Source organism: Acinetobacter sp. AOR14_HL (genome assembly GCF_027855175.1).
In the GTDB taxonomy this organism is placed as follows: domain Bacteria; phylum Pseudomonadota; class Gammaproteobacteria; order Pseudomonadales; family Moraxellaceae; genus Acinetobacter; species Acinetobacter calcoaceticus.
In genome coordinates this window covers 115,343-172,661 of the sequence record NZ_JAKTII010000022.1, presented here as the reverse complement: position 1 = coordinate 172,661, position 57,319 = coordinate 115,343, and the positions used below count along the sequence as shown (strand labels likewise).

General features: G+C 36.2%; 47 protein-coding genes and 1 pseudogene (1 of these 48 only partly in view). 7 read left to right on the top strand and 41 right to left on the bottom strand.

The window, feature by feature from the left end; translation table 11 throughout:
- Window positions 1–50: 50 nt before the first annotated feature.
- Entirely contained in the window at window positions 51–560 is a 510-nt protein-coding gene (locus MKL38_RS18875) for a helix-turn-helix domain-containing protein (RefSeq protein ID WP_270902241.1), read from the top strand.
- 5 nt (window positions 561–565) lie between these two features.
- Window positions 566–1,435, top strand: coding sequence for an IS3 family transposase (locus MKL38_RS18870; RefSeq protein WP_270902571.1), 870 nt, complete (start codon window positions 566–568; stop codon window positions 1,433–1,435).
- Window positions 1,436–1,820: 385 nt separating this feature from the next.
- On the opposite strand, the gene MKL38_RS18865 is transcribed toward MKL38_RS18870, so the two are convergent.
- The 5 genes from MKL38_RS18865 to MKL38_RS18845 all read right to left on the bottom strand — a co-directional run bounded on the left by MKL38_RS18865 (window position 1,821) and on the right by MKL38_RS18845 (window position 5,680).
- The gene (locus tag MKL38_RS18865; RefSeq protein ID WP_270904104.1) at window positions 1,821–2,279 is read right to left on the bottom strand and encodes an Imm26 family immunity protein; all 459 of its coding nucleotides are present in this window, start codon (window positions 2,277–2,279) and stop codon (window positions 1,821–1,823) included.
- A gap of 260 nt (window positions 2,280–2,539) precedes the next feature.
- Window positions 2,540–2,869, bottom strand: a complete 330-nt coding sequence (locus MKL38_RS18860) for a DUF6572 domain-containing protein (RefSeq protein WP_270904103.1) — start codon at window positions 2,867–2,869, stop codon at window positions 2,540–2,542.
- Between the two features lie 296 nt (window positions 2,870–3,165).
- Window positions 3,166–3,726 carry a suppressor of fused domain protein gene (locus MKL38_RS18855; RefSeq protein WP_270904102.1) on the bottom strand — a complete coding sequence of 187 codons (561 nt, stop codon included), beginning with the start codon at window positions 3,724–3,726 and terminating at the stop codon, window positions 3,166–3,168.
- A 206-nt stretch (window positions 3,727–3,932) separates the two neighbouring features.
- On the bottom strand, window positions 3,933–4,292 hold the full coding sequence (locus MKL38_RS18850; protein ID WP_270904101.1) for a PaaI family thioesterase: 360 nt from the start codon (window positions 4,290–4,292) through the stop codon (window positions 3,933–3,935).
- 8 nt (window positions 4,293–4,300) lie between these two features.
- Complete coding sequence (locus MKL38_RS18845) at window positions 4,301–5,680, bottom strand: L-serine ammonia-lyase (protein ID WP_270904100.1); 1,380 nt, start codon at window positions 5,678–5,680, stop codon at window positions 4,301–4,303.
- Window positions 5,681–6,147: 467 nt separating this feature from the next.
- Between MKL38_RS18845 and MKL38_RS18840 the strand changes: the two genes are divergently transcribed.
- Window positions 6,148–6,771 carry a hypothetical protein gene (locus MKL38_RS18840; RefSeq protein WP_270904099.1) on the top strand — a complete coding sequence of 208 codons (624 nt, stop codon included), beginning with the start codon at window positions 6,148–6,150 and terminating at the stop codon, window positions 6,769–6,771.
- 73 nt (window positions 6,772–6,844) lie between these two features.
- On the opposite strand, the gene MKL38_RS18835 is transcribed toward MKL38_RS18840, so the two are convergent.
- The 3 genes from MKL38_RS18835 to MKL38_RS18825 form a co-directional block, all read right to left on the bottom strand.
- On the bottom strand, window positions 6,845–7,279 hold the full coding sequence (locus MKL38_RS18835; protein WP_003651098.1) for an I78 family peptidase inhibitor: 435 nt from the start codon (window positions 7,277–7,279) through the stop codon (window positions 6,845–6,847).
- A gap of 157 nt (window positions 7,280–7,436) precedes the next feature.
- Window positions 7,437–7,904 carry a redox-sensitive transcriptional activator SoxR gene (soxR, locus tag MKL38_RS18830; protein ID WP_080592416.1) on the bottom strand — a complete coding sequence of 156 codons (468 nt, stop codon included), beginning with the start codon at window positions 7,902–7,904 and terminating at the stop codon, window positions 7,437–7,439.
- Window positions 7,905–8,096: 192 nt separating this feature from the next.
- On the bottom strand, window positions 8,097–8,390 hold the full coding sequence (locus MKL38_RS18825) for a hypothetical protein (protein WP_151744398.1): 294 nt from the start codon (window positions 8,388–8,390) through the stop codon (window positions 8,097–8,099).
- 453 nt (window positions 8,391–8,843) lie between these two features.
- Here MKL38_RS18825 and MKL38_RS18820 point away from each other — a divergent pair, with 453 nt between their 5' ends.
- Window positions 8,844–9,503 (top strand): epoxyqueuosine reductase QueH, encoded by a 660-nt coding sequence (locus tag MKL38_RS18820; RefSeq protein ID WP_003651086.1) that lies wholly within the window; start codon window positions 8,844–8,846, stop codon window positions 9,501–9,503.
- Window positions 9,504–9,779: 276 nt separating this feature from the next.
- On the opposite strand, the gene pdxR is transcribed toward MKL38_RS18820, so the two are convergent.
- The gene (pdxR, locus tag MKL38_RS18815; RefSeq protein WP_270904098.1) at window positions 9,780–11,258 is read right to left on the bottom strand and encodes a MocR-like pyridoxine biosynthesis transcription factor PdxR; all 1,479 of its coding nucleotides are present in this window, start codon (window positions 11,256–11,258) and stop codon (window positions 9,780–9,782) included.
- 111 nt (window positions 11,259–11,369) lie between these two features.
- Between pdxR and MKL38_RS18810 the strand changes: the two genes are divergently transcribed.
- Window positions 11,370–11,825: a GNAT family N-acetyltransferase gene (locus MKL38_RS18810; RefSeq protein ID WP_270904097.1), complete on the top strand. Its 456-nt coding sequence runs from the start codon at window positions 11,370–11,372 to the stop codon at window positions 11,823–11,825.
- Window positions 11,826–11,915: 90 nt separating this feature from the next.
- Here the strand turns inward: MKL38_RS18810 and MKL38_RS18805 are convergent, their stop codons facing one another.
- From MKL38_RS18805 to MKL38_RS18645, 32 genes and pseudogenes are all read right to left on the bottom strand, one after another.
- Window positions 11,916–13,064, bottom strand: a complete 1,149-nt coding sequence (locus MKL38_RS18805) for a winged helix-turn-helix domain-containing protein (RefSeq protein ID WP_270904096.1) — start codon at window positions 13,062–13,064, stop codon at window positions 11,916–11,918.
- 77 nt (window positions 13,065–13,141) lie between these two features.
- Entirely contained in the window at window positions 13,142–14,095 is a 954-nt protein-coding gene (locus MKL38_RS18800) for a M15 family metallopeptidase (RefSeq protein WP_270904095.1), read from the bottom strand.
- A gap of 7 nt (window positions 14,096–14,102) precedes the next feature.
- Window positions 14,103–14,726 carry a hypothetical protein gene (locus MKL38_RS18795; protein WP_270904094.1) on the bottom strand — a complete coding sequence of 208 codons (624 nt, stop codon included), beginning with the start codon at window positions 14,724–14,726 and terminating at the stop codon, window positions 14,103–14,105.
- Window positions 14,727–14,738: 12 nt separating this feature from the next.
- Window positions 14,739–15,545: a type IVB secretion system protein IcmH/DotU gene (gene icmH / locus MKL38_RS18790; RefSeq protein WP_270904093.1), complete on the bottom strand. Its 807-nt coding sequence runs from the start codon at window positions 15,543–15,545 to the stop codon at window positions 14,739–14,741.
- 17 nt (window positions 15,546–15,562) lie between these two features.
- Window positions 15,563–16,927, bottom strand: coding sequence for a type VI secretion system baseplate subunit TssK (gene tssK, locus MKL38_RS18785; protein ID WP_270904092.1), 1,365 nt, complete (start codon window positions 16,925–16,927; stop codon window positions 15,563–15,565).
- Between the two features lie 16 nt (window positions 16,928–16,943).
- Entirely contained in the window at window positions 16,944–18,038 is a 1,095-nt protein-coding gene (tssA, locus tag MKL38_RS18780) for a type VI secretion system protein TssA (protein ID WP_270904091.1), read from the bottom strand.
- Window positions 18,039–18,060: 22 nt separating this feature from the next.
- The gene (tssH, locus tag MKL38_RS18775) at window positions 18,061–20,733 is read right to left on the bottom strand and encodes a type VI secretion system ATPase TssH (protein WP_270904090.1); all 2,673 of its coding nucleotides are present in this window, start codon (window positions 20,731–20,733) and stop codon (window positions 18,061–18,063) included.
- 148 nt (window positions 20,734–20,881) lie between these two features.
- Window positions 20,882–21,145, bottom strand: coding sequence for a PAAR domain-containing protein (locus MKL38_RS18770; protein WP_003651066.1), 264 nt, complete (start codon window positions 21,143–21,145; stop codon window positions 20,882–20,884).
- Between the two features lie 16 nt (window positions 21,146–21,161).
- The gene (locus tag MKL38_RS18765) at window positions 21,162–21,929 is read right to left on the bottom strand and encodes an OmpA family protein (RefSeq protein ID WP_005041646.1); all 768 of its coding nucleotides are present in this window, start codon (window positions 21,927–21,929) and stop codon (window positions 21,162–21,164) included.
- 2 nt (window positions 21,930–21,931) lie between these two features.
- The gene (gene tagF / locus MKL38_RS18760; RefSeq protein WP_270904089.1) at window positions 21,932–22,891 is read right to left on the bottom strand and encodes a type VI secretion system-associated protein TagF; all 960 of its coding nucleotides are present in this window, start codon (window positions 22,889–22,891) and stop codon (window positions 21,932–21,934) included.
- Between the two features lie 37 nt (window positions 22,892–22,928).
- Window positions 22,929–26,747, bottom strand: a complete 3,819-nt coding sequence (gene tssM / locus MKL38_RS18755; RefSeq protein ID WP_270904088.1) for a type VI secretion system membrane subunit TssM — start codon at window positions 26,745–26,747, stop codon at window positions 22,929–22,931.
- A 30-nt stretch (window positions 26,748–26,777) separates the two neighbouring features.
- Window positions 26,778–28,187 (bottom strand): hypothetical protein, encoded by a 1,410-nt coding sequence (locus MKL38_RS18750; protein ID WP_270904087.1) that lies wholly within the window; start codon window positions 28,185–28,187, stop codon window positions 26,778–26,780.
- Window positions 28,184–29,182 (bottom strand): type VI secretion system baseplate subunit TssG, encoded by a 999-nt coding sequence (gene tssG / locus MKL38_RS18745; protein ID WP_270904086.1) that lies wholly within the window; start codon window positions 29,180–29,182, stop codon window positions 28,184–28,186. The genes MKL38_RS18750 and tssG overlap by 4 nt, the downstream gene beginning before the upstream one ends.
- Window positions 29,146–30,957 carry a type VI secretion system baseplate subunit TssF gene (tssF, locus tag MKL38_RS18740; RefSeq protein ID WP_270904085.1) on the bottom strand — a complete coding sequence of 604 codons (1,812 nt, stop codon included), beginning with the start codon at window positions 30,955–30,957 and terminating at the stop codon, window positions 29,146–29,148. Before tssF ends, tssG begins: the two co-directional genes overlap by 37 nt.
- Window positions 30,958–30,973: 16 nt before the next feature.
- Window positions 30,974–31,450, bottom strand: coding sequence for a type VI secretion system baseplate subunit TssE (tssE, locus tag MKL38_RS18735; RefSeq protein WP_002048404.1), 477 nt, complete (start codon window positions 31,448–31,450; stop codon window positions 30,974–30,976).
- Window positions 31,451–31,527: 77 nt separating this feature from the next.
- Window positions 31,528–32,031: an Hcp family type VI secretion system effector gene (locus MKL38_RS18730; protein ID WP_003651052.1), complete on the bottom strand. Its 504-nt coding sequence runs from the start codon at window positions 32,029–32,031 to the stop codon at window positions 31,528–31,530.
- A 49-nt stretch (window positions 32,032–32,080) separates the two neighbouring features.
- Window positions 32,081–33,562, bottom strand: a complete 1,482-nt coding sequence (gene tssC, locus MKL38_RS18725; protein ID WP_017389328.1) for a type VI secretion system contractile sheath large subunit — start codon at window positions 33,560–33,562, stop codon at window positions 32,081–32,083.
- Window positions 33,555–34,058: a type VI secretion system contractile sheath small subunit gene (gene tssB, locus MKL38_RS18720; protein WP_003651049.1), complete on the bottom strand. Its 504-nt coding sequence runs from the start codon at window positions 34,056–34,058 to the stop codon at window positions 33,555–33,557. The genes tssC and tssB overlap by 8 nt, the downstream gene beginning before the upstream one ends.
- Window positions 34,059–34,074: 16 nt before the next feature.
- Complete coding sequence (locus MKL38_RS18715) at window positions 34,075–34,764, bottom strand: hypothetical protein (protein ID WP_270904084.1); 690 nt, start codon at window positions 34,762–34,764, stop codon at window positions 34,075–34,077.
- A 692-nt stretch (window positions 34,765–35,456) separates the two neighbouring features.
- Entirely contained in the window at window positions 35,457–36,362 is a 906-nt protein-coding gene (locus MKL38_RS18710) for a tetratricopeptide repeat protein (protein WP_270904083.1), read from the bottom strand.
- Between the two features lie 16 nt (window positions 36,363–36,378).
- Window positions 36,379–37,161 (bottom strand): putative type VI secretion system effector, encoded by a 783-nt coding sequence (locus tag MKL38_RS18705; protein ID WP_005047767.1) that lies wholly within the window; start codon window positions 37,159–37,161, stop codon window positions 36,379–36,381.
- Between the two features lie 2 nt (window positions 37,162–37,163).
- A complete protein-coding gene (locus MKL38_RS18700) occupies window positions 37,164–37,955 on the bottom strand; it encodes a putative type VI secretion system effector (RefSeq protein ID WP_270904082.1) in 792 nt (263 codons plus the stop codon).
- Entirely contained in the window at window positions 37,956–40,733 is a 2,778-nt protein-coding gene (locus MKL38_RS18695; protein WP_270904081.1) for a T6SS effector BTH_I2691 family protein, read from the bottom strand.
- Window positions 40,734–40,737: 4 nt separating this feature from the next.
- The gene (locus tag MKL38_RS18690; RefSeq protein WP_270904080.1) at window positions 40,738–41,676 is read right to left on the bottom strand and encodes a hypothetical protein; all 939 of its coding nucleotides are present in this window, start codon (window positions 41,674–41,676) and stop codon (window positions 40,738–40,740) included.
- On the bottom strand, window positions 41,673–44,300 hold the full coding sequence (locus tag MKL38_RS18685) for a type VI secretion system Vgr family protein (protein ID WP_270904079.1): 2,628 nt from the start codon (window positions 44,298–44,300) through the stop codon (window positions 41,673–41,675). Before MKL38_RS18685 ends, MKL38_RS18690 begins: the two co-directional genes overlap by 4 nt.
- Before the next feature lie 329 nt (window positions 44,301–44,629).
- A pseudogene (locus tag MKL38_RS18680) lies at window positions 44,630–44,968 on the bottom strand (hypothetical protein); the annotation flags it as partial.
- A 291-nt stretch (window positions 44,969–45,259) separates the two neighbouring features.
- Entirely contained in the window at window positions 45,260–45,568 is a 309-nt protein-coding gene (locus tag MKL38_RS18670; RefSeq protein WP_270904078.1) for a hypothetical protein, read from the bottom strand.
- A 155-nt stretch (window positions 45,569–45,723) separates the two neighbouring features.
- Window positions 45,724–46,029, bottom strand: coding sequence for a hypothetical protein (locus tag MKL38_RS18665; RefSeq protein ID WP_004642322.1), 306 nt, complete (start codon window positions 46,027–46,029; stop codon window positions 45,724–45,726).
- A 212-nt stretch (window positions 46,030–46,241) separates the two neighbouring features.
- The gene (locus tag MKL38_RS18660; protein ID WP_270904077.1) at window positions 46,242–46,724 is read right to left on the bottom strand and encodes a hypothetical protein; all 483 of its coding nucleotides are present in this window, start codon (window positions 46,722–46,724) and stop codon (window positions 46,242–46,244) included.
- Window positions 46,721–51,571 carry an RHS repeat-associated core domain-containing protein gene (locus MKL38_RS18655; protein WP_270904076.1) on the bottom strand — a complete coding sequence of 1,617 codons (4,851 nt, stop codon included), beginning with the start codon at window positions 51,569–51,571 and terminating at the stop codon, window positions 46,721–46,723. The genes MKL38_RS18660 and MKL38_RS18655 overlap by 4 nt, the downstream gene beginning before the upstream one ends.
- A gap of 9 nt (window positions 51,572–51,580) precedes the next feature.
- Complete coding sequence (locus MKL38_RS18650; RefSeq protein ID WP_270904075.1) at window positions 51,581–54,781, bottom strand: type VI secretion system Vgr family protein; 3,201 nt, start codon at window positions 54,779–54,781, stop codon at window positions 51,581–51,583.
- Between the two features lie 103 nt (window positions 54,782–54,884).
- The gene (locus MKL38_RS18645; protein WP_035360871.1) at window positions 54,885–55,781 is read right to left on the bottom strand and encodes a LysR family transcriptional regulator; all 897 of its coding nucleotides are present in this window, start codon (window positions 55,779–55,781) and stop codon (window positions 54,885–54,887) included.
- A gap of 98 nt (window positions 55,782–55,879) precedes the next feature.
- On the opposite strand from MKL38_RS18645, the gene MKL38_RS18640 reads away from it, so the two are divergent.
- Together MKL38_RS18640 and MKL38_RS18635 are read left to right on the top strand one after the other, a co-directional pair.
- Entirely contained in the window at window positions 55,880–57,220 is a 1,341-nt protein-coding gene (locus MKL38_RS18640; RefSeq protein ID WP_270904074.1) for an MFS transporter, read from the top strand.
- Window positions 57,213–57,319: the start of a hypothetical protein gene (locus MKL38_RS18635; protein ID WP_270904073.1), read on the top strand. 295 nt of this gene lie beyond the right edge of the window; the window shows 107 of its 402 coding nt (coding positions 1–107); it begins with the start codon at window positions 57,213–57,215; its stop codon lies off the right edge, out of view. The genes MKL38_RS18640 and MKL38_RS18635 overlap by 8 nt, the downstream gene beginning before the upstream one ends.

The window sequence follows — 57,319 nt, the reverse complement described above, 5'->3', positions numbered from 1 at the left end:
CTGAACTGCACCCCATAAGTTAGACTTTTTAAACTTATAAGGTGTGACCTATGCCAGTTCCAAAGCATTCAAAAGAGTTAAAACTCAAAGTAATTCAGGCTTATTTAGATGGTAGTAAAGGCTATAAAATTCTTTCCAAAGAGTTTAATGTAGATCTCCAAACCATTCGGTTATGGATTGAAAACTATAAGGCACATGGTACTGATGGGCTTAATATTAAAATTCAAAAAACTTATTATTCTTCAGAATTTAAAATCAATGCAATACAAATGCTTCTTGATAAGATACCCGTAAGAGAAGTAAGAAGACGGTTAAATCTGAGCGGGACGTCAATTTTAAGAAGATGGCTAGCTCTGTATCATAAAGAAGGGATTGCTGGGTTTAATACTAAACGGACTTATACCAATATGACTAAGCAAGATAAAACTAAAACAGTGAAACCAACAAGAGATGATAAAGACAAGTCTCAGCAAGAGCTCATTGATGAGCTTACAGCTTTACGCGCAGAGGTCGCTTTTTTAAAAAAGCTAAAAGCCTTAAAACTGAAGCAACGTACTTAAATTCAATTTGTACTGCAGACAGTGTTCAAATTATTTCAGAATTAAGGCAAATTTATCCATTAAAGCTCTTACTCAGTATTGCCAAGATAGCCCGTAGTACTTATTTCTACCACATGAAAGCTATACGCTCTAATGATAAATATACTGAGTTAAAACAGCAGATTAAGTCCATATACCATAAGCATAAGGGATGCTATGGCTATCGTAGAATTACTCTTGCTCTGAAAAGTACAGGAATAATGATTAACCATAAATGTGTATATCGACTCATGAAAACTATGGGACTTAAATCACGTATCAGAGCACTAAAATATCGCTCATATAAAAGTGGTTGTGTCGGGATAGTGGCTGATAACGTTTTACAACGGCAATTTAAAGCAAATCGACCAAATCAGAAATGGGCAACTGATGTAACGGAATTTAATGTGAACGGTGAAAAACTTTACCTATCCCCGATTATAGATTTATTTAATGGGGAAATTATTACATTCCGAATCCAACGCAAACTCAATTATGAGTTAGTAAAAGATATGCTCATTCATGCTTTGGCTAAACTTAAACGACATGAAAAACCAATTCTCCATTCCGATCAAGGATGGCAATATCAAATGGCTCATTACCAACAGCAATTAAAACAACAGGGTTTAATTCAAAGTATGTCTCGTAAGGGAAATTGTTTGGATAATGCTGTAATAGAAAGCTTCTTCGGAATATTAAAATCGGAGTGCTTTCATGGTGAAAAATTTCAATCAATTGATGAATTAGAGAAAACCATACAAGAGTACATTCATTATTATAATCATGAGAGAATCAAGGTGAAGTTACAAGGTTTATCCCCTGTACAATATAGAAATCAGTTTTTAAAAACTGCTTAATTAGCTGTCCAACTTTATGGGGTCAGATTATCCTACCGCAACGGGAGGGAACGAGGAGATGCTCACACAAAACTATCCCTCAGAAAGGAATAATTCTGATGCTGTTGTAATCGGTCCGCGACGACCGTCTGGCAATGTAGGCCAGCAGGCAAAGAATAGTGCTCTGTCCTATTCCAGTCAAGCATGCAAAATGACATTTGTTTTAAATTAGATCATTAAAAAAGTAAGGCTAAATAATGAGTGGTTTATTGTTAAGTGAGGGTTGTAGAGGGGTGATTTTTTTATCTAATGCAGTGCTAATTTTACAATATCAACGGGGCGCTAGGGATCCATTGCCTCTTTAATACAGCTTCGTTCCCCGTATCATAATACTTACCTGACTTACTTATGGCTTTGGTTTTAAATCTTCAACCCATACATTAGGTACACCTGCAAAATAATCTCTCAATCTATCTTCCACGTGTTCTGGTTCCCATACCGCTGCACATTCTAAATCTTTAATTTCCTCATATGTTGCAGGCAGAATATTACCTTGGTAATAAATTGAAAACTCTTTCGTAATCACATCCTGCATGAAATATTTATTTGGTATCGCCAAATCTGCTTCAATAGGCTTGTTGTCAATCACTGTCCATTGAGCAGAAGTAATAGCATATTTCATTACGGCCACTCGAAATAATTCTTTTGCTGAATAAATCTTATCGAGATTAAGACTAGAAATATTATCTGTAAAAAAGTCATAAAAAAGTGTTTCCTCTTTATTTACGACCCAACCAAATGCATATTGACCATTTTTTAAATCAATTTGTAATAAAGCACCCTCTTTAAACCTTTGCTTTTTCATTTACTATTCCTCTTTAATATTTCTAACTCCACTAAAGTTGGATCGCGTTTATATCCTTTACTATTAGGATGAATGTTGGTTATTTTTTATTAAATATCAAAAAATTATTCATCAAACTTAGTAAAAATATTTAATCCTCTATTCTAAAGAGTCGGGTTCCAATGCCACGAAGGATGAGGGAATAGAAATAGTTTTACTCAAATTTTCCTTGGCCCAACGATTCGTATAATGATCAAACTCAGGTTTGTAATAACGATAAATTACGACCCGATGACTAGCTTAGAAAATTGAAATTTTATACCTACACTGCTTAAAAAATTTTTAATCTTATCCATAAATTTAAGATCACCCACAAGAGGATCGAAACGATAAATAAGTTCTATAACAAATTTTTTGCCAATAGCTTGTTCATACTTTTCATAAACATCACCACTCTCAATGAAATCAATATACTTATTTATTTTTTCTTGCAGGATATAAAGATGCTCATCATCCCCCCATACCAAATGATCAGAGATCGTTAACACTATATCTCCCTCTGGACTAGTGCTAATAAAATCTATACTTTCCAAATTATCTACTGTCATCATTTTCTCTTATTTATTTTGGCCAAACAATTTCCACCTTTTAGGATTAACTAGATAACATAAACTGATTGAATAACTCTTTAACCTTTGACGTAGTGTTTGTTTTACCAAAAAAGAATGAAACTTGATTTGGCTCAAACTTTATATGGAAAAGTACAGAATGCTTTTCCGTTAAAAAATCTTCAAAAAATGGTATATTATTAGGCTATGTTATGGGTGCATAAACACAAAAAAGTTGCAGCAATACAGGTAAAAGGCTGGTATACGCCAATTTAAATTACAGTACGCTATGCAAATGGTTAACCATTCAAATTAATATGCTCTCTCTTTAATGAGAATAAATCTGGGCTCTCGTGCTGTAATAAATCCTCAAATTTGCTCCAACCATTCTTAGCTACGTAGTCCAACTCATTACTGTAAATTGGAATTAACCAAACTATTACAACTGGCGATGACATTTTATTAAAGGTTGCAAAATCATCATCTAAGAATACTGGCATAGCACAATATAAAGCTTTAAAACCTATCTTATCAGCTATATTTATAGGAAGCACAACAACTTGCCCACGGAGAAGCGCATTATGATTACTAAGAATATGCTCACTCATAAAAAACATAAGTGAAACGATCTTTTCAGGTGTATCCAAACCGGATATAGGTAGAATCAACTCATGTCGAACATTCTTGGTATCAGATATTCTTAATTCGTGATTACTTAGACCTATAGTTAAGAATGTATCTACTTCATCATATGGACTGTTTTTAAAACATACAACCTGAAGTCCATCTGTTGACCATTGATCTCGCCAACCATATGAAATTTTACCAAGGAATTTCTCTGCATGCTCAATAATTGTCACAACTTAACTCCTTAATTATCTATATGAAGGACAATCTATTAGTCATTTAATAGAACTTAAAAATAGTAAAAAACAGATAAGGTCAGCCCTTATCTGTTTTTATACAATTTAGGCAATATTTTTTATTAACTTTATTCTCTTTAAACGCTTTTATTAATTTAGTTAAGTTGTACGTACTATGGCTCTACCCCACAAATAATCACACATTACGGCGCAAGTCTATAACAAGTAGACGTAAATAAAGCGACTCTGTTATTTAAACCGTCTGTTATCAACACTTCATAATGTGCGAATTTTTTACTACTGCCGACCTTGGTTGCCGTTGCAATTAACACCCTATCTTTAGCACCGCTCATATAGCGAATATCAGCCTGTAGGCCAGTATATGGCGCATCCCCTGCGTTACAAGCCATCGCAAAAGCAATATCGGCTAAAGAAAATATGACACCACCATGCACGCCGCCCAATGCATTCATGTGTTCGTCTTTCACATTAAGCTGACAACGCGCTTCATCAAAACTGCGATGCAGCACTTGTACACCCAATAAGGGGCACCTCGTCCCCATCTCATTTTTTAGCACTCAATGGCATTAACAGCGAGGCCGCCTTTTGAAGTCTCTTTATATTTCTCAGACATATCTCTGCCTGTTTCCTTCATGGTCTGAATCACTTTATCGAGCGTCACAAAATGCTCCCCTTCATCATGAAGAGCCATTTGTGCTGCATTAATGGCTTTTACCGCAGCAATTGCATTTCGCTCAATGCAAGGAACCTGAACAAGACCACCAATCGGGTCACACGTTAAACCTAAGTTATGTTCAAGGCCAATTTCAGCTGCATGTTCCACTTGTTCAGGTGATGCACCTAAAATCTCTGCTAAGCCCGCCGAAGCCATCGCACACGCTGAGCCCACTTCACCCTGACATCCTACTTCTGCACCAGAAATAGATGCATTGAGTTTACATAAAATGCCGACTGCTGCTGCACTTAGAAAAAAGCGAACAACTTTGTCTTCAGAAAAATCTTTAGAAAAAGTCACGTAATAATATAAAACTGCTGGAATAATCCCTGCTGCACCATTAGTAGGGGCTGTCACCACTCGACCACCAGCAGCATTTTCTTCATTTACGGCTAACGCAAATAAATTGACCCATTCCATGGCATGAAAAGTCGTCACAATCAGGTTTGAATTTTTCTTATTTAATAATTTATCGTGAATTTTTTTGGCTCGGCGTTTTACGTTTAATCCACCTGGTAATATTCCTTCATTGATTAGCCCATTGTGAATGCACTGCTGCATCACTTTCCAGATGTCCATAATTTTGGTGCGAATCTCACTTTCACTACGCCAACTTTTCTCATTTTCAAGCATTAACTCACTAACTGATAAATGATGAGTTTTACATAAGCTTAAAAGTTCAGCCGCACTATGAAATGGATATGGAACCTTAATTTCACCAGTCTCAGACTGGGTTTGTGTTAACTGCCTTTGGCTAACAATAAAACCGCCACCAATCGAGTAATACGTTTCAGCATATAAAATTTCTTTCGCCTCGTTATAAGCAATCAGTTCCATTGCATTTGGGTGATGAGGCAAAGATTCATCTAAAAAAAGCAAATCATGCTTATAGTCAAAAGAAATACTCTTTTGCTGATCGAGCTGGATGGCTTTATTTTCAAGAACATCTTCAATCAAACTTGTACTTACTTGAGTATCGATATGTTCAGGATCAAAACCCATTAATCCTAAAAGAATAGCTTTATCTGTCGCATGACCAACACCAGTTGCTGCAAGCGAACCATATAACTTAATCTGAACTCGAAACGTCGTTTGGAGATCATTTTGCTTAACTAAATCATCCACAAAACTACAAGCTGCTCGCATTGGCCCAACCGTATGGGAGCTAGATGGGCCTACACCAATTTTAAAAAGATCAAATACACTTATAAACACGGGGGTCCTACCTTCAATTCATTATTATTCGTTTATTCGTCGTTATTGTGTCCTTTCGGATAACTCTAAAACTATCATTAAGCCGAGTACAAATCACGAATAACTATTGGCTAGCAGTGCAAAAAGACAACGGTTGAACAATCAACATCAATCGGTTTAATCAAAAATATAAATTGTGGAGCTTTTATCCCCCTAATAGATGTTCCGGAAATAGTCTTTAAATAAGTACGCCAATTTGTATAAATAAAAAACCACAAATATTAGCCATTAGTCGCACCTCTCTATTTTTATTCATTTTTGCTGGTAAAGTGTTTTACATGGTTTGATACAACCTACTTAACTCAGATGCATAATTCACCTGTTCTTGCATCTGATGTTTTTCAGCCTCTAGTCCGCTAGAGGCTTTTTTTATTATTGATTTAAAGACTGATATATTAAATTGATAGAAATAATGAAAGAGAAGAAAAATGAATCGCATTGTAAGATTGAGTGTTTTAAGCTTTCCGGTTTTATTCTTAAGTGGATGTATTGGCTGCTATAACCCAACAGGTTGTAACCGTGATGATTCGCCTTATTTCTATACAACTCAAATAACTCAAGCCAAAGGTGTAACTGTTCCAGTTGGAACAAAACTGGTTTATAAATCTCAAAAGTCAAAACAGAAAAATGAACAAACTGCTCCACTTAAAGAAGAAAATATAACAGGAATAAAGTTACCAAAAGATAGCGCTATGCTTTGGGGTGGAATGCCCACCAATCATCTCCTTCAATTTGCTAATTCTGAAATGCAAGGATTTACCGCCTATCGAGCACAAGAAGCCCCCACTGTATATTCCAATCAATTTTTAAAACTCTGGAAAGAGTGTGATAGTGATTTAGATATCTCGATCAAAAATAAAAATGACTGGAGTTTTAACCCTGCAAATATGAAAATTATTGGATGCGGAATTAACTATCAAGAAAGAGCTTCGTACAACACCAACAATTCAAGCCAAGATAAAGTTGATATTTTTCTAATCAACATTAACAAGGCCTTACAACAACTGCCTCAACAAAAAGAATATCCAGTCATTCACTATTCCCAAAATTAAAGTCGCAAAAAAAGCCCGCATTTCAGCAGGCTTTTTTATTTCAAAATTCGGTCTATTAGCTTTTAATTAAAAGTTAGCCACAAGTTGCGTTCGTAATTTTTTTAGAAGCTGGATCGATAGTGACTGTAACTCGGTTTGTACGATAATCCATGGTCATTGGTTGACCCGGAGCAACTTTACGCACAATTTCTGATTGAGTCTTTTGTTTAATTTGATCATCAGTAAGGCCAGATTGCCCTACTAATTTTTGAGCTTCTTCTGCTACACAGTTGGCTTGATTATCACGGAATAATTTCCATTCTTCTACGACTTGGCCATTTGGTAAATGACAATAGCCGACCTGACCATTTGCTTCATTTCTAATTTCTAATTTTCCACCTTGTTCAACACAATATTGACTAGCTGGATTTGGTGAACCAATTTTTGGTGGAGTCGGATCTTTATGTTGTACAGACGAGCAAGCCGTTAATGAAACAAGTGCCAAGCCAAGAAAGAGAATTTTTTTCATAATTTTTTGCTTCTTACTAAAAAAACTAAAGATATCAAAAAATTTTATATTCCATGTCACTTCGTTACAATAAAAAACTCACTTGAATGTTCTAGCAAAATAAATTTAATTTATTGGAAATTAAGATATTCCCAATTAAAACTATTTTTGAAATATTCTATTCAGGTCTTTCTAAAATTCGTGGCCCCGACCCTTCTAGTCCTAAAATATCTTCAGGATTTCTTAGTGGACATTGCTCTAATGATAAACAGCCGCAGCCAATGCACCAGTCCATTTCATCTCTTAACCTCGTTAATTTTTGAATTCGATCATCCAGATTTTCTCGCCAATGACTTGATAGATCTTTCCATTGCTTGGCTGTTAATTTGCTACCCACAGGATACTGACTTAAAGCCTCTTTAATTTCATTTAAAGGAATACCCACTCTTTGAGCGACTTTAATAATCGCAATATATCTTAAAATAATTAAGGGATACCGACGTTGATTACCATTTGTTCTTATACTTTTTATAAGCCCTTTCGCTTCATAAAAATGTAGGGTAGAAACAGGAACTCCACTCCTTTTTGCAACTTCACCCACAGTCAAAACTCGACTAGAGTCAGCTTTTTTATTTTCACTCATCATGATTGACCTCAACTTTACTTGAGGTTTATAAGAGAGCGCTTTTATTTTGTCAAATAAATAACAGAGATTTTCTTATACGCTATGAGCCACTCTCCCCAAGGTATAGGTCTTATCTGTATAAACTGATGACAAAATGCATCTGATAATTAATTCAATCTATAAAATAACTTGTTGTCATTTAAATTTAAGAAATTAGTTTTGTAGAGTAACCGGACATCCACAAATCCAAAACATGTTGTAAACGAAAGGCATGGGTGCGCCTAATGGATAGACTTTTATCTGCTCAATCTTATAAGTTTTTTTACGTGACTCAATGTGTAATATATTATCGTAACGGGCAACCACAACTCCCTTCTTATATAATTTTTTCCTTTCATTCTTTGCGTCAAATTTATATACCAAAAAGTAAACTTTTTCTCCTACACCGATCTTTGAATGATTAACCATAATGTAACCATTACAATACTTACATTGCCAATCTTCCATATCTCAAATTATCACACACTTAAATTAAAAAAAATACACTGAATTTTATAGTATAGATTTATTAAAGATATAAATCTAAATAAATATTTTAATTGAAAAAATAAGGTTTATTTGTGACACATATCACAATAAAAAATTCAAATTATATTCAGATACATCAATCACTTATAAAAAAAATATTTAAGGTTTATTATTTTTGAATATATAAAACCCATCTACAATTTATTTAATCATATAGTATATTTAGCAATAACTTTAAATTTAATTATAAATCTAGCCTCAATATATAACATGACATTTATTTAATTATTTACATTTAACTTAACCTTCAATATAAAAATAGATTTCTTTAAAATATTAAATCAATTTCACAGTAAAATTGAAAATAATTCATTTCACATTATACAAATAATAAATATATAATTAATGGCATTACAATTTAATTTTTTTATTATGTCAACTCAACGTTTAAAATTAGAACTCCCTTCTGGACACGATCAATTATTACTTCACTCTTGTTGCGCTCCTTGTTCAGGAGAAGTTATGGAAGCATTAATCGACTCAGAAATTAAATTTTCAATATTTTTTTATAATCCTAATATTCATCCAGTAAAAGAATATTTAATCCGCAAAGAAGAAAATATTCGTTTTGCAGAAAAGCATAATATTCCATTTATCGATGCAGACTATGACACTGATAATTGGTTTGCCCGAGCAAAAGGGATGGAAGATGAACCTGAACGCGGCATTCGTTGTACCATGTGTTTTGATATGAGATTTGAACGAACTGCCCTTTACGCACATGAACACGGCTTTAGTCTCATCAGTAGTTCGCTAGGAATTTCTCGTTGGAAAAATATGGCGCAAATCAATGACTGCGGAATTCGCGCTGCTGCTCACTATCCTGAAATTCAGTACTGGGACTATAACTGGCGTAAAAATGGTGGCTCAAGCCGTATGATTGAAATCAGTAAACGAGAAGAATTTTATCAGCAAGAATATTGTGGCTGTGTATATTCTTTACGAGATACTAACCGCTGGCGTATGGGTAATGGGCGTGATCGCATTAAACTGGGTGTTAAGTTTTATAGTAATGCCATGGAAGAAGATTAATTTTTATTTCTCTTTAAGAATTAATTAAGTTATTCCGAACTATATTTGTTTTTGATAAAAAAACGGCCACATCTGGAGAATGTGGCCAAAAGGTGTACTAAATAAGCTTTGATGTAGTTAGATTAATTGTGCTAGCTTAAAATAATATTAATTAAAATTAATTTTTAAAATTTTAATAAAATTTCTAGTTTCATATAACCAATTGATCACCATAAAAATTTGCATTTAAGTATTTGAATAATGATTAAATTTATGTAAACAGCATAACTTAGGCTATTATTTAGCTTTTAAATATTGTGCAATTTTTTGAATGTTTTCAATAATTTCATTAGGTGTGTGGGCTGCATAGCCAATAAGTACAGCGGCCTTCTTGTTTGGCATCTGACAATATCTTGATAATGGCTGAACAGCTAAGTTTAGAGCTAAGCACTGATCAATAAATTCTTGCTCTGTCCACGCACCTTTTAACCAGCACACTGCATGGATACCTGAATCGGTTGGTTGAACATCGAGCACATCTGAAAGATGCTCATTAATAGCTTTAATCAATGCTTGTTGGCGCTCATAGCATGCTTTTCTAACTTTACGCACGTGCCGAGCATAGTGGCCTTTTTGTATAAATAGAGACAAAGCAACCTGCTCTAAATAAGAACTTCGAACATCCGTGTAATATTTGGCCGCACTAAAGGTTTCAATCAATGCTTCAGGCACAACCATGAATCCTAACCGAAACTCAGGAAACATCATTTTGGTAAAAGTACCAGAATAAATAACTCTTTGCTGCTGATCTAAACCCTGTAAAGCTTGAATAGGATGTGTGCCATAGCGAAACTCACTATTATAATCATCTTCAAAAATCCATTTCCCTTGTTGGGATGCCCAATCGAGTAACGCAAAACGGCGAGCTAGACTTAAAGTTCCACCTACAGGAAACTGATGTGAGGATGCGGTATAAACAAGTTTGCTTTTTGAATAATGATCTGTAATGTCAGAGATTCGCATTCCCGCCTCATCACTCTCGATCAAATTTACCTGAGCGCCAAAACTTCGAAAAATATTAAAAGCTGCGTCGTAGCCTGGTTCATCTAGGCACACCTCATCATTTGCTTGAAGTAAAGCGTAGCCAGCTAAATGAATTGCCTGCTGCGTCCCATTTACAATAATGATTTGCTGTTCATTGCAGTTCAGGCCTCGGGTGGAACGTACATACTCACAGATTGCCTGACGCAATGGTAAATAACCTCGCGAGTCGTGAAATTGGCCCAGTTGATAATAAGATTGTCGCCAAGCTTTTGTTAATAATTTCCCCCAAAGCTGATGAGGAAATAAATCAATACAGCCCACTCCCACATGGAACATTTTTTTCTTTTGACTTGACCATGACTGTTCTCGCCATGAAGTTAATAAACCTTCAAAATTCGTATTAATATTTAAGGAATGGTGATTGGTTAGCGTAGTTTTTTTTGAATTTTCTTGAATATGTATTAACTGATCTGGCACAACCTCAGCAACATAAGTACCAGAACTTGGTTTAGTAAATAAATATCCTTCATCGAGTAACCGCTCAAGCGCAGCTAACACAGAGTTTCGTGAAATCGACATCATCTCTGCTAAAGCACGACTTGAGGGTAATTTTGTTCCAGCACTAAGTCTTCCATCTAAAATAGCATCACGCAAAGCAGAATATAGTCCATCTTTAATCTGGCCCTTTGGCAAAATCAAATGTGGAAAAGATGCAGAAATCGAAGTTGCCATAACAAACTGGTACTGTAGAAAATATCAAAAGTGTATCTTATAAAAATACCACTATCAAAACTACACTCTTGTTTTCGATTTTCTAGAACTTTAAAACAGAGTGTAATTATTATGCAAAATCAAGATATTCAGATTGTCCCTGTTCAGCAGCAGGACTATTCAGAATGGAAGAAATATTGGCTTGCTTATCAAAATTTCTATCAGGTAAATTTACCCATTCATGTTACTAAAGTGACTTGGGAGCGCTTTTTCGATGAACATGAACCCGTTTATTGTGCTGTTGCCAAACAAGGCGAGCAAGTTTTGGGAATTGTGCATTATGTTATTCATCGTTCAACATGGGCAGAGAATAATTATTGTTATTTAGAAGACCTTTATGTTTCACCTGAAGTCCGTGGGCAACACATTGGTAAGCAACTCATTGAATATGTACAAAAGCAGGCAATTGAGCATAACTGTGATCGTTTATATTGGCACACTCAAGAAACTAATCACACGGCTCAAAAACTCTATGACTGGATTGCACAAAAACCAGGAATTATTGAATATCGTATGCCTTTAATCTAAATCAATTGCAAACACCAAAAGTTTTAATTCTTTTGGTGTTTTATCTTAAACATACTTTATTTAAGACCAACATAGTTCCCTGCTTAAACCTTAGCGAATGAGCTTGATGACTCTGTCATTAATGATGGTGCATTGATTAAACTGTGCAAAGCACTTGATCTCTTGCTCTAATTCAAAAAAGAAATGCTCTTTATCTTTGATTGTTTTTTCTAGATGCAGGCTAATCACTTCTAATTCTTTGATAGACCGATGTGCTTTACAATCTATGCGGCCCACTAGCTCATCTTGATAAAGAATAGGTAAGCAAAAATAACCAAATACCCGTTTGGCCGCTGGCACATAGCATTCGATCCGATAATCAAATTCAAATAAAGATGTTAAGCGGTCACGATGAATAAGCGAGTTATCAAAAGGCGAAAGTATTTTTAATCCAAAATCAGTATTCACGTTTTGTTCTATTGCAGCTACATCGACATATAGAGTTTGTCCATCGTCAAGTTTAATCGCTGATACTACTCCTGCGTCGATCTGCTCCTTCAGCACGACACGCATAGCTTCTTTTAATTCTTTTCCCTTTAAATGAACCAATTGCTTCCATGTAAATGCACCATGTGCTCGAAGCGTTGTATTAAATAAATACTGCGCATATTCACGAAGCGTAGGCATACTTAAATCAATATTTTCAGGTAAGCAACGTTCAGTCAAACCATAGACTTTTTCCATTCCGTTACGCTCACAGATCATCAGGTCACCCTGCATATATAACTGCTCAAAAGCACGGCGACCTGGACCTGTATTCCACCAATTTCCCAAACTCTTTTTATTATTCTTATCAATATCTCGTAGTCGAATTCTACCTTCTGCACGAACGCGGGCTAAGATTTCATTCATGAGATGTTGATCACCTCTATTGAAATAACGGCTTTCCCCTTTCCTGACCGACATCATGGCAGGCAGTACATAACGGTAGTCTTTCATAGGAAGATAAGACGCTGCATGATACCAATATTCAAAAATCTGACGCTCTCGAACCAAATTATTTAAATAACTTAAATCATAATCAGGCACTCGACTCCACAATATATGGTGATGAGCACGCTCAACGACTGATATGGTATCAATCTGCACATATCCCAAATGCTCAATAGCCTGTAAAGTCCCATCCACACCTTTTGCAAACGGGCTAATCTTTCCTAAGCCTTGATTAAATAGAGCCAAACGTTTTAAAGATGAAGTCATAGAAAGCTCAATTGACTAATCACTGAATCGATTTTAATGTCCTGTATTTTAGGTTCTGTAAACATATTTTTCTCTTTTTAATTTATATCATTCAAGCTTTCGGCAATGAGTTTTTCTGCCATTTCTTGAGTTTTTCTTAATCCCGGCATACGGAATTCAGTATGTCCATAATCTTGGATAGATTTCCAACGTCCGCCCCACGTGAGACCAACCGATTCAGCAACTTGTCCATATAAACGATAACCTTGCATAGCCCACGGGTCTCTTTCAGAAATAACCACTTTTCCATTTCGTTTAAAGGCTACATCTGCCGCCAAACCAAATTGATGGTAACTCTGATAACCTTTTGCTCTTGTTGTATTTGGATTACCTGCCAGCATATTCTGACGAGTAGGACTACGATAACCTTCTAATAAAACCAACTCATAACCATACTGTTCTTTCATGATTTTAAAGACCATGAGTAAACGCTGCTTATAACGTGGGTTCATTTTGCTCCATTTACGATCTACTAGACTGGTATCTAAAATAGCTCGCCCATCGAAACTCGCATTATCAATAGGTGAAGAATTAATAGCGCCACTACTTTGAGAGGAATATTGTTGCTCTAATTGGGTGGCCTCTACAATCGCAGCTTCAATTAGGCTTTCATCCACTTCTGGCGGTGGCGATAATATTTCACCATTCAAAAGTGCATAAATTTGAGGATCTGTTTTTTTCAGATATTCAGCCTCAATTCGAGTTGAACTAATAGGTCGAGTAAAAGCAAACACTAAAATACTGGCAAACAAGAAAAAGCCTGCAATGACAATCCACCACTGCTGTAAATGCCAATGGGATTGTAGCTTTTCAGGCGCAGCTGCCTGATTCATTGTTTGAGCAAATTGTCTAACTTGATTAAGCTGCTTACGGCCTTGTGGCAGTAATGACAAAACAAAATCTTTGCTTCTACTCCTTAGCTCATAAGACATTAAAAACGCTAAACCAATTGCCAAGCATGTAAAGCAAAAGAAAATGAGAAAAATCATCATCAGTTCATTAATTCACGGCAAAAGGACTTCGTGTAATTTTAATATCTACCGATGCTTTAGGTGGTTCAACCTCAGCTTCTGGCTCGGCTGGAGCTTTATTCTCAACAATTGGTTTAGCCTGTGCCGCTTGTTGTTGCTGCGGTTTACTCACTGGCTTTTGCTGAGCTGGCTGTACCTTCGGTTGAGCCGTTTTAGCTGCACCCGTCTGTAGTTGAGGCACAACCTGAACTTTCTTTTCACCCGTGAGCTGTTCGTCAAATGGAGAAACTCGCTGTTGATTGACAGTAGCAGGCTTATGCTGAGCAGGTTTAAAGATATTACTTAATTCATTATCTTTAGGTTGTTCAAAACCATCACGGCTCATTGAATCTGTTTCGTTGTCTTGACTGACAGCAACCTGATTTTGTTCATCAGAAGAATGAGCAGTTTCTTGATTTAAAATCTGTTCTTCTGTTGATTTACTCTCAATTGCTGCTGATTCTGAAGAATACGGTTGAGACAAGAACAGGAATAGCGAGATGCTGACAAACACCCCGGCAATAACACCAATAACAATATAAAGTATTGGTGATTTCGGCTTTTTTTTATTCGACTGTAACACTCGAATAGAAGTTGGTTTTTCCTGAGCCATTTCGTACCATCATCAAGGTAAATAAATTGTAATATGTGCTTGCTCTTGAGGAGCAGAAATCACATTTTGATAATTAGATAATGCTTTATCATTTTGATTATTCAGCATAAATCTTAGTCCTGCAAAGGTAAGTAATGCAAAAATCAATAAAAAGACCAAAATCCAGAAGAATGGTACTTCGCGATGAATAATATTTCGGATCTGATCGGGAATGGCCGAGAACGGCGAAAATGCGAGCTTTTTCCCTTTCAAATAATCAATTTCGTCACCCACTCGTGATACTAAGTGGTTGAGACTTTCCGTAGATTCGATTCGGTACTTACCCTGAAAACCTAATAAAAGGCAGTAATGAAATACTTCTAAAGCAGCTAGACGTTCTTTTCCACGGCTACGTAATTGTTCCAATATTTCAAAGAAACGATAACCCGCTAACTGAGAGCCAAACAAGCTCAATTGTAACGGGCTAATTAACCAAGCATTTTGCAAATTAAAATAACTCGCGTCTTGTTGCGTTACGATCGTTTCATCAATCAAAGCACAGAATGCATATTTAGCATCATGAATATCATCAGCTGAAAATTGCAACTTTTTGGCTTGTTGCTCAAATTGATTGAGTAAATTTAAGATTTTTTCACGAAACCGCTGCGCATCTGCTGGTACATACTGATTTCGAATCAAAAAAACCAAATAAAAGCCATCATGCAATAAGTCAATAAGATTGATTGCCTGTAGTTTTGCTTGAGACTGGCTATTATTGCTCCCGCCTGTTCCAATTTGCCCATCATCAAATAAAGAAGGAGCACCTGTGGATTGTGACATTTTTCTCTCCTTTATCGTTAAGCGTTCATGACCGCAATCAGTTCAATACTGATATCTTGGAAACCAGCCGGAACATAAATACAAATCGTCTCGGAATCTAACATGCGTTGGTATAGCTCATGATGCGGTTCAATTTCAAAATAGCTCACACCAGAACGTACCGGTATAGCAGTTGGAACTTGAATTAAGTGATGCAATGGAATTGCAGGCAATGCTGCAACCACACGTTGCTCTACATCTAAAGTACTACCGATTTTGAATCGTAAAGGTACGATCTGGATCAACTCATGTGTCTGCATTGCGCTACTTGATACTGCAATATAAAGTCGAGTGTCTCGAGTAATCTTATCGGTCTCAAGACTTCCCACCCAATATGAAGGACGGATTTCTTTAAGTGCAATACTGATGTAACGACTCGAAATAATCGTATCGAGTAAATCACGCAAAATCGTATCTAACTGCGAAAAACTTTCTTGTAAATTATGGTGTTTATAGGCAGGTAATTGATCGACATCATAGGCCGTCGAGAAAGTTAATAATGAACCTGCTAAACGCAATAATTCAAAGAACAAACGCTCTGGATGAATTTGTGGATATTGCACAAAATGATTAAGACCAGCATGAGCTGTATTTAATGCATTCACTAACCAGAATGAAACAATATCACCAGAACGGAATTCAATTAACTTCTGTTCATTTTCTCTGTTATTCGTTTGAATCGTCTTAATTTTTGCCTTAATAACGTTCAGTGTTCTTTTTAAATTTGAAATGAGTGTTTCAGATGCATCCACATGCAAAATTGGTGGAATAAATTTTCGATCAATTTCGAAAGCACCTGAGCTTTGACGCTTAATCTTTCCAATAGGTAAATATAAGAAACCATCTAAATTATGGTCAGGATTACTATGTACATCTAATAGTTTAAAAACAGCACGACGGCGTAACAAACTAATATCTGCTTCGGTAGCACTCGTAAAAAGATCATGTGTTTCAACAAGATGAGATTGATATCTACCCTTTTGCGCTTGGTTCTGATCAATCAGATTTTGCTTATTTGCTTGTAAGAGTGGCAATGCTAAATAGATTAGCATCTCACCACGTAAATTAAGATCATCCAACAAAATTGGCTCAGGCAATAAATCATAAGCAGGTGCCTGATAAATTTCTCCGTCTTGCCAGATCATCTCTACAGACTCTAGAGCAAGAATATGTGTGCTCAATTGAGCCTCATCGAAATTTAATTTCTGAATACCATATGAAAAAGGTACAACCGCTCGAACCGTATGATTCAACCGTTGTTCATGATAGGTATCTTGAATTTGGAAATGTTGAGGTCTTAAAAATAAACCTTCGCCCCACAGGACTTTTTCAGCTTTAAACATATGTCTTTACCAATCTTTATTCGTATTCATTTTTAGGCTGCACACCTAACATTTCCTGAACCATTTGTAATGGATGCTCATCTTTAATGACTTGTGCTAACCATTCATGTAACGGCATTTGACTCCATTTAATGGTTTTTTGAAGCATATAACTCACAGGGCTATGAGGCTCATTTGCTTGAAAGTAATCCGCGATTTCTTGTAATACTTTCATTGCTTGCTCACGATTCGCCAAGTGAGTTTGTGCTTGAGGCTGAAAAACGGGCTGATCTGACACGATTTGTACAGGCACCTGATTTTCCATAGATGAGCTTGTAATAACAGCAGCCTGTTCTTGGATTGGTGCAAGCCCACTACCAAAAGCTTCTGCTTTATAAATCTTGCGTAATGTGCTGTGAATGGTTTCAAATGCTGAATCGATTGCACCAAAACTCGGCGAGTCTAGTCCCATTAAATGGTCAAGGGTTTGCTTTAAAACATCCCATTCAGTTAAGACTGAACTAAAATCTTGATAATTAGAGTATTGAAAAGTTTTAGACGTATTAAAAATAGCTTGATCGAATTGTTCTAACTCCGATGGCCCCGACTGACTATCGTAATCTTCAGTTTGTTTACGACGAACATTTTCGTGATATAGAAAATTATCGTAATCAAGCAAATTATAATAAGGAGCTGTATTGGTTAAAGAAACTTTCTTTAACAACATCGGAAGTTGATTAATTAAACCCTGTAATAACCCAATACGTTGATCTAAGTCATCATCTTCAATGACAGGATGAATTTCCTGCCAGTATTGATTCAACATGGTATGACTTAAAGTTAAACCTTTAGCCATACCTTCAAAACCATAAAGATGAGTCCAAGCTTCTATGAGCCAAGTTAATAGACGAATATCTTTAGTATTCTCTTTTAGCAAAACACTCGTTTTATTTGATACAAAGTCCCAGTCGGCCTGTTTGCGTTCAGCAACCCAATCACCTTGATCTAGCAATAAATCATCTTGTGTTTTCGCTTTTTTTATTTCATGAAATTCATTAGAAAATGAAAAGTCGTCACCACACGGTAAGCTATCACTAATGGGTTCAAGGAGTTCAGAAATATCAATATTCATCTAATTTTAGCTCTATTCAATTTTAAACTTCTGATTTCAATTTTTTACTCGTCCTTTTTTTAGCAGCTTTTGCAACCGGATCTAGTAAATATTGAATTTCGTCATCTTTAGCATCAATCATGATAATTTTTGGCAATTTTTGCTCTGCTAAAGCCACCAAAATTTCTGTAGCTAATGCAGGTAACACCGTAGAATTTAAAATATTATCGACATTACGTGCACCACTATCGACTTCTGTACAGCGGCTTAAGAGCAGCTCTACCAAATCATCAGAATATTGGACTTGTGTACCGTATTGTTTCTCAATTCTTGCTGTGATCTTGCCTAGCTTATGTTTAATAATTCGTACGAGTAAATCATCATGCAATGGGAAATATGGCACCACTCTCATTCGACCTAAAAATGCAGGCTTAAATTGCTTATATAAACTTGGTTTTAAATGGTCAATCAACTCTTCAGCTGTTGGCCATTCTTCTACAGGCGTATTTAAGCAAACTTGCATAATGGCACTTGAGCCAGCATTTGAAGTCAACAAAATAGTGGTGTTTTTAAAGTCAATTACTCGTCCTTCACCATCTTCTAAAGTACCTTTATCAAATACTTGATAGAACAGTTCCTGAACATCACTATGCGCTTTTTCAATTTCATCAAGCAACACAACACTGTAAGGGTTACGGCGAACAGCTTCTGTTAAAACACCGCCTTGACCATATCCCACATATCCAGGAGGTGCACCTTTAAGCGAAGATACAGTATGGGCTTCCTGATATTCAGACATATTGATGGTAATTAAATGCTGCTCACCACCATATAATTCATTTGCCAAAGTTAGTGCAGTTTCAGTTTTACCTACACCACTTGGGCCCACCAAAAGAAATACACCTTGTGGCTTATTCGGATCTTCAAGTCTTGCTTTTGAAGTTTTAATGCCCTGAACTAATTGTGTGAGTGCATAATCTTGACCCATTACACGCTCGCCCAATTTATCTTCAAGCGTTAATATTTGTTTAATTTCATCATTAACCATTTTTCCAACAGGAATTCCGGTCCAATCAGAAATAATTTCATTAATGATTTGAGAGTTTACTCTTTCAAATACTAATGGTTGCTGACCTTGAATCTCAGCAAGATCCTTACGCAGTAGATTAATCTGATCATAAGCTTCAGATTCATTCGTATGATTCTGTGCTTCTAATTCCTGAATTTTATGGACAAGTTCTAATTCTTTTTTCCACTGCTCTTGGGTTTCATGAATCTCTTTTTGCAAAGATTCTAAATTAGCTTTTAAAGTTTCCAATCGTTCATGATGAATTGGAATCTGACGATGCTCATTTTCTAAAATTTGCTGTTCAAGCTTTAAGTTATGCTCTTGAGCCTTTAACTGATCAAGTTTTACAGGTTGGGCATTTTGGGTCAACGCAACACGTGCTGCTGCCGTATCAAGCACACTCACTGCTTTATCCGGAAGTTGACGACCACTAATATATCGGTGCGAAGAATGAACCGCTGTCACGATCGCCTCATCATCAATTTGTAATTTAAAATGCTGTTGCATGACTGGAATCATTGCACGCAACATATCTACCGCAACGTCTTCGGTTGGCTCTTCTACTTTTACAACCTGAAAACGTCGGCTTAATGCAGCATCTTTTTCAAAATATTGTTTGTATTCTGCCCATGTTGTTGCAGCAATCGTGCGCAACTCACCACGTGCAAGTGCAGGTTTTAAAAGATTCGCAGCATCATTTTGCCCTGCTTGCCCACCTGCACCAATTAAGGTATGCGCTTCATCAATAAACAAAATAATAGGATGAGCAGAAGCTTGAACTTCCTGAATAACCTGCTTTAAACGATTTTCAAACTCACCTTTAACACTTGCGCCAGCCTGTAACAGCCCCATATCCAGCACATGTAAATGGACATTTTTTAAGGCGTTAGGCACTAAACCTTGAGCAATTTTTAAGGCTAAACCTTCGACCACCGCTGTTTTACCAACCCCCGGTTCTCCCGTTAAGATCGGGTTATTTTGGCGTCTACGCATTAAAATATCGAGCATTAACCGAATTTCATATTCACGCCCAATAACCGGATCTATACCGCCTTGTTTCGCTTTTTCAGTTAGATTAATCGTATATTGATCAAGTGCTGGTGTTTTAGCAGTTTTGGTATTCGTTTCTGTTGCTTCAGCTTCACCAGAAGGTATTTTTGTTTCATCTTGTTGTTCAACACTCTTCTCACAAATTTCAAGAAACTTATGTTTCATTGAATCAATTGGTAAGAGATCAAATAAACTCGAAGCACGAGTCGCAATTTGATATAAATCAGATGCAGTTAATAACGCAACTAATAAATGACCACTACGAATAACTGGATGTTGCTCAGCCGAAGCCAATAACCAAGCTTGTTCGAACAAACGAACGATTGATTTAGCAAAAATAGGAGTTCGATTATTACCTTTCGGTAATTGAGATATTGTCTCTTTTAAATCATCAGCTAAAGCTTCAGGTGAAATTTTATATTTCTTTAATAAAATTTTTAAATCATTCTCTAGAGATTGATTAAGTAGCTCTAAAAATAAATGTTCAATTTCAATTTCGTAATTTTGTTGAATAACACAAGCATTAGCCGATTTTTCTAAAGCAGTACGCGCAACTGTAGAAAGTTTTGTAATTAAAATTTTTAAATTACTCATCATTACTCTCAATATTTTTAAATAATTTAATGCTTAAAATCATAATGTCTGTATATTAACAAAATTCAGCTTTATCAGACAAACTACTCATCATTTCAAGCGTTAATATGTTCTAGTAGATATTTATATCTATATAAAAATATCTCTACCCTTATCCTTGATTAACTAAACTCTGTTTTGGTAATAATTTACAACCGCATGATAATGAATCATTTACGCGCGCTCCAGATTTTCCCATAACAAGCATATTCGGATCACCCGATACAATCGTAGAAACCGTTTTATGTAACGGACAAGTTGCCTTGTCTCCTACACACGCAATTGCAATTCCATCAATTAAAAACGTACTATTACCAGAAATGACTTGCCCTCCACCTGTGGTTGGGCATCCAATCGTAATGTAAGGGCTAGCCATGTTCTTCTCCTTATATTTATAGAACGGTAAACTCAATTCGACGGTTTTTCTTTCTTCCTTCTGGAGAAGTATTATCTGCGACTGGTTTAGAAGAACCTAAACCTTCCGCAGATAAATGGTCTGCCGGAATACTCTTACTAATTAAATAGTTTTTCACTGCCAATGCTCGATCTTGGCTAAGTTTTAAGTTTTTAGTCGCATCGCCGGAACTATCTGTATGTCCTACGATTTTGACTTTTTTACCGCCTACTTTATTTAAAGCAACAGCCATCTCATCTAGAATTTTTTGACCGGCATCAGTTAATACTGCACTACCAGATTCAAACTCAATAATTCGATTCTTAAGTGCATCATCAATAATTTTCTGTTCAGCTTGATTGACTGATAACTGTGAATACAGTTGATACGGAGGCTGAACTAACCCTTGAAAAGACTGAATGGTCGGCTGAATATCTGCTGGATTCAGCATTTTTCCACTCAACTCAAATCGAGTACCGTTTACGCTTAACTTACCTTGTGAGACTTTTTTAAGATCAGGTGTAATGACTCGTGTAACAGAATCACTCCATCCATTTGGAGCAGCTACCGGTCTAACTTGTATTTTATCTACAACCTGATCTGCACCGTAAACAGACTGCATTTTTAATAAGATAGCCTGTTTACTAGCCTCGTTAGGAACTACACCTTCTACAACAATGGGCTGAGCCAAAGCATAATTAGCAACAGCATAGATAAAACAGCCTTTTATGAGCTGTGAAAGTTTAGTTTGATATCGTTGATTCATTATTATTCACCCAAAAAAGTCTGTCTAAATAGTTTTAAGCCTTGATTTAAACTTAATTGGCGTTGGCATAATGATTGTTCTAGCGTCGCTAAACCAGCATTCTGCTCCAAATAAGTATCAATCCACTGAGCTTCTATTAAAGAAACCCAGTGTTTACTATCCATATTCTGAGTAAAAATATCGCTAAGGGCTAAAATATCAGCACCTTGAAAACCAAAGAATAATACGGGTTGCTCTCGATGTAACAAGCCTATAAGTACTTCAGTATTATGTTCCTTTAAAAACCGACAAATAATACTGACCCAAAAAGCAGCTATTTCATAACTGTAAGCAGGATTATTAATAGGCAAAATCAGGGCTTTATTTAACCGACTAGTTCCATTTTGTAAAATTGGCTGTAGTAATAATCCCAGCCCAATCATACTTTGCGCTAATTCATAAATACTTAACTTCATTAACTGAGCAAATGAGTGCATCGTATGATTTTCATAAAAGCCTACACATTCTCGTTCAGTTAAAACCTGAATTTGATTTTGTAAGTGACCTAATTTTCCAAGTAACAAATCTGAATCTTTAATGCCTTTTAAAGCGCGATTGTTTTGAAATAAATCAACAAGCACATGTTTATAGCTATATGGTGCATATAACAAATTATCATACGGCAAATCAATTTCTAATAAATGGCTCAGCACCATTGGAAAAGATCGACCTGAACTATCTTCACTTGCGAGTAGATTCGCAACCAAAAACATATTTTCTTTTGGATTGGCAATAAAGAAATCCAGTGAAGGCAACGTGCTATAAGCTTCTTTAAAGTTGCCCGATTGCATCGCATATTCCAATGCTTCAGTAATCCACTGATCAAGCAACTGTATTAAAGCATTCTGACCTTTTGTTTTTAAAAAGTCGCCTCGTGCAGGACTTTTGCCATAATACAAAGGAGTGGTTTTTAATGTTTGCATTAGTGCTCCTCCTTTCGCATAGAGGTTATTTTCCATGTCATGGTTTAACTCCCGCAGAAGGCTGAGCGAATGCTGCAACAGGATTTTCTGTTTTTGCTGGAGCCGCTTGAGCTGGTGCCTGCTGAGCAGACACAACTCGAGCTGCTTTATCGGCAGTGACTTTATCAACCAGTTGCATACCTGCGTAACCACGGCTTGAACCAATGCTGCCTGAATTACTGCTGATTAGACGGAAATTCATTTTCACAACTAATGATGGGTCGGTCTTACTACGCCAAAGCATTTCAAATCCGCCATTTTGTTCTTTACGTTGAGCACTATCAATTAAACGGTTAATACCATATTCACCTGGCTCATCAAAAATCGTGTGCGTTTGACCTTGTAAATCCACAGCAGTAATACGAGCACCCGGAATGCTGCCTTGGTTTGGCCAAATGAAGTTGACCCACTGCTGCACACCATTTTCATAAGTCATACGCTGACCATCAATATCAACGGTATATGAAAGCAATTGTGGATTTGGAATTGGGTAGAACTGGAAGTTAGATTGGTTGGTTGCTGGTGCTGCTGGAGCTTGAGCATTCAACTCACCTGTTGCCATACCATTCGCTGGAGTAACATATCTTTGGAAATTCATGACGAATTGAGGATTTAAACTAATTCCTAAATCTTTCCATGTTTTAGACGTTAACGTATAACCACGACGGATCACAAATGGATCAAGACTTTCTTTTACAAAGCGTGAAATACTACCGTTCTCGCCCAAGATTTGACCAATTTCACTGCTTGTAGCTTGCAAAGAAGCTGATGAATTAAATGGATATTTCTTAGCAAGATTTGCTGTAAATGGTTGATAAGCTTGCATTACCCACAATTTATTAATTTCATCTTGTGTCGGTGTAATTAAACTTTCAAAAGCCTGCGTAAGTGGACTAACCACCAATTTTTGTAGTAATCGCTGATCAATTTCATTGAAACCAACCGCCATTTTTTCATCTACAATTTTTTGCGTCTGGTTAAATACAGAAGTTTGCTCATTCAGGGTTTGCTTGACTAATGTCATCGCATTAGGCCCAACTTCACCTGCATTCTTAAGCTCGTTAAACTTGCTACGCACTAGAGCTAAATTTGTCATATATTCATCAAGTAATGATTTACCTTGTTGATCATCGCGTTTGCGAACCAACTGATAGAACATTTGATATTCTTGAGAAATAGCACCCTGAGCATTAGTTGCCACTTGATTGGCAACCTTATCATCATGATTTAAAACTTTACGTTTAAACCACGCAACAAATCCTTTTTGTGGAGCTGCGAGCTCTGCTTGCACAACTGGATTATCCCAGTTTGTTTCGATTGCCACTCTTTCAATTAAAGTACGAATTGGAGAGTTCTGCGGCTCACCTAAAACATCAATATTTTTTACTTGCTGAGCAAATTGGCCAGCTTTAGCATAATGAATACCACTTAGGAATTTTCTCCATTCCGCAATATATTCTTGCTTATAGAGTGCCGTCAGTTGCTTTCTAATTTGTTCAGGGCTGCCTGAGAAAGTTAAATCATCAGATTGACGGCTATTTAACACCCAGTCTTTACTATCTGTTGGCTTATCTGCCGCTTCTTCAATCGCTTTTTCTACATAGTCATTCCATGCTTTTTGAGTAAATACGCCTGGCAATGCATAACTACCCAATACAACATTTTTATTTGCCTCACCCACAATTTGACTGACAGTCAGCGCAGGGAAACGTACCGCAGCACGCATTTTTATTTCATTATAAACACGATCACGCGCAGGCATTCCTCTGACAACAGAGAGCAATACTTGGCGTGTTTGATCAACAATTTGCGAATCTGCATCTAAAATTGGGAACTCTTTATCATTTGCCAAAGTCATTGCATATGACAAAATCTGTTCAGCTTCCTGAATCATATCTGCACGTGGCATTTGGCCTTTATTGGCATCAAGCCAAGAACGCCAGAAACGTGTAACCTGATCGCTTAAATGACTAGCATCCATGTATTGTGGATTACTCATCATTAAATATGCTTTTAATGCATTGTACGCATCTTGAGGATTTGTGTCTGAAGGTTCCAAATATTGTTGAGACTGAGCAGTTTGTTTAATCTCAACATTCGTATGATTGGCTTTTAATGTTGCTTCATTATTTTTTACGCGTTGCAAATATTGAGCAATGTTTTGCTGTGTCGGTGTTAAGACAATTTGCTTAACGCCTTTTAAATATTCCGCTTTTAGTTTTTCACGAAGCTCATTGCCCTGATATAAACCAAAACTAAACTTAAGTGGTCTATTTTCATCAAACTCATCTAACTGCTGTAGACGTCTTTGAAGAATAAGTAAAGCTTCTAACTGGGTTGATAATTGCTGGCCTGAAGATTTTTCTAATTGAACAACCTTATTTAAATCTGCTTGAACTTCACCAATCAATTGCTGGTTATTGCGATATGACCAAACCCAAACACCAAGAATAATTGAAACACCTGCTAAAGCGCCAATAAATGCAATGTAACGCTGACGTTTTCTGCCAGCATTTACATGCTGTTTAACAAGATCTTTATCTTTTAAAATAACATCTGAAAATAGACCATTTAAGAAATAACCGTGGTTAGGGGTAATTTTTGAATGATCTTTTAAATCACTTTGAGCAATTTGAGTAAGCTGGAATTCTTGTGCAATTTGCTCAGTCATTGGACTTTCAATGACACCTTCCTGCAAAGCACTAGTGAAGTAGAACCCACGGAAAACCGGTTGAAATTGATATGGATTATCTTCAAAAAGTGTCGCAATAAAGCTCTTTAAAGCTGGTTTTAATGTTTTAAATTCTAATGGGAAAGTCATTACACTTGGAGAGATATTCTGCGAATGGCGGCGACTTAAATGAGTCGAACTTACCCCTTTTAAACCATCGTAAAGAATATTGTAATGTTTCTCGAATAAATCTACGGCATTGTGCGAAGAACTCTGTTCATAAGGAAGAGTCGCACCCCAAGCTTGGTTATATTCCTGAGCTTCATAAAATTCAAAAAACTCTGTAAAACCTGCAATCAAATCCATCTTTGAAAAGACTAAATAGACAGGAACAACGACTTCTAAACGTTCAGTTAAATCTTGAATACGAGCACGTAAATTTTTAGCAAGCTTTAACGAGTTTTCAGGACTTTGACTAATCAGCTCAGCAATGCTGACAATTAAAATTAAACCATTGACCGGAGCTTTAGAACGGTTCTTTTTTAGAATATTTAAGAAACCTAACCACTCAGAATGATCTTCGCTATAAACAGAATAACGACCAGCTGTATCGATTAAAATACCTTCTGTAGAGAAAAACCAGTCACAATTTCGAGTACCGCTTAACCCAGCAGATACCATTTTTTGATGCGTTTCTTCGAATGGAAACTTTAAACCCGAATTATAGATAGCTGAACTTTTACCTGCAGCGGGGTTACCAATAACCATATACCAAGGAAGTTCATAAAGTGCAGCATTCCCTTTTTTATCACCCAACTTAGATTTACGAATCAGTTGAATTGATTCTTTCATTTGTTGATTAACAAGCTGAAGCTCTTCTTTATCTTTATTTTTTCCGTACTCAGCTTGATTATCTTTTTCAATCGCTTCAGCTAACTCTTCACCTTGAGCAGCATGTTTTCTTCGTTGAATAAGCCAATAGATACCATAAACAATAAGACCCAAAGCATAGGCAGTCGCTAAAGCCCAGAATATATGACGGGGAATTGAAGTATATGAAGACATCAATACCACGAACAATGACAAGGCGATAATTGCTTTAGGATTCGTGATGTACTGCCACAAGTAGCCTAAAATTGTATGCATTCTATTCTCGTTCTAAGTCCAAAGTTTAAATTAGTTATTCAACACCACCACATCATCTTCTGAATTTTCGGTGACATGCTGCACAAATGTATGTGCTGACACCGTATTTTCACCAAAGACAAAAGGAATGATATGTTCAGGGAAATGCATACTCAGCATAAAGCCATAAATATCAGCTAAATTTTGGGTATGCCCTAATGAAGATTTCACATAAATATAGTGATGCGGTTCTACAGGTGTTCTAAGAAAGTGTTGCTGCAATTTCTTCGAAACTTTTATATCCGTCTGATCTGACAATATCAGCACATAAGGTTCCTCACCCTCATGCTGAGGTAGATCATTAAATTCAAAATTATTAAAAAGCTGTGCTGTATCTTGTTGGCCCACAACCACTTTCAGATTTTTAGTAGGTTCTAATTCTTGAATTTTTACTAAAGGATCTGCGAGTAAACAGCTTGCTGCAAATTCAGAAGGAATATAATCTTTAATCATCCAAGATTTTTCATCGACTAGATCTTGATCAATTTCTGAATCAGCGACCACTAAAAAGAACATCTCATGCTCTCTTTTATGAATACCTTTTAATAGGTGTATCAACTCTTGGTAAGCTAATTGCTCTCCAAAAAAATGATATTCAATATGAACCTTTTGCGGAGCAATACCAATCTCAGCAAAGAACTCTAAAATTAATTCATTACTTTGATCATCATTCCAGATATGTAGTAAATCCTCCGAAAGAAGGATGTGTAGATTTAAACGATTTAAACGGTAAACTTCGACTACAGGCATTTCAACATCATCATATTCAGACTCGGGATCAACCCATGCCGGATGCATATGATATTCACGGGCTTGTTGCGACTCATAAAATAAAGTTGAACGCTTTAAATGCTCTGCAAGAAGATATAAGTTTTCTATATTTTGTTCTAATTGTTGTTGTATTAATGACATCATACGAACTTGTCGTGGAGATGAGTAATCACTCTCCTCATGATTGTCTTCATCCAAGTCTTTAATACGATAAGATAATAGAGGCAATCCATAAGAATTTAACAGTTGATCATCTAACTCTGGGCTTTTGAAGTTTTGTAGTTGCTCAATAATTGATTCATTCTCACCTAATGCATGTACGGCAAAAGCAGAGTAAATATTAAAATCTAACTGTTCGAGTGGTGCTTCACTTACAGTAGTTTGTTTTTGATTAGCATCATCTTTATTTTGATTTATAGCTTGTTCTTTTTTATCTTTGTAAGTTTTATAGGCACTGTAAATTAACCAAGGCGATAAGATCACCAAGGTAATAATTGCTGGCAACAATAAGAAATAAAGGAAAAAGTCACCTTTATCAGGGTTATATTGAACATCACGCCAGTAGAAAATAATAATTCCACTAACCACTGAAAAAATTGCAATAAATGAGAGTAATATTTTTTTAATCATATTCTCTCTCCAATAAGGCTATAGCAGGTTTCATGACTATGTACGTTTGGTTGTCGTGATATGAGAAAAGAACCCTGCCCTAAACCATTCTGGTTATTCTTAGTTAGACAAATAGGTTGTATTTCTGACTCATCTAATACGAGTCGAAGATCTATCGATAAAGTTGGACTACACCAAGTTTCTACAATTTTTTTTAGTTTTAAACTCAACTCTTGATTTGGGAGGAAATTTAAATATTGCTGACGCTTTAGTGGTCCAATCTGAATTTCAATTTTTCCATCAATTTGCTGAATGGTTTCCCCACAAAACGTATTAATACCAAGTAAGCTCGGCTGACTTCCACCTAAAGTCGTTAATTGATCACTCGCCAACTTAAAAGATTCTTGTATAAACTCTTTAATCGTAATTTCATGCTTAAAAATACAGGACAGCATCGTTTTTAATGCATGAACTGTATTATTCTGGCCCTGCATTAATCCAGAAAACTCTGCAAAATAGTCATCAAGCTCTGTTTGCTGATGTTGGGAGCGCACATAACCATTCAATGCATGCAGAATATCTAAATAATCATTTTTATATTCAGTCTCATATCGAATCGGTAAATTATATGTAATGCTGGACTCTACATATTGAGCAGTAAGCTTATGGTTAAATAAACTCAGAAACTCTTTAGTTTCAGCTCTTTGCTGCCGTGGGGCCTGTTTAATCTTATTGGTATATGTATAAGGTAAAGCACCTTGTATGCCAGTAAGACCAACGATTAAATTCGTGATATAAACCCTTTCGTCCGTTAATTCTAAATTTTCAATTTCTGTAGCAGGAAAATTTAAATTAAAGGATGTCTCAAACTTGAAATGATCACTCCAAGATGAACCAACTGCGCGACTAGAGTCATGCCTTAATAGACGTGTTGCCTGAATAAATTCAAAAGACTTTGGCTTTGTAAATAACTCAGCTGTTATAGAAGAGTCTTGCCACCAACGTTCTGACTGCATTGGTATAACTCCTGCTGAGATGAATAATCCTTAACAACCAAATCAACAAAACTATTAATTTGAACCTTTAAATTAAAAACACGACTTAACAATTGGCTAAAAATGTATAGGCTATGCCCTCTGAATACAGATGAATCAATTTGCAACTCGGCCTTCACGCCCCTTACAAACATTGGGAATGGTTTACCATCTACCAGTTTGTGAGTAAGTGAAAATTCGAGATGTTTAATTGATTCAATAATTAGATAATTTTCTTTTGATAACGGTAAGTTATATAAAGCAAGTAACTCTTTAATATGAGATACGGCATCACCTTTCATTAAAGCCAAACTATTTAATGAAAGGTGTGAAATGACACGCCACTGCTCAGTCTGGCTTTGTCCAAATTGATAAGGTTTAGTGGGCCTTTTTAAAACAATGGCACGTCTGGCCAGACTACTATCATTTAAGTTCAATATATTATTAGACTGCCCTAATGCTTCATGTGGCAAGTCACGATTTGAACATAACAATTTTGTACTAATAAAATCTGAACGTGTTGAAGAAGGATTTAAATTTTTAGAAATAATTGAATATCCCATTTCAACAAAATTTGGTTGTAGTTTTTGATAGTTTACCGAATAGAAAAAGCAAGCCTTATCTGCATGGTAGTGGCTCATCGCAAAAAAAGGCAGCACCGGAACATAGCTTTCTTCATGACTGGTTTTCTCACGCACCATATTCATTTCAGTAATTGAATAGACTTGATAAAACTCAGGATGATGTGCATCTGTAATTAATGGATATTCTAATTGCTTATGTACAATTTTTTGAGGTTCAGCATATTTTTCAAATAAATTAATAACTGGTGTAGTAAATAATTTAAAGTTAGCAACATTCAACTCAGAATAATTTCGAACTACGGCTTGATCATTTAAATTTAATTTAAAATGGATAAGGAGTTCAAAATCACTCTCTTCTAGAGATAGATTCTTTAAAAAGTCTAAATCTAGCTTAAGATAATTGAATTTTTCAGGAAAACAGAAATACTCCATGAGCAAACGATACGCATGATGAGTATGCTGATCGAGTGGCAATAGACTTTCTTGCTCTGAAAAGCCAGTTAACTCAAATGGATTTTTACCCAGCTCAACAATTTTCTGACCTATTTTAATAGCAAAAGTTGTTTCCGTCTTAAAAATACTGTCTAGTACTTGAAGCGGAAAATTAGAAATTGCATCTAAATAAATAGGAAGCTTTTCATTTATTAAACATAAATGAGCATGGTTAAAAATTTCAAACTTAAAAGTTAAAGTCGCATTTTGACTTAAATGCATATGTGCACTAGGTGTACTTTTGAACTCTAGCGCTTGTAAGGTTATTGGTAGTAATTTGATTTCTTGCGTAGTATTAAATTCACATTGAACCCCCTTAAAACTGCGAGACTTCAAGACTGTGTGTGCAGGAACAACATGAGCTTCTGTGAGCTGCTTTATTTTATTTATATCTTCAAAACTTACCACCGAACAAGCAGGAAAGTGACGTAAGTATTGAGGAAACATCACCTCAAATAAAGAACGTGTAAATACGTCATAACTATCAGCAAGTTTTTTATCAATGCGAGCAGCAATTAATGAAAACGCCTGTATGAGACGCTCAATATGCGGATCATCAATTTGCTCTTGATTTAACGATAAACGCTGAGCAATTTTCGGATATTTTTGGGCAAATTCTCGAGATTGCTGACCAAATTCCTGTAGTTGTTTTTCGTAAAAAGGTAAAAGCTCTTCTATCACAACACACCCACTACGCTTAGGTTCTCGCCGAAATTACATATTGTTGCGTTGTCGGTTTTAGCAATGCATCAAAAACGACAGGTTCATACAGTGGATGAATATTTAGATAAGCCTGAATGCTTAAACACAATGCCCCCATATTATGCCCATCCAACAACATCTCTACCCGTATTTGTCTTAATCTGGGTTCATGAGCTGCAATTGATTGTTCAATTGATTGGCAAATCTTGTCTCGATCTAGCGGATTGGCTGTAGAAAGCCCCACAAAATCAATAATCCCGAACTGAAGTATAGATTTTTTAACTAGCGGATAATCATCGACCACGTGGTCCAATTTAGCGACTCGACTATTTAGCAAGTCTTCTAAATCTTTCGCTACCGATTCTCTTAATTGCTGAATAGAAAGACCTTTTGCATAATCTTCACTTTCAGGAATTAAACGATCAAACAGAGTTGAACGAAATCCGTATGGATAAAGCCGATCTAAATTCATTCGAGTTCACAACAAGCATGCTTAAAGACAGCAGAGGCTAACTTTATGTCAGCCTCCACCAAATATTCACTTAATAATTATGCTGCGTAAGAAGCAGTATTATTAGAAAGTGACCATTTCTTAGTAACAGCACCTTTAGCAGTACCGTTAATATCTTGTTGGTTATATGTCCATTCAACTGCTGCGTATTTCAAACCAAACGCTTCAGTTGGAACACCTTCTTCATTAACTGTTGGAGTTACGCTAGAAACTAGAACATGCTTCAATTTAATTTGTAAGTACTTGATGCGTTTGTCACCATTCGCACGATAAAAATCAATTTGTACTTCATCAAATGTATAACCAGCTGAACATGCTTCCCATAATTTCGGGCTAGTTGCATCTAGGTCTTTAATAAAAAGCATATCTGAATGTTCAACACGTTCAGCAGTATGACCACCAACACTACTTGAAGTAGCAGATTTAGGTTGACGAATGTTGTGAGACCAAGAGTTAACCTCTAACCAGCCTTTGTGCTCAGAGTCACGAGATTCGCCATCAACTTTATACTTACCGCGAAACTCAACGTATATATCTTTCATTTAGAACTTTCCTATTTTTAATTTAAAGTTATTCTTTCGCTGACCTTTATTAATTTGAGGACTGAGGTAACTCAGTGACAAGTCGCAAAGAAACTGACAACTCGTCCAGCTGGAAGTGTGGTCGCAAGAAAACCACAGATTTGTAGTGACCTGGTTGAGCAGGATCTTCTACAACTTTTACAGACGCTTCACGTAAAGGGTATTGAGCTTTTGCTTCTTGTGAAGCACCGTCATCTAGTAATACATACTGTGACAACCACTCATTTAAGAATGCTTCAACATTTCCAGCAGAAGCAAAGCTACCCACTTTATCTCTCATCATCGCTTTTAAATAATGAGCAATACGTGAAACGGCCATGATGTACTGAATTTGACTTGATAAAGCAGAGTTTGCATTTGCTGTATCATTGTCATATTTTTTAGGTTTTTGAGTTGATTGCGCGCCAAAGAAAGCAGCGTAATCGGTATTTTTACAATGTACTAAAGGAATAAAGCCCAAATCGCTTAGTTCTTTTTCGCGGCGGTCAGTAATAGCAATTTCAGTTGGGCACTTAAATACCACTTCGCCATCTTGTGTTTTAAAAGTATGAACTGGCAAGCCTTCTACTAAACCACCACCTTCAACACCGCGAATTGCAGCACACCAACCATGCATATCAAATGCATTTGTTAAACGAGTACCGAAAGCATAAGCCGCATTCATCCACAAATATTCGTTGTGGTTTGCACCTGAAACATCTTCAGCAAAGTTAAACCCTTCTGTAGCTGTTCCTTCTTTTGGATGGTAAGGAAGACGACCAAGCACATGCGGCAATGTTAATGCGACATAACGAGAGTCTTCACTGTCACGGAATGAACGCCATTGAACATATTCAGCCGTTTCGAAGATTTTTGAAACATCTCTAGGGCGATCAATATCGGTAAATGACTCAAGACCCAAAATGCTTGGGCTAGCCGCTGAAACAAATGGTGCGTGAGCTGCTGCTGCTACATGCGAGATTTGCTCAAGCAAATACATATCAGAAGGCGTACGGTCAAACTCAAAATCACCAATGAGTGCTGAATATGGCGCACCACCAAAAGACCCATACTCTTCTTCATAGATTTTTTTGAATAAAGTGCTTTGATCAAAGTCTGTAGCACCTTGAAAATCTTTTACCAACTCTTTTTTAGTCGTATTTAACATACGAATTTTAATGAGCGGATTAGATGGTGTTTCTTGACAGAAGTAGTAAAGACCACGCCAAGTTGACTCAATCTTTTGAAATTGCTCATTGTGCATGATCTGACTTAATTGATTTGAAATCAGTGCATCAATTTCGGCAATACGCTTATCAATTGATAAAGTCATATTTTCAGAAACTGTAATTGTTCCTGCCATTACTTCTTTAGCAAGTTCACCAATTAAGCTTTTTGCACGCGAATGTTCTTCTTCATTTCGGGCAATACGGCTTTCTTCAACAATCGAGTCTAAAAGATTAACTTGTTCATTTTCAACAAGTGACATTGCTGCAGATTGAGTATTATTCATGATCAGCCTCCGCACTTAATTTACGGATCTGATCAGTACTCTTAAGCACTTCATCAAGTAAGTCTTCTAGACGCTCACTGTTCGAAATCTTATTTCTCAAATCAGTTAAACGCTCGCGTGCTTCAACCAGTTTCTTTAATGGGTCAACCTGTTGAACAACATTTTCTGGGCGAAAATCTTCCATTGACTTAAATGTTAAATCAACTGCAATTCGCCCACCCTCTTCAGTCAGCGTATTATCTACCTGAAAAGCTGCTCTTGGAGACAATGACTCCATAACTTCATCAATATTATCTAAATCGACATTGATGAATTTTTTATCTTTTAATTTTGTACGTTCAAGCTCAGATGCTGCCGAAAAATCACCCATCACACCAACAACAAATGGTAGTTCCTTCGCTTCTTTTGCATCACCAATTTCAACATCATATGTAAGCTGAACACGTGGAGGTCGAATTCGCTGAAGCTTCTTTTGTACGCTTTCTCTCTTAGCCATAAGATTCTATTCCTGATTATTTAATTAAAGGGTCAAAAGGCGAACTTTTTGATTTATTAACATTGGCTACAGGGGCAGTTTTTTGTTTAACCGCAGTTGCTTTTGCTGGAGTTGCTACTCGCTTAGTTGCTGTTCTGGAAGTAGTAACTCTGTTACGTGTTACAGTTTGTTTTTTATAACTTCTTCGTTCGTTATCAACTGAACCACCTTCTGTAGCAGCCTTAACATTTGAAGTATCTGGCGCAGGCATTGAAGTATGAATATTTTCAATTAACTGTTTAGCAGGTGGGTACGTTACATCATTGCTTAAATACCGCATTTCCTGACTTCGCATTTGCTGCAATGAGTTATTTGCAATGCTTACACCAGATAAAAATAAAACATCTGTTATTAATGAACCGCGTATATTTTGACTTTGCAATTGACTTGCCAAATTCACCGCTTTAACTGGTTGATTGGTCTGATAAAACCGCATAGCTGCTTTAGCTAATAAATCATTTTTTTGAGTCGTATTATCACTATCACAAACTTGCTTAAAAATATTCAATAGCTCAGGATCATTTTGGCCTTCTGCTAACGGATTCTTTTTAATACAACTTTTTTTAAGTTTTACAGGCTCTAGTTCTGCTGCTTGAGCACCTGATAGACCGATAATGTTTCCAGTCAGAAAAAGTATCAAAATACTTCGTTTCAACACAACTTTCATTCCTCTGTTTTCTTATTTATTCAAGGCTTTACTGAAAAGTTAATATTGAGAAAACATTAAAAAATCAGACTATAAACCTTATATTCAAAAAATTTATGCGCAGTTTATCATATAAACAAACATATTTTATATAAAAATCATATCAACTTAAACTAAAAGTAAATAGTTAAGATGGTTATAAAATATAGCTTAATAAAGTTATTCTTATAAAAATATAATATTGTTATTTTTTGTAATTAAAAATAAGTAATTGATTTTAATCAAATAAACAAAAATAAAAACTGAATGAAAAATTTATTTAAATATCATTCATTTAGTTTTTTTGAAACATTTGCTTAACAATATTTAAGTTTATATTAACTACAAGGTGCTTCTATTTGGTTACGAACAAACCATCAAAACTTAAAGTAAAAAAGTGCGCTACAAAAAACCATAAAACTTGTCAAGACTAATCTGTCTATTTAGTATATTTTTTATTTAACTTTGTGAGAGCAAGTAGAATCAATAAAACTCATAGATTTATGAGTAACTATTTTTACTTTAAGGTCAAGTTCTCGGGTGGCTCAAAACTACACTCAATATCAAGAAAATAAACTATTTGGCGTTATAGTTTTAAAGAATATTGCGAGTTTTTAAGTTTAGATAAAGGGAAAAGGCCTTTCACTCAAAAGAATTTTTATTTAAGTATAAATTTATATTTTAGACTTCCAATAATTAGCTTTCTCAGGATTATATTTTAAGCTACTGCTTTCTGCGTAAATATCATATAACAACGCCTTGGCTGATGAATTTCCATTGCGTACAGCCATTTCCGCATATCGTATTGACTCATCTAAATTTTGTTTCATACCTGCACCATTATAATATTTAAGAGCAGTATTATATTGTGCTAACGCATGTCCATGATCAGCCGCACGCTTAAACCAGACAAGTGCTTGAAGCGGATCTTGCTCTACCCCCTCACCTCGCTCATAAGCCAAGCCCACATTGTTTTGTGATTCAAGATCTCCCTGTTCAGCAGCTTTTAATAACCATTTAAAAGATGTTTTGATGTCCTTCTCAACTCCATCACCTATATATAATTGAGCAGCAACTACCGTCTGGGACTGTATGAGTCCTAATTCAGCAGATCGAATAAAATATTTAAAAGCTTTTGCTCTATCCTGTTTTACATTTAAACCTTTGTAATATGCCAACCCAACATTGTGAATTGCGGAAGGGTTTCCCTTTTTAGCTCCTTCTTCAAACCACATTAAAGCTTTTTTATCGTCTTTTTTAACAACTTCATTACCATTTCGATAAATCAGACCTAATTGAAGCATGGCATTTGAGGAGCCTAATTGTGCAGATTTCTCAAATAGTTCCAATGCTTTCTTTTGATCAAATTTTTCACCTTCGCCTGTAGCATACATGGATGCCAATACAAAAATAGCCTCTGCATCATTTGCTTTTGCAGCCTTTTCCAGATCATGTTTAGACTTATATTCAGACACACCTTTATAATCTTTAGTCAAAGTTCCGTGAGTGTATTCTTCTTTCTGTTGACTGCATGCAGATGTTACTAATATTAAAGTAATGACAAACAATCTAAGCTTCATAAAGCAACCTTTTACTTCAAAAATTTTTCTTATCAAAATAATCTTCTGGATAAGGGTCTTTACCTTTTAAATTTTTTCTATAATCCATAACACTGATGTTGATTCCATCATTAATTAAATAATCATTATAAAAATCCTGCTCTTTAGGATCTTCAAAACCTAATTTTTCAAATATTTGTTCAGATAATGTACCAAAATTCTCATACGATTTTCTATAACCAAAATAATTTACAAAAGCCATCAATGGAATACAGATAAAAATACTTATAAGTATCCACATTATTAAATATAGAAAAGAGTCCCAAGAGTAATTGAAATCAAAAATGTAAAAAAGTAAAAGCATTATTGACATCCCTCCCCAACAAATTAGGGTGAAATAATACGTTTGCATAATAATCGCTTTATAGCCCTTTTTTACTGAACGACCCATTTCATAGATCATATAAAGCAAACCAGATTTAGGATCAAGAATCGCATAAACCTGATAACGTCCATCAACAGGGCTGTCACTAATTACAGCTATCAGTTCATCATTTTCTTCAAAACGAACCGTCGTAAATTGCCCTAGTAAAGAATGTTCTTCTATTTCCCCCGTAAAGGTGATGCCATCTTTAGCTTTACCTGCCATTACTAGTATAGGAGCGCTGGTAAGCAGCGAACTACTTTCCGCGAGTACACCTGCAAAAGCAGTTCCAGCTGCGATCCCACTCACATTTTGATTTACAGGTATTTTGGACTTGGCTTTTTCTAAAGAATGTATTGGGCCTTTAACTAGCTTAAGGTTTAATTTAAGTTCCACTACTATTCGCTTGTTGTATTTTTACTAAAATAATCCTCAGGATAAGGGTCTTTCCCTTTCAGATTTTTTCTATAATCCATAACACTGATATTGATTCCATCATTAATTAGAAAATCATTATAAAAATCTTGTTCTTTGGGTTCATCAAATCCGAATTTTTCAAATATTTGTTCTGATAAGGCTCCAAAACTCTCATAGGACTTTCGATAACCAAAGTAATTAACAAATCCCATAACGGCAATTACAAGAAACAATCCCAAAAAATCCCAAAGCATTAATTTTAAAAATAAATTCCAAGAATAGTTAAAATCAAAAAAATAGAAAAGTAAAAGTACTATTGTCATTCCTCCCCAGCAAATAAGTGTAAAATAATAGGTCTGCATAATAATAGCCTTATAGCCCTTTTTTACCGAACGGCCCATTTCGTAGATCATATAAAGCAAACCAGATTTTGGATCGACAATTGCATAAACTTGATGACGTCCATCCACAGGTTTTTCGCTAATTACAGCAATCAATTCGTCATTTTCTTCAAAACGTGCTGTGGTAAATTGTCCTACTAATGGATACCCCTCTATTTCACCTATAAAAGTTATACCATCCTTAGCCTTAGCAGCCATTACCAATATAGGTGCACTGGTAAGCAACGAACTACTTTCCGCGAGTACACCTGCAAAAGCAGTCCCAGCCGCAATTCCACCAATATTCTGATTCACTGGAATTTTAGACTTAGCCTTCTCTAAAGAATGGATCGGACCTTCTACTAGTTTTAGATTTAACTTTAAATCTTTCATCTAAACACTCACCACAGCACTATTAAACTCTTTTTCCTCTTCTTTAACGTCTTTAAAGGCATCTTCACCATTTTCTGCTCTTAACTTAAATGCACACTTCTGACACCAATCTTGCATCGCATTATCCAAAACATAGTTTTTTAAATAAATTTCCAAGACAACAAGCGCAATACCCACCACACTTAACATTGCACCTGCTTGTATGGCTCGTACACCTAATATTGCACGTCCAAGTGCATAACGCTCAATCGTATAGTGTAAGGCTGTATTTCTCATAACTGGCAAATTCAAAAATGCACTAAAACCCACCACTAAAGTAGCAAATGAAACTGCTCCTTTTACGAAATTCAGAGCAAAACTATAAGGATTACCTTCTTTTATTGACTTTCCAAAATTCTTTAAATCAATAATTAATGAAACCGTTGCACCTGCAATCGCAAAATATGCCCCACACTTAGCAATATACGCGGCACGCTCTGCAAAAGAAAACTTTTCCATTGAGCTACTACCCACTTCTAAAATAGCAGCTGTTGTTGCCATCATGCCTGACATATATGACAAAGTATTATCTACTGATGGATCAATATTAAACTTAGAAATCTGTGTTCCTAAGTTAATCAGCTCAAATATTGCAACCACACCAGATACACGCAAACCTGCACTTGGTGAACTATTTGCAATAATCCGATCAATTTGTTTGGCTGCTTTACTTGGGTTGGTTGCGGATGAAGAATACTTTTTCCAGTTGTTCTGCACCATTTCAGGTGTCAGCTTAATCCGACCCGTTAAAGTTTGAACGGGAATAAGATAATACAGAGAGTTCTTTGCAACATGCTCAACCAATGCCCCACTATGGGCAAAAGTATAAAACGTTAATCGCCCAAGTTTTTTTGCAAATTCTGAACCTGGCGTATATTTCATACTCCATTTCACTGCGCTTTGGGTCAGTTCAGACATCCAGTAAAACGTTTTTAATAAACTGAATTTTTGTCCATGCAACATATAACCATTATTGGTTTTATCTGCCGCCCATTCTTGCCAAGCTTTATCTGCGGCAACAAATGCTGCAATCGCAGTTTTAGCTGCATTTTGTCCATCATCCCAAGAAATATCAATAATACTTGGTGCTGCTGCATTATATTTATTTTTTAAACTTTCTTGGTTATAACAAATTGCCCTCATGTAAATATTTTCTTTGGCAATTTTTTCTACACCTAACCAAGTTTCAAGTAATGCTTGTCCACTCTGCACCCCACTCATCCCATTAATCATATCCATCGCATGAATATAAAAAATATTTCCATATGGAACTTGCACTTGATCATCATAGGCATGAAGGGCATTGATCACAGCTTTAGACAATAACCATTTAATATGATCATCTCCTATGGCTCTTGCTCCAACTAGACATTCTTGAATTAATACATTAATTTTTTTATCAAAATTTGATTTAGCCACCATATCCAAATTTGGCTTATATTTTTGAATCCAAATCTGTTCTCCGTCCCTCCTACTTAATTTACCCATATCTTCAGTATAAATACCTTTATTTGCCATTTGCTTCTCTTGAGCTTTCTTTAATAGCCTTTCTTGTTCTTCTTTTGATTTTCTTTTATATATTTTTTCTAACTCATAATTAATATCATCAGCATCTGTTAAGTTCTTTGGTAGTTCATCCCACAAACCCATTAATACTTGACTTTTGGTTACCTGAGTGCTCAATTGGCTACGTTCATTTAACAATCTATTTTCTAAACAAATTTTAATGCTATCAATACATTGAGAACTATGTAAGCGATGCTCGTTTGTAAAATCCCCTTCTTTTTTTGCTAAAAAATCCATTACTTTTTTAAATTCTGAATTACGCAATGTATTTAATTTTCTTGTAATTCCTACAGGATCATACAATGCCATACAGGCAAGTGATTTAGGCTCATCTTTGAATTTATTTAATGTCGCATCGATACGGTTTTTACCAAAACTGTTTAGATTATAAACCGTAGTTTTAAATTGGCTTGCAGCAATACAATGTTCTTGCGCACTTCCACCATTAATTAAAATTTTCTGCCATTTTCCGTCTGTTACAAACTTATCAGCATTTTTTTCATACTCGGATATTTTGGCTTTACTCATAGGCACATGCGTATGAATAATATATGCAATTTTCGCCTCATCTTTAGGATTACTTTCTACAGCTATCACAGATGAATTAAAACTGTGACCTGCTCCTTTACATGCGAACTCTGGAACACTTTTAGGTGCTTCTTTACCCACAGGGAAATAAGACAAATGTCCATTTGGGGTAACTTTATATCCAGCCCATTCCAAAGCTCCAGATGTTCTTTTTACTAAGCGATAGATATAACCAGTATTAATCATCTCAACTGCATATTTGAGATGGCTTAACTGAATATCTTTGACATTTTTACCTAAGGTTGCAGGTAAAGCGGGTGGATTATCTTTAACAACGGTGTATCGTAAAGGTAAAATATTGAAGCCTTTTTTACGACAAAAATTTGAACACTCTTTCTGGGCCTGCCCCGCACTACTATTTTGCATGTTTGCAGCAGTTGACTGTTTCGCTGATTTTGCAATTTCACTTTCTTCAATCTTCTTATTAATATTTTTAGCAACTGTTGGGTTGCGTATATCGCCCACTGCTTTGGTTTTTCCCATAACAGGAATTTGACTCTGCTTCTGTTTTTGCTGAGCAATAATCTCATTAAATGAATTATTTGATTTTGACTTGCCCAATATCATTTTTTGATTTTCTGACATCTTTTTATCCATTCAATTCTTTAGCTATCTGTTCATATAAGTCTTTCGTTACATAATCCATAGCATCTGTAAAAGACATTTCATTCATTACACAATGGTCGTAGAGCACATTGGTTACCACAGGATGCTGTATAAAATTTTTATGTATAATTTGGCTGTACAAACCATATGTGACTAAATCTAAATTATTTTGAAGACCATAATCATGGTAAGCCTCTTTAAGATTTTGATGGATTTCAACTGGATGAATTTTTATTAGATCAACTTGTTCAAATTCATTTAATTGTTGAAATACATTATTAGCAATTTCAATTAGATCTAAATCTATAGATTGCTCAAGGTTCACTTTTGTTAGATTCAAGATTGATCGCGATTCATCATAAGACTTAAAGCTAAATAAACCTTTTGGATGCAAAAAATGCCATTCTTTAAAGCCATTTAATAAGCCATCTACATATTCTGTTTTAAAAATCTCATCCAAGTAGATCAGGACTCTAGGATCATACCAACGGAAAAGAATTTTTTTACCTTGATCAGAAATTACTAATTTAGTTTTTATCTGGTCTCGTAATTCCTCAAGTGAGCGTGTCTTCGCCACGCCAAACCCATGAACAAAATAGCAATCATTCGTAATATTTTTATTTCTCGATAGATTTTGCAATAAATCTTCTTTAACCTGCTCAAATATTTTTTTATCATCAATACATATAAAAAAGAGGTTTGATTTTGCAATTTCTTTTTTTTGCGCTAAAGGGATATATGCAATATTTTTGTTTGATAAATTATCTATTACCTCGTTAAAAATAGAATCATTCAATGTAGTATCTAATAAAAAAATGATCTGACCATATTCATTCAAAATTTGGATGCACTGTTCTTCAATTTTAGAAGTAATATCTTTTAAATCTTCATATTGGGTTGTATTAGAAATCGACAAACTCATGATAAATCTACCTTAGCCGAACCATTCTGAGCGGCTTGAGCCTGCTTCGCAGAACAGTCTGGTAAATCAAGCGCAGGTGGATTTATCGAGCCCCCTCCCATAAACAAATGTTGCCCTGCTTTCACCTCAAGCTTACCGCCCGTAACAGGGAAAATACCCGAACCATTCAACTTAACTTGAGACCCATTTGCAGTCAGATTAATTTCAGTTGGACTAGTAATAAAAACCGTGTCTTCGGTTGAAGTAATTTGCACGCCCTTTCGAGCAATCACATCTAAGCCATCACCTTGTGCCTGAATTTCAACTTTACCTTTACCAGCAAAAAGCCGAGCACCTTCTTGGGCGGCAAATAGACTTATTTTTTGACTCGCATGACCCACTATATTTTTTTGTGTACTGAGATTAATACTGTCACCAGCACTTTGAGTGAACTGACCATTTGCACTGAGATAGATATCTTCATTAGTGCTTATACCGATACTTTTTGGAGATGCCAACAGCATCACTGCCGATTGAAACTCAGCAGCCTTTTTAGGGTCTTCTTGTTTAAGAACCTCTAAGAAAGTCTGAATATTCTCAAGCATATCTAACGGGTCAGTTTGCTGATTTTTAGCAACTTCACTGAGTGCTTTGGCATTGTTAAGGCTGCCTTCGATTTGTTGCTTAGCTTCATTTGCGTCTAGGTGTACGCCTCGAGCTTGGTCCTGTTTATGGGTACTCATGAGTAAGCCACTGCCTGCTCTGACTGCACCCCACTGGTCTGTTCTTAGTTCGAAACCTTCACCTCGGCCATCACTTGTCGCGCTTTCTTTTGGATGGCTTAAGTTACCGAGGTTGAGCTGACTGACAGCATGACTACTTTGTAGCTGGGCACTGATTTGCCCTGTGGTGTCATCAAAACGCAGTTGGTTAAAACCTTTACCATCGACTTCTTCTGAGCGAATCCCGCTCAGTTTTTTGGTATCAGGTAGCTGGCCTTTCTGGTCGAACTGGGTTGGGTGACGTTCAGCCTCATGAATACGTCCCACCACAAATGGACGGTCAATATTGCCATCAAAGAAATCGATCACCACAATCTCACCCACGCGAGGCAAGAAGCGTGCGCCATAACCAACACCCGCCCATGGGGTTAGTACATCTACCCAAGCCGAGTCGGTATCATTGTCGTTACTTCCTGCTCCACCGTCATGGCTATGGTCGTCAGCTCTAGTAAACAGAAAACGGACTTTAATTCGTCCCCATTGATCTACATGGATGCTCTCACCCTCTAATCCAACCACTCTAGCGCGCTGTGGGTAAGCTGCTGGTCGGTGCTCTAACGGATGATACTCAGGAACAGTTTTAATATTTCTACGCGACAAAATGAGCTCATTACCCTGACGCTCAGTCTGGTCATTTGGCCGTGATTGATTGTTTTGCCATTGGCTTTGACTAAAAAGTTGATTGATTTGCTGTTGCAAATCTTTAGGCAAATTATTTTGCTGATAGAAACTTTTCCCAATAATCAGGAACTCTTTGTCTGATCCACTATGCGTATCTATTTCAGGATGTTCATTCAATTCAAACCAATAGCCAACTTGCACATCACGTACCGTAGTTTGTGCACGGAAATATTTTGATTGAGAAGCATAATAATCAGATAGATTTTGATTGAGTTTTTCTAGCTGTTGGTGACCCGATGCAGTGGCTTGGTCTTCTCCATTTAAGTCTTGCATCCAAGCAGGACTCATGTGCCATGCCTGCTCCAGACTTAAACTTGTATTATCCTGATTAGCACTATGACTGTGCTTTGACTGAACACTCCCCATGCCTTCTTCTTGACTTAAGGCATCAGCCTGCCAGCGTTGCACATGCACGGCTGTAGATTGCAAGTTTCGAGTTGGCACAAGGCTCGTCATACTATCTTGTTGTTCAACTGCGCTACTACGGTGATAACGGATATTTTTTCGGTCTAATGCTAAATATGATTCATTATTATCAATTAAACGTAATTTTTGCGGTTGAATCTCATCTGAGCTATTAGTGACAAACAACTGAGCTTCATCAATTAACCAGTTAATGCCTTCACTACGCCAAAGTCGGGTTAAAAAATCATAATCCGTTTCATTACTTTGCATAACAAAAGGTCGAACATCGTAGTTTTCAGTTAAACTTTTTAAATCTAAAGTTAAGCTAGACGCGAACAATGGGCTTTTGTTCTGCCATTCTGTAAATAGAATTTCAGTGATATCCCGTACACTTTTATTCATAAACACGCGGCTATTTCGGCGTTTATGCCATAGTGTGGTCGGGTCTTGTAGTTTCAATTTATACAGCGTTAATGAACCATCACTCTGCCCCTGACTGGCTGCAGTAATAATTCCGCTAGTTCTAAATAATTGCCCCTGATCAGTTACCTGATCGACTGCAACCTGACAACCAATAAATTGTTTTAATGAAATATGCGCATTAGTAGAGAGACAAAATAGATCGACAGCCAGCCCTTCATTTAACTGATGCTGCCCTTCAATACTTTGTAAAAAGACTTGAGTATTCAACGAGGGATTAGAAAACTGAACATGAAGCACGCGTTTTTGCGAGCTGATACCCAAATCTTCTAGAATTCTATGTATATGAGATAACATCTTTTTATGAAAATTTTGTCAGGATTGGCATTATTTTATAAAATACAGACACATCTGTCTATTTTGTAAAGAAAAACTTAACCATATGAATACAAGAATGGTCGAAAATGCTCACCACAATAAATATATAAAAAGTGAATTAATAACTTAAGCTGTTAATTCACTTTTAAAGGTTGTTAATTTTTTAGTATTCCAAGAAATTAATTAACTATATTTACAAATTTTTGACTTACTACATAAATATAAGATTTATCCGTATCTCTAGTAATAAAGAAGTTATCTATTGCAAGATCTTTTTTTATAAAGTCATCTTCATCTAATAAATTGTTTTTTCTCTTAATATACATAGCATAAATATCTGCCTCTTCATTCCTCACATAGCACTTATAAAAATCACATTCATCTTCAAGGATTTCCTTCATTTCATTAAAAAATCTTTTTGAAAATAGTAAAATTCCAGAAGATGAATAATAAAAATCAATCTCTAATATCTCATTTAATTGATCAGAAAAAATATTTTCATAATTTAAATTCATTCTAGGATTTTTTAAAAATTGATCACTTAAATAAAATTTAAAATAATCAACGATAATTTCTTGCTTCCCTTTTAAATCAAAAGAAAAATCTCTATCATTATACTCAGACGGATAAATGATATAAAAAATCACAAAATCTAAAAATTAGTTAATTATATATGCCTCATGACCTATATTTAAGCCATTAAAACTTTGAACAAAGACTATAGCAGAATTAAAGATTCTATATTTATCTGCTTTCCATGCGTCTATGATGGGTTCAATATCTATTTTTCTTTCTATACACCAACCGTAATTGATTAAATATTTTCAATATTAGCACTTAAATCAAAATTGGATACTTGCATTTACTTCTTCCCTATTAACGCTTTGTATATTAAAAGGTGATTAACAACACCCTAAAATTAACAACATACTCACCACCTAAACATTATTACATATAATATCTGAGATATTTTCCTTTAAACTTTTTATATCCCCACACTCTTTTTCAATTATAGGTGAGTTCCAATTCATATCTTTTATCAATACAATTTTAAAAAAACCATCTACCTCTAGATCTGGATACCATCCTACATCCAATATTTTATTGTTATTAAAAGAAATTTGTAATAAATCTTCAGACAAGTCAAAAACTGTATCTTTATTTATTTCAAAATTATCATCAATCCAAGAAATAGAGTCATTACTAACAACTCCATCTTTAATATCAATATTCCACCAAATGTTCATTTTCCAATTATAATTCCAATATTTATAAACCACATAAATTATGGCTTTGCTTTATCTCTTTTCCAAATGATTATTTACAAACACTAGATGATATCTAATTGACAATTTAACTAGTTAAATTAATCATTAGATATCATGATTACATTCTTTTAAATTTACTTTTTAGCCTCCCCAAAATTTATATTTTCCAATGCTCTTTCAATATCTGACATATCATCTACACCTAGATCATTATTAAATTTACTAGATAAAATTTTTCTAATACTAGCCAACCTATCACACACATTATTATTATCTATAAAATTAGTGGTTTCTTTTGCATATTCTTCATAAGAATTAGGAAGAGTTTTAGCATAATAGGACCCAATTTTATGCAATGAAATTAACATAAACTCTATCTCTTGTAAAACATTCAAAACTTCATCACCTGTGTATACTAATTTCCTATTAACTTTTAACACCGTCTACTCCCATTAATAACTAAGCCACATAACTAAAAACACCAACTCTCATAGCAATTTGTTCTGTTTAGCAATGTAAAAAACAAAAAATTCAACTCCAATATATATTATTCAAATTATAAAAAATATTAAACTTCAATTCCACTTACCACAAAAAACAAGACTAAAAACACATAGCCTTGATTTAAATAGTTCAGACAAAATAAATATTATCATTTATTTTTTTCAAAAAAATTATCTATATTTTTAAATATATCAACCTCACTAATAGACTCATCTAAATTATGACAAACATCTATCAATATAATATTTAAGAACTCACAAACATCCACAACATTATAAAAACTAAAATTCCTCATAAAAATCAATTTATTCTTTTTTGAAATCTCATACAACCCCAACCCAACCTCATATTCAAATTTCGTATACAAACCCTCCTCAATCTCCGGATAAACAGAAATATCAATCACAAAACTATATGTTAAATTATTAATTATTCTCTCTAACTTCGCATAAAATATATTTTTATATAGATAAATTTCTGACATCTTAAATTTATCATCATCATTTAATTGATTTAACCAATTGCAGCTAACTTCATAAAGATAGTTTTTAGAAATATACCAATTTGAAGGAACCTTTAAAGGTAATAAAAGTTCTTTATCTAAAAAGTATTCCAAATTATTCATATTCATTTTACAGCCTTTTTCATGTAAGATTCATAACGTTGTTTCGATATAGGATGCCCATGAAACTCATTTGTTGATGAGACTTCAATTCTCATATATTGAGTTTCCCGACCTTCATTAAAACCAATATTTCTTCCAGCATCATAAATATAATAATGTGAACCTTTATTATCCCCTAAATCGACTTTATAACCTTTATTCAGACCTTCTTTTTCTAGCCTATTTCTAAAGGCTGTAACTTGTGCCACATTAGATTCACACTTACTCATATCCCAATATTGTGCTTCTTTTTTAGAAATATTTTGTGCCTGAGTTTTACATTTAGCCATCGTATGTTTTATATAAGGGGCTGAACTTGAAGTCTGCCTTCTTGCTCTCTCCTCTTTAATTTTTCCGACAGATTTAAAATTTAACCCCGTTGGATCAACCCAACTAACAGGATTAGGACCGTATTGATAATGATTATAGCCGCCCAACAATCCAATTGGGTCTTTACTAATAAACCGCCCTACATACGGCGAATAATAACGATAACGGTTGTAATGAAGCCCTGTTTCACCATCAAAATACTGACCTTGGAAACGGATGTTATTGCTAATAATTTCTGAATTTTCAAAGAAATCCGACTTAGCTTGCTCTACCTTACACTCACCCCAAGCTTTATATTGAGCTTTCCAAACAATAGCACCCGTCTGGTCACTCATTTCTTGCGGAGTACCTACGTGGTCACAGTGATAGAACCATACATCATCAAAACCTTGGCTTTGTTTTACCGTATTCCATAAGGGGTCTTTATAAATGCTATATGTTTTTTCTGTCCAATCTTGTGTTTGGTGTAGCTCAATTGAGTGACGATAAGCCGCTTGCAACAAAGGCACAAAACTATCTTTTTCGTAGAAATAGTGTTTAGTTATATCAGCGCTAGATTCATACGCTAAAGTATCACCATCCCAACCATAAATAATGTTCTGCTCTTGCCCTGTATGGTGGTGCTTACTTCTTTTTTGAATACGTCGGCCTAACGCATCGTAACGATAATGCGCCGTGTATTGATTGTTTCGGCTACGTACAAGACGTCCCAACACATCCCACTCAAGATTTAAATCACCTTGTGATGACTTTTGTCGAATCAGTTGCCCAAAAGCATCATATTGATATTGTTGGTCAAGATATTCCTGCACCACGTTATTGACTAAGCGGTTATAGCCATAACCTTTTTCAGTAGTAGTGTGTTGTGAAGTTTGCTCTTTGGTACTGTTATAGCGATCTAGAATATTACTTGCTGGGTCAAAATTAAATGTCTCTTTTCCAAGTTTACTGGTTGCCTCTAATAAACGCCCAACAGGATCATATTTATAATGAATGGTTCCACGACGAGTATCCTTAATAAGGGTTAACTCACCTGTTTTATCGTAGTGATATAAGCGTTCAACCAATTGATTAGTATGCTGGATAGCATTATTTTGGGTTTGAGCTTGATAGCTGTTGTCATGCCCATTCAACATTAATTGCTGAGTTAAACGTCCAACTTCATCATAACGTTGTTGTTGGCTAAGACCATTTGCATAATGGCGTAATGTCTCTCTATGTAAATCATCACGCTCAAAACTAACAACATCTTCCCCATTTAAAGCCATACCATAGACATGTCCACTTCCATAAGTGAGCCAATCTATTTTCTGTCCATCTGGTCGGATGGTTTTGGTTCGATTATTTAATTCATCATAGACATGTTTCCACACAGCAGTTTTCTGTGTCACAACGTCTTGATGATGCTCTTTTATTAAATTGCCTGCGGCATCATAAAACCACTGTAAGTTACTTTCAGCATTTTTAGCCTGAACTAGATTACCTAAGCCATCATAAGAAAATTCTTCTGTTTGTTTTTCTTCAAGCTCTTGCCCTTGATAGCCATATCCTGCTGTACGTTGTTCTAAACGTCCCATGCTGTCAAAAATAAATTGCTGAATACGGTCTTTAGGCGCGGCACGATCTTTGAAATCTTGACCATAGGCAGAAGCGACCTCAATGCTACTAGTTAAACGACCATTATATTCATCGTACGTATAAGCAGTTTCTTTGCCATCAAAATCAATTTCTTTTACTAATCGCCCCGCAGCATCATAGACAAACTCATAACTTGCACCATTTTCATTAATTAAACGTTTCAAGCGACTTAAACGGTCCCATTGATATTTTAAAGTTTGATTTAATGGGTCAATACGCTGAGTAATTAAACCAGCTGCATCATATTCATAACGTGTCTGCTGGCCTTTAGGGTCAATATGAACTAATAATCGACCTTCTTCATCATGAATAAAATGCTCTTCAGCTCCATCAGCATGTTTAATTTTTTCGAGCTGTCCAAAAGCATTCAGTGGTAAACCTTTTGCTAGAGGCAGCCTTGGTTCAGCAGTTAATTCTGTATAGAAATATTCAACTTTTTGCTTTAAAGCATTTTCAATAAATTTGACGCGCCCGCGATCATCATAGTGCCAGTGAGTTTCTTTACCAGAACAATCCGTATACGTAACCAAGTTGCCTTTATCATCATATTTAAGTGTCTTCTTACCGCCTTTAGCATCTTTAATGGAAGTTACCAATCCCATCGCATTATAGGTATAGGCTGTTTCATGCTTCAGCGGATCAATTTCTTTAATTATATTTCCTGAAGCATCGTATTCTTTAAACCAACGCCCCTGTTCAGCGTCAACAAAACCGGTCAGATTATCTTTTTCGTCATATTCATAATAGAAGGTTGAGCCATCGGCCTGAACCAGACTTAAGACATTACCGCGTTCGTCATAGGTATATGATGTTTCAGTTCCATCTGTGGCAATATGCGATGTTATATTTTTTGCTTGGTCTCTAAAGAACCATTCTTGCAAATTATCTGGATAAATAATTCGATAGGTATAACCCGTAATACCATAATAGTATTCAGTCACATTACCATCGATATCCATGACTGAAGTTACTCGAACGTTTTCATCCCAATCTAATTTAGTAGCGGAACTATAGTCATCAGCCCATTCTTCAATCGCTTTTGAGCTAGGTAAAACGCCATCCCACTTTAAGTTCATTCCTCTTTGAGTAAGATCAGTATAACGAGTCAATAAGTGAGCTTGGTATTGATATTCATAAGAAGCAGCAAACTCATTGGTCGCCTTAATTAAATCGCCTTGCTCGTTATATTGATATGCTGATAGTTGTCTAATGAGTTGACTATCTTCAACCAACCAAGCTGCAACAACTTTCTGCACATCATTAATTTGTAATGCAACATGCGCCAGTGTTTGTTGTTGCTGTTTAAATATAATGTCGGATAAATAGCTATCACCATTTTCTAATTCATGGTCATAACGCAGCCCAATACTAAATCCATTTTGACGTTCAATGGAGACTAAACGAAACTCATTTTTATATTTTTGATAGAAGTGAGTTTCTGAAGCTCCATATGAAATAGATCTAATTTCAGATGAGACAACTGTATAAGTAAAAGTTTCAACTTCGTCATAGTAACTCTGTCCAACTTTTAGATCTGGTAAGCGAACTGAACGACCATCACCCCCAATATACTCCCAGCCCTCTTGTTCAATCGGTTCTTTGGGTTCATGAACGTTGTAACTAGAACAACGAACAATTTTGGTTGTAAAAGGTGTAATCCACCGCGCTCCGAAAATCGATTGATCATACTGATATAAGTTTGATACATACGTTCTCGAAAATTGCTCTATCAATAATGGATGAATTTGTGCATCGGTATGATTTAAAAATTCAGTACCCATGGCAAAGGTAATCGATCGTTTAGTCGCACCCCCTTTACAGTTTTTACATGCATTCGCATTATGAGTCGCTGCATGTTCAGTATTCGCCTTTTCTAATTTATTATTTTTCTTGTCATGTCTGACTTGTGTAGTCTGAGTTGGCTTAACTTGGCCTGAGGCTTTTTTTCTAAATCTAGCATTACTTAAACGTAATATTTCAAATAGCCACCCAATTGTTTGTGGCTGTGCTGTATTTCCCAAGCCTTTAATTTTAGTATTGGCAGTAATACCAATTTTATTAATCGTTGCACCTACATTTAATATCGGCTGCTTTAGATGTGCAGGAACTAAAGAAGTAACAACTTTAGCATTGGAGTTTGCTCCTGTTTTAATCAGAGCTTTTCCCAAGTTTTCGGTCATGTAAACCAAGTTTTTTCCAGCTCGTGTTAAGTCACCACTTTTTATTCCTTTAATAACACCAGCAGCTTGCTGTTGAGCTCGGTTTGCATTTGACCCCGCATTTGTAAATACTTGGCCTTTTGTTACAACTCGAACAATACCACCATTAATTTGTGTTGTGGCATTTTGAACGGTTCCACCACAAGTGGCTAAAATTGAATTTAACTGTTGTAGGCCTGTTTTACAGAATTTATCAATTTGTCCAGCAACCTGATCATTTAAATGGTTGGAGATCACTACGATAACTGCTTCTCCTAAAGCAGCTTTACCCACACGTTTAACTTCTTGACGGACTAGAAACAGGGCTGGACGAGCAGACATACGAATTGCTGTTGTTCCTGGTACAGGTGCAATCCCAATAAGGTCAATACCCATTGTGGACCAATCCATAATATCGGCATTTTGAAAACCTTTATCGTAGATATAGCAAATGTCGGAAACCACATCGATAGCAGCCATCACATTTCCAATAATTGGAACTGTCCCCATTACACTGGCTAGCAAGTCTAATGTCACAATTTTATGCGTATGACTTTTTAACCAATCATCTATTTTTTGTTTTGAATGACTAACATCTTTAATAGCAACTTCTGTTAATGGCTTAACAACTTCTGTTTTTCCAGACATTTTCTTTCTCTATGAATTCTTTTTAAAAGGACTTTGCAAATATTGAGGAAGCGGGTTAGCCAGCAAACTACCGCTATCAACAGAACTTAATTTGCTGAAGTCATTTATTTTCTGAATTGATGCAAGATCAATATTGTTCCCTATTTTTTTACCTACTTCTGAAATAGGTAAAAAGCTTTTCACTTGATCAGTCACTAATCCCTGCGCTTCTGTTTTTAATAACGGCATTAAAGCCTTTGCTCCTTCAGATTTTATGCTTTGTGCAGTTTGAATATTTTTCATAATATTCGCAGGATTGGTTAATTGTTTAGATAATTCACCAAGTTTGGACTGGGCTGTTTTACTCATTTGTGCAATTAAGGAATCTGATTGCTCATTATCCGCATCATTCTTATTTGGCCACTCAACTGGACGTTTAAAGTCACTTGCTGCATCCCAAGGATCACGGTGATCTGGTTCAAAGAAGACTTTTACTGCACCTGTTGCTAAGCCACAAACTCTTGCGAATCCTTTATCATCCAACTTGCCAGTGACTTCTTTTCCTAAGTTGTCGACAACTGTATAACTTCCACCTTTAACAAACTCACCATGCGCATAATCATGGATGAGCTCTAAAGTTCCTGGGCTACGTTTTGGCGGAGGCGGTAGTGAAGAACTGAAATTCGCACTTCCTCCCCCCATAAATAAATGCTGCCCAGCCTTCACCTCAAACTTACCACCAGTAACAGGGAAAATTCCCGAGCCATTAATCTTGAGTTGAGATCCGCCCGCCGTGATAACAATTTCTTTAGAAGCACTAATTTCAATTTTATCTTCTGTAGAAATAATCTGAACCGCTTTACGGGCAATTAAATCTGCTCCATCGCCCTGCGCTTGTATCTCGACTTTGCCTTTGCCTGCATAGAGTCTTGCCCCTTCTTGAGCAGCAAAAAGGCTGATCTTGTTTTGGGCATGTGCGATCAGGTTCTTTTGAGTAGACAGATTAATGCTGTCTCCAGCAGTTTGGCTTAACTGAGCATCTGCGCTTAAGTGAATGTCTTCATTACTGGCTAGAGCAATACTGTTAGGTGCAGTTAATATCATCAAGGCTTGCTTAAAAGCAGCAGCTTTGTCTTGATCTTTTTCTTCTATTTGTTCTATGAAGGTTTTTAAGTTCTCAAGCACTTCCAATGGATCAGTTTGCTGGTTTTTAGCAACTTCACTGAGTGCCTTGGCATTGTTAAGACCGCCTTCTATTTGTTGTTTGGCCTCATTTGCATCTAGGTGTACACCTTGGGCTTGGTCCTGTTTATGGGTACTAATGAGTAAACCACTGCCAGCTCTTACCGCACCCCACTGGTCTGTTCTGAGTTCAAAGCCTTCACCACGACCATCACTTTCCGCCTTGTCTTTTGGATGGCTTAAGTTACCTAAGTTTAATTGGCTGGCTGCATGGCTGCTTTGTAGCTGGGCACTGATTTGTCCTGTGGTGTCATCAAAGCGTAACTGGTTAAAACCTTTACCATCCACTTCTTCTGAGCGGATACCGCTTAGCTTTTTTGTGTCAGGTAACTGGCCTTTCTGATCGAATTGGGTTGGGTGACGTTCAGCTTCGTGAATGCGTCCGACCACAAATGGACGGTCAATGTTGCCGTCAAAGAAGTCGATCACCACGATCTCGCCCACGCGTGGCAAGAAACGGGCACCATAACCCGCACCCGCCCACGGGGTCAGCACATCGACCCAAGCAGAGTCGGTGTCATTGTCGTTACTTCCCGCTCCACCATCATGACTATGGTCATCTGTTCGGGCAAATAGGAAGCGGACTTTAATGCGCCCCCACTGGTCAACATGAATGCTTTCGCCGTCTAGCCCCACCACTTTAGCGCGCTGCGGGTAAGCGGCTGGTCGGTGTTCTAGCGGGTTATATTCAGGCACAGCTTTAATATTGCGTCGAACGACATTGAGTTCAGCAAAATGGCGCTGCTCAGGGTTTTGCGTGTCGAGTTGGGCTGCCTTGAGCTTGTCTTTTTTTGGTAACAGGCGCTCGAGTTGCTGTTGTAATTCTTTCGGTAAATTATTCTGGTTATAGTAGTGTTTGCTTAAGATTAAGAACCCTTTATCGGCACTGTCGTGGCGCTCAAGTTCAGGATGGTCATTAAGTTCGAACCAGTAACCCACTTGTGCATCGCGGACATTACCAGAAACGGTAAACTGCTTAGAGCTCAGGTGATGGTAAGCATTGATGTGCTGGTTAAGCTGTTCAATCTGGCTATTGCCTGAAGCGGTGGCTTGGTCTTCACCGTTTAAGTCCTGCATCCAAGCGGGGCTGACGTGCCATGCATCTTCAAGGTTTAGGCTGGCATTGTCATAGTGTTCACTGTGCTGCTGCGTGCCTTGTACGCTGCCGCTACCCTCTTCTTGTTGTAAGGCATCGGCTTGCCAGCGTTGCACATGAACCGATGTCGGCTGTAAACGGCGCTCAGCTTTGACTTGGGTAATGGTATCGAATTGTTCGGTGGCACTGCTGCGCTGGTAACGTAGGCTACGGCGCTCAAGAGCCTGATAATTTTGGTTATCATCAATTAAACGTAACACTTGCGGCTGAATGGACGCATTCGGGTCAGCGACCAAAAGCTGCGATTCATCGACTAGCCAGTTAATGCCTTCGCTGCGCCACAAACGGGTTAAAAAGTCATAATCGCTTTCGTTTGACTGCATCACAAATGGACGCACATCGTAGTCTTTACTTAAACTGGCTGTATCGAGCGTTAAGCTTGAGGCAAATAACGGACTTTTCCCCTGCCATTCTTTAAATAGAATTTCGCTAATATCCCGCACACTTTTATTCATAAACACGCGGCTATTACGACGTTTATGCCAAAGTGCAGTTGGGTCTTTTAAAGTTAAGTTATAAATGGTGAGTGAGCCGTCACTTTGACCTTGGCTCGCTTCGGTAATAATGCCCGTGGTTCTAAAAAACTGGCCCATGTCAGTGACCTGATCGACAGCAACCTGACAGCCAATAAATTGTTTTAATGCAATATGCGCGTTCGTCGACAAACACAGTAACTCAGCAACGCTGCCCTGATTGAGCGTATGTTCGCCTTCAATGCGTTGCAAGAAGACTTGATTGTTTAATGATGGGTTGGAAAATTGCACATGAAGTACACGATTCTGTGCAACCAAACCTAAACTATCTAAAATTTGAAATATTTTATTGGACATCATTATTATAAAACTGAGTCATAATCAGCGCTATTTTATAAAAAACAGACAGAATTGTCTATTTATATAAAATAGCTTATCGTCCATAACTTACATACTTTTTAGTTTATCTAAAAGAAAGACGGGCTACCAAAAAGTCTATAAATGCCCGAGTTTTGGCTGGTAAATTAGAAGTACTAGGATAAAGTAATTGAATATTTTGTAACGGTAACGAGAAGTCAGGAAATAACCGAATTAAGCGGTTTTGTTGAATATCTTCATCAACTAACCATGCTGGGCAAATCGCAATACCTAATGATGACAGCGCCATTTGATGAATTGCGGTTACCGAGTTTGATTCATACTGACTTCGAATAAAAGGTAATGAATATTGCTCGCCTAAACTATTTTGCAAAATATATTGTGAATCTTGCCAATTTAATAAGGTGTGACCAATCCAAGGAACATCTGCCAAATCGGATATATTTTCTACAGGATGGTTTTGTATAAATTGCGGAGTAGCCACAAGATAAATTGGATATTCTCCGATTTTTCGAGTTTTTAGAGATGAATTCTTTAAATTTCCTAGCCGTATAACAAGATCTAATTTTTCAGTGACTAAATCATCAAGCGATGAATTAAACGAATATTGTAGTCGTAAATGTGGGTAAAGCCGACAAAACTCAGGAAGTAAAGGCAGAATAAAGCGTTGACCAAATTCATTGGTAGATGAAAACCGTAAAGTGCCTGTAATGCTCGTACCTAAATGTTGGCTTCGCTCAAAAGCCTCATCAATCTGAAGCTGGATTTGTTTAAAATCTTGATAAAAATGCTGACCTATTTCAGTTAATGCAATATTACGGGTGTTTCGAATTAAGAGACTTGTATTTAACTGCTTTTCTAATTGTTTTATATCAATACTGACCATTGATCGGCTCAGTCCCAAAATTTCGGCAGCCTTAGTAAAAGATCCCGAATCGACAACTTGTAAAAAACTAGTAATTTGCTTGAGATTCTTTTGCACAATTCAGCCGATTGTTTGAAATTATTAAACAATGATTTTACTTCGCTTGCATCGACAATAAAAGAGCCGAATCTTACCCTGCCTGCACGGAGGTAGGTATGTCTTATCGATATAAAATAGCAACGGTGTTTTTACTTGGGTTCTTTATTGATTGCATTAACATTTTTATGTCAGCAATTGCATTACCTAATATTGCATCATCATTTTCAGTCAGCCAATCCATGGTCGCTTGGGTAACAAATGCCTATATTCTCGGCCTCATTTTAATCATGCCCATGAGCTTATGGTTAGCCACCAAGCTTGGGAACCAAAAGTTATTGTGTTATTCGATGCTGTTATTTTCTATAAGTATTTGCTTTATTGGATTTAGCGAATCGATTTATAGCTTAATCTTTTGGCGATTTATTCAAGGTATCGCTGGAGGTTTATTAATTCCCGTAGGCCAAGCACTCGTATATGCCTTATTTCCAAATCAAGAACGCCAACGCATTTCTACAATGATTATGGCAATTGCCTTAATTGCGCCCGCATTTTCACCCGCCCTTGGTGGTGTGATTATTGATTCATTGAGTTGGCGATGGGTGTTTTTTTCTAATCTTCCATTTTCTTTACTTGCCTCATTTCTAGCGTGGCTATGGGTTAAAAAAACAGAGAATGTGTCGAGTGAAAAACCAGACATAAAAGGCTTGGTTATTTTCAATATAAGCCTGTTATGTTTGTTACTCTCATTTTCCTTCTATAGTGATTACCATAACGCCTCATTCGCTCTAACTAGTTTTCTAATTTCAGTCGGAATGCTTATTTTTTATATTCGACATGCGAAAAAAATTTCCCATCCTGTTCTTAATCTTGAGTTATTAAAAAATAAAAATTTACGTAATGCATTTATTGTCTATTACGCTGTTCCCGGTATTTTTACAGGTGTTAATTTACTCAATATTTTTAATTTACAGGTTAACCTTGGCTTTAATGCAAAACAAACTGGCTCATTCATGTTGCTCTATGCAGCAGGTGCGCTAGTAGCAATGATCAGCGGTGGCCTGCTCTATCAAAAAATAGAAAAAAAATATTTACTTATTATTGGCATTACCCTTCATAGCCTTGGTATCTTTCTTTTATTTTTTATTTCAAACACTAGCTCCATAAGCTTTTTAGTATTCGCCTATTTAGTGATGGGTATGGGAGGTGGCTTAAGCGCCAATATTGCCCAAATCAGTTCGTTAATTGATTTCAAGGGTCAAGATTTACTACAAGGCAGTGTACTCTGGAACATCAATCGACAAGTTTCATTTAGTGTCGGTACTGTTGTTCTCATTTCGATATATAACTTGATGTCTGGCTCAAGCGATCTGCTTCGCTATCAACATACTTTTTTAATTGCAGCTTTACTCTGCTTACTCTCACTCATTCCCATTTTAAAGGAGAAAACCCATGTCTAATCAAATGGATCAGGCCATTCAAAGCGTGATTGACCTACACGTTTTGATCGAAAATGTATTTACAGGCCAAAATGCAGAGCAAAGTCTTAACTCACTTTT

Excerpts from the sequence above, each read along its gene's own strand:
- MKL38_RS18700 (WP_270904082.1), bottom strand. The coding sequence starts at position 37,955 with ATGAAAGATTTAAAGTTAAATCTAAAACTAGTAGAAGGTCCGATCCAT.
- pdxR (WP_270904098.1), bottom strand. The coding sequence starts at position 11,258 with ATGGCAACTTCGATTTCTGCATCTTTTCCACATTTGATTTTGCCAAAG.
- MKL38_RS18840 (WP_270904099.1), top strand. The coding sequence starts at position 6,148 with ATGAATCGCATTGTAAGATTGAGTGTTTTAAGCTTTCCGGTTTTATTC.
- tssB (WP_003651049.1), bottom strand. The coding sequence starts at position 34,058 with ATGGCTAAGAGAGAAAGCGTACAAAAGAAGCTTCAGCGAATTCGACCT.
- MKL38_RS18660 (WP_270904077.1), bottom strand. The coding sequence starts at position 46,724 with ATGAATATGAATAATTTGGAATACTTTTTAGATAAAGAACTTTTATTA.
- tssE (WP_002048404.1), bottom strand. The coding sequence starts at position 31,450 with ATGAATTTAGATCGGCTTTATCCATACGGATTTCGTTCAACTCTGTTT.
- MKL38_RS18765 (WP_005041646.1), bottom strand. The coding sequence starts at position 21,929 with ATGAATCAACGATATCAAACTAAACTTTCACAGCTCATAAAAGGCTGT.
- MKL38_RS18710 (WP_270904083.1), bottom strand. The coding sequence starts at position 36,362 with ATGAAGCTTAGATTGTTTGTCATTACTTTAATATTAGTAACATCTGCA.
- MKL38_RS18650 (WP_270904075.1), bottom strand. The coding sequence starts at position 54,781 with ATGATGTCCAATAAAATATTTCAAATTTTAGATAGTTTAGGTTTGGTT.
- MKL38_RS18685 (WP_270904079.1), bottom strand. The coding sequence starts at position 44,300 with ATGTTATCTCATATACATAGAATTCTAGAAGATTTGGGTATCAGCTCG.
- MKL38_RS18670 (WP_270904078.1), bottom strand. The coding sequence starts at position 45,568 with ATGAACATTTGGTGGAATATTGATATTAAAGATGGAGTTGTTAGTAAT.
- MKL38_RS18850 (WP_270904101.1), bottom strand. The coding sequence starts at position 4,292 with ATGGGGACGAGGTGCCCCTTATTGGGTGTACAAGTGCTGCATCGCAGT.
- MKL38_RS18825 (WP_151744398.1), bottom strand. The coding sequence starts at position 8,390 with ATGGAAGATTGGCAATGTAAGTATTGTAATGGTTACATTATGGTTAAT.
- MKL38_RS18805 (WP_270904096.1), bottom strand. The coding sequence starts at position 13,064 with ATGACTTCATCTTTAAAACGTTTGGCTCTATTTAATCAAGGCTTAGGA.
- MKL38_RS18865 (WP_270904104.1), bottom strand. The coding sequence starts at position 2,279 with ATGAAAAAGCAAAGGTTTAAAGAGGGTGCTTTATTACAAATTGATTTA.
- MKL38_RS18695 (WP_270904081.1), bottom strand. The coding sequence starts at position 40,733 with ATGTCAGAAAATCAAAAAATGATATTGGGCAAGTCAAAATCAAATAAT.
- MKL38_RS18640 (WP_270904074.1), top strand. The coding sequence starts at position 55,880 with ATGTCTTATCGATATAAAATAGCAACGGTGTTTTTACTTGGGTTCTTT.
- tssH (WP_270904090.1), bottom strand. The coding sequence starts at position 20,733 with ATGATGAGTAATTTAAAAATTTTAATTACAAAACTTTCTACAGTTGCG.
- icmH (WP_270904093.1), bottom strand. The coding sequence starts at position 15,545 with ATGTCACAATCCACAGGTGCTCCTTCTTTATTTGATGATGGGCAAATT.
- MKL38_RS18800 (WP_270904095.1), bottom strand. The coding sequence starts at position 14,095 with ATGATGATTTTTCTCATTTTCTTTTGCTTTACATGCTTGGCAATTGGT.
- tagF (WP_270904089.1), bottom strand. The coding sequence starts at position 22,891 with ATGCAAACATTAAAAACCACTCCTTTGTATTATGGCAAAAGTCCTGCA.
- MKL38_RS18770 (WP_003651066.1), bottom strand. The coding sequence starts at position 21,145 with ATGGCTAGCCCTTACATTACGATTGGATGCCCAACCACAGGTGGAGGG.
- MKL38_RS18810 (WP_270904097.1), top strand. The coding sequence starts at position 11,370 with ATGCAAAATCAAGATATTCAGATTGTCCCTGTTCAGCAGCAGGACTAT.
- MKL38_RS18795 (WP_270904094.1), bottom strand. The coding sequence starts at position 14,726 with ATGGCTCAGGAAAAACCAACTTCTATTCGAGTGTTACAGTCGAATAAA.
- tssM (WP_270904088.1), bottom strand. The coding sequence starts at position 26,747 with ATGCATACAATTTTAGGCTACTTGTGGCAGTACATCACGAATCCTAAA.
- tssG (WP_270904086.1), bottom strand. The coding sequence starts at position 29,182 with ATGCAGTCAGAACGTTGGTGGCAAGACTCTTCTATAACAGCTGAGTTA.
- MKL38_RS18655 (WP_270904076.1), bottom strand. The coding sequence starts at position 51,571 with ATGTCTGGAAAAACAGAAGTTGTTAAGCCATTAACAGAAGTTGCTATT.
- MKL38_RS18875 (WP_270902241.1), top strand. The coding sequence starts at position 51 with ATGCCAGTTCCAAAGCATTCAAAAGAGTTAAAACTCAAAGTAATTCAG.
- MKL38_RS18690 (WP_270904080.1), bottom strand. The coding sequence starts at position 41,676 with ATGAGTTTGTCGATTTCTAATACAACCCAATATGAAGATTTAAAAGAT.
- MKL38_RS18820 (WP_003651086.1), top strand. The coding sequence starts at position 8,844 with ATGTCAACTCAACGTTTAAAATTAGAACTCCCTTCTGGACACGATCAA.
- tssC (WP_017389328.1), bottom strand. The coding sequence starts at position 33,562 with ATGAATAATACTCAATCTGCAGCAATGTCACTTGTTGAAAATGAACAA.
- tssK (WP_270904092.1), bottom strand. The coding sequence starts at position 16,927 with ATGTTTAAAGCTGAAAAAGTCCTGTGGGGCGAAGGTTTATTTTTAAGA.
- MKL38_RS18715 (WP_270904084.1), bottom strand. The coding sequence starts at position 34,764 with ATGAAAGTTGTGTTGAAACGAAGTATTTTGATACTTTTTCTGACTGGA.
- MKL38_RS18835 (WP_003651098.1), bottom strand. The coding sequence starts at position 7,279 with ATGAAAAAAATTCTCTTTCTTGGCTTGGCACTTGTTTCATTAACGGCT.
- MKL38_RS18860 (WP_270904103.1), bottom strand. The coding sequence starts at position 2,869 with ATGATGACAGTAGATAATTTGGAAAGTATAGATTTTATTAGCACTAGT.
- tssA (WP_270904091.1), bottom strand. The coding sequence starts at position 18,038 with ATGAATATTGATATTTCTGAACTCCTTGAACCCATTAGTGATAGCTTA.
- MKL38_RS18750 (WP_270904087.1), bottom strand. The coding sequence starts at position 28,187 with ATGATTAAAAAAATATTACTCTCATTTATTGCAATTTTTTCAGTGGTT.
- MKL38_RS18730 (WP_003651052.1), bottom strand. The coding sequence starts at position 32,031 with ATGAAAGATATATACGTTGAGTTTCGCGGTAAGTATAAAGTTGATGGC.
- soxR (WP_080592416.1), bottom strand. The coding sequence starts at position 7,904 with ATGATGAGTGAAAATAAAAAAGCTGACTCTAGTCGAGTTTTGACTGTG.